The following is a 57,340-nucleotide window of genomic DNA, read 5'->3' as shown; positions in this document are numbered from 1 at the left end:
CGTGAAGATCACGATCATCCTGGGCATGGCCATGCTGCTCGCGGCCCGGGTGGACGCGGGCGACAAGCCGTACCCCGACCACCGCACCGTCCTGCAGGCCCTCGGCCTGGCCGCCGTACCGATCATGATCGTGCTGCTCATGCCCGACCTCGGCACGGTCCTCGCCATGGTGGCCATCATCCTGGGCGTGCTGCTCGCCTCCGGCGCCTCCAACCGCTGGATCTTCGGCCTGCTCCTCACCGGAGTCCTCGGCTGCGTCGCCATCTGGCAGCTGCACATCCTGGACGAGTACCAGATCAACCGCTTCGCCGCCTTCGCCAACCCCGACCTCGACCCGGCGGGCGTCGGCTACAACACCAACCAGGCCCGCATCGCCATCGGCTCCGGCGGACTGACCGGCGCGGGCCTCTTCCACGGCTCGCAGACCACCGGCCAGTTCGTGCCCGAGCAGCAGACCGACTTCGTCTTCACGGTCGCGGGAGAGGAACTGGGCTTCCTCGGCGCGGGCCTGATAATCCTCCTCCTCGGCGTCATCCTGTGGCGGGCCTGCCGTATCGCCCTGGACTCCCCCGAGCTGTACGGCACGACCGTGGCCGCCGGGATCGTCGCCTGGTTCGCCTTCCAGTCCTTCGAGAACATCGGCATGACCCTCGGCATCATGCCGGTCACCGGTCTCCCCCTGCCGTTCGTCTCCTACGGAGGCTCGTCGATGTTCGCGGTCTGGATCGCGGTGGGGCTGCTCCAGTCGATCAGGGTGCAGCGGCCCATGTCGGCGTAGGGCCTCCGGCGGCCGGGCCGTGAAGTGAGCTGAGCCGAGGGGCGGGAGGTCTTCTCCCGCCCCTCCGCCGTGTCCGGGGGGTGGATGCGGTCGCGGGGGCGTTCTAGATTCGGTGCATGGCGGACGTGACGCGTGAAGTGGAGCGGAAGTACGAGGGCGGCGACGGCGGCTTCCCCGAGGTGACCGGCACCGCCGGGGTGGCCCGGGTCGCCGACCGGGGCGTGGCCGAACTGGACGCCACCTACTACGACACCACCGACGAACGGCTCGCCGCCGCCTCTCTCACCCTGCGCCGCCGCACCGGGGGCGGGGACGCCGGGTGGCATGTGAAGTTCCCCGTCGCCCCCGGGGTCCGGGACGAGATCCGGGCGCCACTGTCGGACACGGTGCCCGAGGAGATCGCCGCGCTGGTCCGCTCCCGGGTCCGCAGCGCCGGGCTGGTCCCCGTGATCCGGCTCCGCAGCGCCCGCCACGTCCACCACCTGCTCGACGCCGACGGCACCCTGCTGGCCGAGGCGAGCACCGACACCGTGACCGCCGAGCGGCTCAACCGGGCGGGCGGCACCGCCCACTGGACCGAGACCGAGGTGGAACTGGCCGACGGCGGCGACCCCGCCCTCCTGGACCGGATCGAGAAGCGGCTGCGGGCGGCCGGGCTCACGCCGTCGAAGTCGCTGTCCAAACTCGCCCGCGCGCTGGAGGAGACCGGCGGCCGGGGGAGCGGTGCCGGCGCCCCCGCCGCTCCCGTGACCGCGGGCGACCACGTCCTCGCCTATCTGCGCGAGCAGCGTGAGGCGATCCTCTCCGGCGACCCCGCCGTCCGCCGCGACCTGCCCGACGCCGTGCACCGGACGCGCGTGGCCACCCGCCGGGCCCGCTCCGCGCTGCGCGGCTTCCGTACCGTGCTCGACCCCGCCGTCACCGCCCCGCTCGCGGCCGAGCTGAAGTGGCTCGCCGGGGAACTCGGCCTCGACCGCGACCAGGAGGTGCTGGCCGAGCGACTGACCGCCGACCTCGACGGTCTCCCCGACGACCTGGTCACCGGGCCCGTCCACGAGCGCCTGACCGGCTGGGCCACCGCCCGCCACCACCACACCCGGGCCCATCTCATCGGCGTACTCGACTCCGCGCGCCATCTCGCCCTGCTCGACACCCTGGACGCCCTGCTCGCCGACCCGCCCCTGCTGAAGGGAGCCGCGCGCAAACCGGGGAAGACCCTGGCCAAGGCCCTGCGGACGGACTTCGCCAAGCTCTCCCGGCTGGTGGACACCGCCCTGGAGCTGCCGCCCGGCGAGGAGCGCGACCGCACGCTGCACGAGGCCCGCAAGAAGGCCAAGCGCACCCGGTACGGCGCGGAGGCGGCCGTACCCGCGCTCGGCGCCCCGGCCCGCGCCCTCGTCAAGTCCATGAAGTCCCTCACCACCCTCCTCGGTGACCACCAGGACGGCGTCATGGCCCGCCGCACCCTGCGCGAGCTGGGGGCGGTGGCGCACGGGGCGGGGGAGAGCGCGTTTCCCTACGGGGTGCTGTACGGGCGGGAGGAGCGGCGGGCGGAGCGGGTGGAGGCGGAGCTGCCCGGCCGGTGGCGGAAGATCGTGTCCCGCTTCCCGCTCTGAACGGTACGGAGGACTGCGCCGACCGGGTTACGCTGGATGGTCACCCCTCCCCCCAGCCTCCGGCCGGGGGCACCCCCCGTCAGCTCACGAAGGTAATGCCGCGATGTCCGTCGAGTCGGTCTTCCCGCAGCTCGAAGCTTTGCTCCCGCATGTGCAGAAGCCGATCCAGTACGTCGGCGGGGAGCTCAACTCCACCGTGAAGCCCTGGGAGAGCAGCGATGTCCGCTGGGCTCTCATGTACCCGGACGCGTACGAGGTCGGTCTGCCCAACCAGGGCGTCATGATCCTCTACGAGGTACTGAACGAGCAGGAGGGCGTCCTCGCCGAGCGCACGTACAGCGTGTGGCCGGACCTCGAGGCGCTGATGCGCGAGCACAAGGTGCCCCAGTTCACGGTGGACAGCCACCGCCCGGTGAAGGCGTTCGACGTGTTCGGCCTGTCCTTCTCCACGGAGCTGGGCTACACCAACATGCTCACGGCCCTGGACCTGGCCGGCATCCCGCTGGAGTCCAAGGACCGTACGCTCGACGACCCGATCGTCCTCGCGGGCGGCCACGCGGCGTTCAACCCCGAGCCGATCGCGGACTTCATCGACGCGGCGATCATCGGCGACGGCGAGCAGGCCGTGCTGGACATGACGGAGATCATCCGCAAGTGGAAGGCGGAGGGCCGCCCCGGTGGCCGCGAGGAGGTGCTGCTGCGCCTGGCGAAGACCGGCGCGGTGTACATCCCGGCCTTCTACGACGTGGAATACCTGCCCGACGGCCGTATCGCCCGTGTCGTCCCCAACCGCTCCGGCGTCCCGTGGCGCGTGTCGAAGCACACGGTCATGGACCTGGACGAGTGGCCGTACCCGAAGCAGCCGCTGGTGCCGCTGGCCGAGACGGTCCACGAGCGGATGTCGGTGGAGATCTTCCGCGGCTGCACGCGAGGCTGCCGGTTCTGCCAGGCGGGCATGATCACGCGCCCGGTGCGCGAGCGTTCGATCACCGGCATCGGCGAGATGGTGGATCGCGGTCTCAAGGCGACCGGCTTCGAGGAGGTCGGCCTCCTCTCCCTGTCCTCCGCGGACCACTCCGAGATCGGCGACATCGCCAAGGGCCTCGCGGACCGCTACACCGAGGACAAGATCGGCCTGTCGCTGCCCTCGACCCGTGTCGACGCGTTCAACGTCGACCTGGCCAACGAGCTGACCCGCAACGGCCGCCGGTCCGGTCTCACCTTCGCCCCCGAGGGCGGCTCCGAGCGCATGCGCAAGGTCATCAACAAGATGGTCTCGGAGGAGGACCTGATCCGCACGGTCGCCACCGCCTACGGCAACGGCTGGCGCCAGGTGAAGCTGTACTTCATGTGCGGTCTGCCGACGGAGACCGACGAGGACGTCCTGCAGATCGCCGACATGGCGACGCACGTGATCCAGAAGGGCCGCGAGGTCTCCGGCTCGGGCGACATCCGCTGCACGGTGTCGATCGGCGGCTTCGTCCCGAAGCCCCACACCCCGTTCCAGTGGGCCCCGCAGCTCTCCGCCGAGGAGACGGACGCGCGTCTCCAGAAGCTCCGCGACAAGATCCGGGGCGACAAGAAGTACGGCCGTTCCATCGGCTTCCGCTACCACGACGGCAAGCCCGGCATCGTCGAGGGCCTGCTCTCCCGTGGCGACCGCCGCACCGGCGCCGTGATCCGCGCGGTCTACGAGGACGGCGGCCGCTTCGACGGCTGGCGCGAGCACTTCTCCTACGACCGCTGGATGGCCTGCGCCGACAAGGCGCTCGCTCCCTTCGGCATCGACGTCGACTGGTACACCACCCGCGAGCGCACCTACGAGGAGGTCCTTCCCTGGGACCACCTCGACTCCGGTCTCGACAAGGACTGGCTCTGGGAGGACTGGCAGGACGCCCTCGACGAGACCGAGGTCGAGGACTGCCGCTGGACCCCCTGCTTCGACTGCGGTGTCTGCCCCGCCATGGACACCCAGATCCAGGTGGGCCCGACCGGGAAGAAGCTGCTGCCGCTCGCGGTCAAGAAGTAGCCCGTACGCATGGCTGAACCCCCCTCGCCCCGAGGGGGGTTCAGTCGTTCCCGCCCTACGGTGTGCCGCGCCGCAGGGTGTTGATGACGACGAGGGCGAGCGTGATCGCCCCGCCGCAGGCGGTTCCGCCGGTGAGCAGGGCCGCCGCCACCGCGTGGCTGTCGCTCCACTTGAGCAGGGCCGCCGCCGCGCCGATGAACAGGCCGAACAGAACCGAGACGGCCACCCACAGCCCCGTCAGGCGGTGATCGCGCGCCATGTCGCCTCCATCTCTAGATGTATAGAGTTAGGAGCCCGACTCTACATATCTAGACTCTAGATGTGTAGAGTTGGCGGCATGGCGCAGAACCCGAGGATGACGAAGGCGACCCTGGAGGTGCTTGATGTCCTCTACCAGGGCCCCGAGAAGCTGTACGGACTGAAGATCGCGCAGGGCACCGGCCTGATGACCGGCACGGTGTACCCGATCCTGGCCCGCCTGGAGAACATCGGGTGGGTCACCAGTGTCTGGGAGCAGGACGAGGGGCCGGATGTGCGCGGCGCGCGGCGCCGGTTCTACCAGCTGACCCCCATGGGGCGGGAACACGCCCGCGACGCACTGCGGGAGCGTTCCGCGCGCGAGTCCCGGACCGCCCACCACCGCCCGGAGACGGGACTTGCCTAAGGAGTGAGGATGGGGCTGGAGTACCTGCAGGACCCGAACTTCTGGGTCGTGCAAGTGATCATCGGCACCGTGCTGATGCTCAGCAGGTTCCCCCTGGAGCTGTTCCACTGGCTGACCCGGCGGTCCGTCCGCCGCGTCGAGCAGCGCGTCAAGGCTTTCGCCCGGTCCGTCGGCGACGACGCGCTCCACGAACGGATCGAGGAGATGGTCAACGACCATCTCGAGGCACCCCGACTCCTCCGCTTCTTCTACGCGATGCTGATCATCCGGGAGGGCCGCAGGCTGCTGGCGGCCGACGGCCCGCAGCCCTCGCCGCCGCAGGGTGGTGACGGTGCGGACGCCGCTGCCGGTACCGCGCCCGATGCGACACCTCCTCGGCAGACCGCCGGACCGGACGGCGACGACGACCCGGCGGCCGCCCCCGCTCCGGCGCGTCCTCCGGCGGCGGGCCTCTCGCCGACCACGGCGCCGGAGGCCGATCCTCCAACGGCGGTTTCTCCGGCGGCTGTTCCGCCGACGGTCGTCGCCCCCGTGGCCGTTGCTCCGGTGGTCGATCCGCCGACGGCCGCTCCTCCAGCCCCCGTTCCTCCAATCCCCGTTCCTCCGGCCGCCGTTCCGCCGCGCCGTCGGCGTGTCGATGCGCTCGTGGACGCGGTGTGTGCCCGGCTGGCGGTCCTGGCCGGGCACATCGTGGGCGGTGAGTACGCGGCGGACTACGAGACCGAGATGGCCCAGGACCTCGCGGGCGCCAGGAAGCGTCTGGTCCGGCTCGCCTATGCGCTGAGCAACGTGATCGGGGCGTTCCGGCTGCGGCTGATCCTGCGCACCATCCCCTTCCTGCAGGGGCTCCTCTCGCCCCGTGAGGGCAGGCGCCGCCCGGGCCTGCTCCAGCTGATCGACTACATCGTCGCGTCCGACCTCGTCTGCGCGGGCTTCACGGTCGTGGTGGACACGGTCGTCCTCCTGTTCGCCCGTGGCTGGCTCGGTCTGACCTTCGTCACCTGGGCCGCCCTTCCGCTCGCCCTTCTCAGCGCGTATGCGCAGTCGCGGGCGCGGAGGGCCTGGCGCACCCTGCGCCCGGACGACGGGACGGAGGAGCCGACGTAGAAACCCGGGCACGGAACCCGGCTGGATCCGGCGGGATCCGGCGCGATCCGGCAGGGTTCCGAACCTCCATGCTCCAAAGGGATGTACGGATCGTTCCGTGCGGTTAGAGTCGTCCGGTTACGTCCGGTTGGGGGCAGCCGGAGGGTGGGGTCGGCGGTGCCGATGTCCTGGGGAGGGCTTGCAGGGGATGAGTCGTCGCTCTTCTGGTCTGGCGGGGGTCTGGGCGGAGGCGCAGCGTCAGCAGCAGCGTCTGCGTGAGGACGAGGCGCGGCGGGAGCGGGAACGGGAACGCCTGGCGCGGGCCAGGGAGCGGGAACTCGCGCAGAATCAGCGGGAGTTCCGGCAGGCCGAGGCGCGGCGGCGTACGGAGGAGCTGGAGGCCCGGGTGGCCGCGCTGCGGGGGCTGCTGGCGGCCGGGTGCGGTGCTCCGGTGTTCCGGGTGGCGCGGTTGATGCGTGCGGAGGAGGTCGAGCCGTTCGATCCGGGGCCGTTGGGGTGGCCGGTGCGGATGCCCGATCCGGAGCGGTACCGGCCGGCGCGGGGCGGCTGGACGGCGGCGCAGCGGGCGCAGGCGGAGGCGGACGCGCGGACCCGGTTCGAGCACGACTGGTTCGCGGCGCAGGCGGCCGAGTCCCGGCGTCAGCTGCAACTCGCCGTGCGGCAGCGGGAGTACGAGCAGCGGATGGCGGTCCGGCTGGCCGAGGTGCGGCGGCACAACGCGGGGGTCGCGGAGGCCGCCGAGAGTGTGCGGCGGGGTGAACCCGAGGCGGTGGTCGCGTACTTCGGTGCCGCGTTGCGGGCTTCCACGGCGTGGCCCGGTGGTTTTCCGTGCGTGCCGCGCGCGGCGTACGACCCGGTGGCCCGACAGCTGGTGCTGGACTGGGAGTTGCCGGGATTCGCCGTGGTGCCGGAGGCCAAGTCGGTGCGGTACATGCCCACGTTGGACCAGGAGAAGGAGACGCCGCGTCCGGTGGGGCAGCGGCGGACGCTGTACCGCGAGGTGCTGGCGCAGTGCCTGCTCCTGGTGGTCCAACAGGTCTTCGCCGCCGACGAGTTCGGGGCGCTGGACTCGGTCGCGGTCAACGGTGTCGTCGACGACCACGACCCGGCGACGGGCAGACAGGCCCTGATCTGCCTGGCGACGGTGATGGCGCCGAAGGACACCTTCACCGCTCTCCACCTCGCCCAGGCCGATCCGGTGAGCTGTCTGACGGAGGCCCTGCGGGGTCTCCTGTCGGCGCGGCCGGACCAGCTCGTGGCGGTACGGCCGGGCCGCAGGCCGGAGGACGTGCGCGTCGGCCCCGGTGAGCACGCGCCCACGGGGGAGGAGCCGGACCTCTACGAGCCGGACCTCTACGAGATGGACCCGATCGCCTTCGAGTCGCTGGTGGCCGAGCTGTTCCGGGCCATGGGCATGGAGGCGGTGACGACCGAGCGGTCGGGCGACGGCGGGGTGGACGTGCATGCCGTGGACCCGGCCCCGATCCGGGGCGGGCAGATCGTCGTGCAGGTCAAGCGGTACCGCAACACGGTGCCGCCGACGGCGGTGCGGGATCTGTACGGGACCGTGCAGGACACCGGCGCGAACAAGGGCGTCCTCGTGACCACCTCGGGCTTCGGACCCGGCTCGCGCACCTTCGCGCGGGGCAAGCCGCTGGAGCTGATCTCGGGTCCCGAACTGGTCGACCTGCTGCACCGCCACGGGCTGCGCGGCCGGCTGGGCGAGCGCGTGGCCCGTCCCGCCGCCGAACCGCCGCTCGGCGACTACAACGTGCTGGGCATGTCCTGGTCCGGCGAGGTGGCGCTGGACGTGTGCGCGCTGGTCTGCCGGGGCGGCCGGGTGCTCGGCGACGACCACTTCGTGTTCTTCAACAACCCCGCCACCCCGGACGGTTCGGTCCGCTCGGTGCCCGCCCCGCCGCCCGACAAGGCGGCCGTCCGCGTCTCCTTCGACGCCCTGCCCGCCGAGGCCGACCGGCTCGTCCTGGTCGCCGCGGTCGACCCGGAGGCCGACCCCCACGCCGACCTCTCGGGCTTCACGGCCCCCTTCATCCGCCTCCTGGACCCCGCCCTCGCCGAACTCGGCCGCCTGGAGGTCTCCGAGGGCCGCCCCGGCGAAACCGCCCTGGTCCTCGGCTCCTTCCGCCGCCGCCCGACCGGCGACTGGGACTTCGTCCTGGGCGGCCGCGGCTACCCGGGCGGCCTGGCCGAACTGCTCGCGGACCACGGGATCGCGGTGGAGTGAACAACCGGCACATGGAAGGGGCCGCCGGAGTCTCCGGCGGCCCCTTCCGTCCGGTCTGACTGTGCGTCAGACCGCAGGCGCGTACTTCGGGTTCGGGCCGTATTCGTTCGGGTCGGGGCGGCCCTCCTGGGCCAGGAAGACGATCAGGATGATCCAGCCGATGAAGGGGATCAGGCCGATGAGGACGAACCAGCCGGAGCGGCCGGTGTCGTGGAGGCGGCGGACGGCGACGCCGAGGCCGGGCAGGAAGAGGGCCAGGCTGTAGATCCAGCTGAGGGCCATGGTGCCGATGATCCGGCTGACGATCGACAGGACGATCGCGATGATCAGGTTGACCAGGAAGAACATCCAGTATTCCTGCCGCCGTGCGCGGCCGGTGAAGACGGCGTACTTTTTCAGGACGTCGACGTACCAGTGCATACTCGCCCCCCAGCGAAGTTCTGGTTTCGGCCTCCATGGAAGCAGCGGTCGTGGAGGAGCGCCATAGGTTGGTGTGTCCGGATCAATATGGTTATCCGGTTGTGCCCTCACTCATGATCAACATCCGGTTTTCAGACGCGCGCCGGAGTCCCCAGCCGCGCGTCCAGCCAGTTGAAGATCCGCTGCTCGAACAGCGCGCGCCCCAGCGGCTCGCAGTGCAGGTCCGCTCCCTCCTCCTCGGTGAAGCGGACCAGCCACTTGGGGCCGGGCAGCGCGTCGTACAGCCGCCGGGAGGCGCCCGGCCAGAAGTGCTCGCCCTCGGGGTCGGTGATCAGCAGGGGAGTGGTGATCCGGTCGAGGACGGACGTGAGGTCGTACCGGGCCACCTCGGTCAAGAGGTCGTACGGCGTGTCGATGCCGTACGGCCGGGCCCGCCAGCGCCACACCGCGGCCAGCGACGGGTTCTGCTCCAGCGCCTCCCCGATGATCGCGTCGAAGGCGTCCTGGTCCCCGGACTCCCACAGCCCGCGCAGATCGGGGCCGAGCTGCTGCCACCAGCTGTCGCCCACCCGGACCACCCCCGGGTCGGCGACGGCGGCGGCGACGCGCTGCTCGAAGGCGAGCGCGCGCGGCACCCAGTAGCCGCCCTGGCTGATCCCGGCCAGGGCCAGCCGGCGCGGGTCGACGTCGGGGCGGAGCAACAGATGGTCGACGACCGGGGTGATGACGTTCTCCCAGTCGGGCCGGAAGGTCACCCCGCGGTCGAAGAGCATCGACTGCTGGCCGGGGCCGTCGAAGAGCAGGACGCGATAGCCGCGCTCCATGGCGGGCGCGCCGAGCAGCGTCCAGGCGGCGGTCAGCGGGCCGTCGCTGCCGTTGTTGACGATCAGGGTCGGCAGCGGGGCGTCGTCCGCGCCGGGCGGGCTGATCAGATAGCCGGGCAGGGTCGTGTCCTCGTACGGGATCGCGACCCGCTCGGCGGGCGGGTCGCAGGCGTGCAGGAAGCGGTCGAGGCAGGCCCGGTGCTCCGCGAACACCTCGGCGGCCCGCTTCCCGCCGCCCTGGAGCGCGTCGGCGGCGACCAGGGCGGTGCCGAAGTAGCCCGCCGCGCGCAGCCAGGCGGCGCGGGCACTGAGCGGATGCCCCATGGCCGCGCAGCGGTCGGCGTCCTCGCTGACCCGGCGCCCCAGTTCCGTCCAGGCGTCGAACCACGCCGCGCCGTCCCCGTCGGCCACCCCCGCGGCGGTCGTCAGCACCTCGCCCGCGTCGGCGCCGTGCCGCCACACCGAGCCGAGGGCGAGCTGGACCTCGTAGTTGAACTGGTCGTTCTCGTTGAAGCGGTAGCTCATGGAGGCTGCTCCCGGGACAGACCGTGCCGACCCCCGCGCATCCGGAACGCACCTTCCACGGTAGGGGCGGCGCGGGCCGTGCGCACACGGGCGGCGCGAGTGCGGCCCGGCCCGCTCGGCGCGACCATGAAACGAGGGAAGCGTGAGCCGAATGAGGGAAACGCGAGTCACCGGAGGAACCCCATGGTCCAGCAGACGGCGACGAAGGCCCCCGCCAAGAAGCCCGTCGGCACGGGCAGTGTGTTCCTCTCCTTCGCCCCCTGGATCATCTTCGGCGTCGTCGCGAGCCCCAGTACCTGGGAGTACGCGGCGCTCGCCGCCCTCGTCGCCTCCCTCCTCCTCGCCGCGCAGGACCTGCTGCACGGCAGGATCCGCGTCCTCGACGTGACGGGCATCGTCTTCTTCGCCGTACTGGCGGTCCTCGCGCTCGCCCTGAGCCGGGACGAGCTGCTGTGGGTGGAGACGTACGCCCAGGTCATCTCCAACGGCCTGGTCGCCGTCGTGGCGCTCGGCTCCCTGCTCGCCGACCCCTTCACCGCGCAGTACGCGCGCGAGTCGACCCCGCGTCAGTACTGGGACTCGCCCGTCTTCAAACACATCAACATGGTCCTGACGGCGGTGTGGGGCCTCGCCTTCGCCCTGATGACGCTCTTCACCTGGCTCGCGATCCGCTTCCCCGACCAGGACGACTGGTTCAACTGGGTCGTCCCCATCGCGCTGCTGGTGGGGGCCGTCCGCTTCACCCAGTGGTACCCGGACCAGTACAAGGCGAGCCGTGCCGCCGCGGCGAACGGGTGACACCGAGGCATCCATGGCGGCCACTTCCGCGTCTGTAGGGGCATGGACCTGGACAAGCCGCCCACCGCGCCCGCGTATCCCGAGGGATGCCTCGCCGTGGCGATCCGCGTTCCCGTGCGGATCGTCGTCCTCGTGCTGGTGGTGCCGGTACGCCTGGTGTGGGACGCCCTCACCGTCGCCGGCCGCTTCCTGAGGGACGCCCTGCTGCGCCCGCTGGGCCGCGCGCTGCTGTGGCTGGGCCGGGCGCTCTTCGTGTGGCCGTGGGTGGCGCTGTGGCGCTGGGTCGTCGTTCCGGTCGCCAAGGGGATCGGGTTCCTGGGCCACATCCTCCTGGTGGTGCCGGCGCGGTGGCTGTACGCGCGCGTGCTCGCGCCGCTGGGCCGGGGGACCGGGTGGCTCGCGCGGGTCGTCGGTACGGCGGTGTACGCGGCGCTGGCGTGGCTCGGGCACTACCTGCTGGTCGTCCCGGTGGAGTGGCTCTTTACCCGGGTGCTCGCGCCCGTCGGCCGCGTGGTCGCGTGGTGCGCGGAGGCCGTCGCGACCGGCGTGGGCATCGCCCTGTACTGGACGGCGCGCGTGCTGCTCGTGCTGCCCGCCCTCTGGCTGTGGACGTGGGTGCTGGTACCGGCCGGGCACGGGCTGTCCTGGCTCGCGGACGTGGTCGTCACCGGGCTCGGCACCACCCTGTACTGGACCGCCCGTGTCCTGCTGGTGCTGCCTGCGGGGTGGCTGTGGCGCAGGGTCCTGCTGCCCGTCGGCCGGGTCCTCGCCGTCGTCGGGCGGGAGGTCGCGGACGCCCTCGGACACGCCTGGCGGATCGCCGGACGCATCTCACTGGCGGTCGGACGCGCGCTCGGCACACTCTTCCGGTGGATCTTCGTGGAACCCGTCCGCTGGGTGTACCGCACCGTCCTCACCCCCGTCGGACACGTCGTGCGCGACCACGTCCTGCGGCCCGCCGCGCAGGTCGCGCGCGCCGTGGGACTGGCCTCGCGGCAGGCCCTCACCACCGCCCGCGACACCGTCCGCCAGGCCCGCCGGGACCTGCGCCGGATGCTCCTCGGCGACACCCGGCAGCCGGTCGCGGCGGACCGGCGGGAACCTCACGAGCGCGGCACACGTACTCTTGGTAGCAGTACGACCGCACTCACGAAGGACTAGGACACTGGGCAAGCGACAGCCCGAAGGCCCACCGCCCGCACCCGCGGTGCAGCGCATCCGACTGCGTTACACCAAGCGCGGCCGCCTCCGGTTCACCAGCCACCGCGACTTCCAGCGCGCCTTCGAGCGCGCGCTGCGCCGCGCCGAGGTGCCCATGGCTTACTCGGCGGGGTTCACGCCGCACCCGAAGGTGTCGTACGCCAATGCCGCACCCACCGGCACGGGCAGTGAGGCGGAGTACCTCGAGATCGCCCTGACCGCGCCGCGCGACCCCGAGACCCTGCGCGGCCTGCTCGACGAGTCGATGCCCGCCGGGCTGGACATCACCGACGCGGTCGAGGCCCACACCTCCGGCCTCGCCGACCGGCTCGCGGCCTCCCTGTGGGAGCTGCGACTGGACGGCGTGGACCCGGCCGACGCCCGCCGCGCGGTCGACGCCTTCCACGCGGCCGACACGGTCGAGGTGCAGCGCACGACCAAGAACGGCGTGCGCACCTTCGACTGCCGTTCCGCCGTCTCCTCCCTGGAGGTCGTGGAGACGCAGCCGCAGGCTGATAGGCCGGAGGACCGGCCCTGTGCGATACTGCGCCTGGTTGTTCGGCACGTGACGCCTGCCGTACGACCCGACGACGTCCTGTCCGGTCTCCGCGCCGTGGCCGACCTGGCGCCGCCGGTCCCCGCAGCGGTGACCAGGCTGGCGCAGGGGCCTTTCGATGAAGAGACCGGCACGGTGACCGACCCGCTCGCGCCCGACCGCGAGGCAGCCCAGGCCAAGACGGCCGAACCGGCTGCCGCCGCGACGGCGGCGACGCCGGAAGGTTCCGTGTAGGACACACGCCGTAGCGCCGCCCTCGTATTCGGGAGCCACCTGGGTCGGGCGGTGCACCTACCAGAAGACTTTCGCCAGGCCGTACCGACAAGGCGTACGGAACCGGCGAGACAGGACACAGAGTGCTCCCGTGCGGCGCCCGCGCCCCGGACGGCGGCCATCGCGCATCGCGCGGGCCGCGGACGTCAACGGCGGACGGCCCGAAGAGGCCGGCGCCGGACCAGGCGCGGCGCCCGGGAGCCTGACGGGAGAAATGCCCGGATGCTCGAACCGACCGAGCCCAACGAGGGTTCCGAACTGAACACCCCGAGCGACACCCTGCCCCCGCGCAGGCGTCGCCGAGCCGCCTCCCGGCCGGCGGGTTCGCCCACCGCCGCCGAGGCCCCCACCGAGGTCGTCACGCCCGCCACCGGGACCGACGAGCCCGCGGCCGAGCCGCAGACAGCCGACGAGGCCGCGCCCGCGCGCCCCCGCCGCCGTGCGACCCGCCGTGCCTCCGCGCCCGCCGGTGCCCCGGCCGCCGCCGAGGCCGCCGAGACGGTCGCCCCGGTGGAGACGACGGCCGCGAAGGCCGAGACCGCTGAACCGGCCGAGGTCACCGAGACCCCCGCGCCGCGCCGTACCCGCCGCCGGGCCTCCGCGCCCGCCGGTGCCCCCGCCGCCTCCGCTCCGGCCGAGGAGAAGGCCGACGACGAGGACAGCGTGGACATCGAGAACGCGGACATCGAGAACGCCGGGGACGAGAAGGCCGCCGAGCCGGTAGCCGAGACGCCCGCTCCCCGTACGCGCCGCCGTGCCACGCGCCGCGCCTCCGCTCCCGCCGGTGCCCCGGCCGCCGCCGAAGAGGCTCCGGCCGGTGAGGCGACCGCTGAGAAGGCCGTCGAGAAGAGCGGCGTGGCGGAGAGCCCCGCCGAGGCGGAGCCCCGTACACGCCGTCGCGCCACGCGCCGCTCGTCCGCGCCCGCCACCGAGACCGCCGCAGAGGCCCCGGCCGCCGCAGAGGCGCCCGCCGCTGCCGCTGCCGCTGTCGAGGAGACGCCCGCCCCCGAGGCGGAGGCCGCTCCCCGTACCCGTCGCCGCGCCACCCGCCGGGCCTCCGCTCCCGCCGGCACCCCGGCGACCGCCGAGGCCGCTGAGCCCACCGAGTCCGCCAAGGCCGCCGAGCCGGTGGCCGAGGCCGCCGCCGAGGACACCCCCCGCCGTGGCCGTCGCCGCGCCGCCGACCGTGCCGCCGAGGCGCCCGCCGCCGCGGAGACCGAGGCGCCGCAGGCCGCCGCCGAGGGTGGCTCGCGCCGTCGTCGCCGCGTCGTACGGCAGGCCGCGGGCGGCTTCTCCGCGCCCGCGGCCGCCGAGGGCACCGAGTCCGACTCCCCGCGCAAGCCCGCCCGCCCCGCCGTGGCCGTCTTCCGGGCGCCGGTGTTCACCGAGCCGAGGTTCCAGACCCCGCAGCGGGCCGCCGCCGAGGCCGCCGCCGTGGCCGCCGAGGCCGAGGAGGCCGAGGAGGCGGCGAAGCCCGAGGAGACCGAGCAGGCCGCACAGGCCGAGCAGGCCGAGCAGTCCGGGCGCGCCGAGTCCTACGACGACCGTGGCGAGGCCGGTTCGCGCCGTCGCCGTCGCCGCCGTGGCGCTCCCGCCGAGGAGACCCGCCCGGCCGCCGAGACCGAGGCCGAGGAGCCGGAGGAGGCCGACGAGGCCGCCGAGGGCCAGGCCGAGGGTGACGACGCCGAGGGCTCCGACGACGCCGGTTCGCGCCGTCGTCGCCGCCGGGGCGGCCGTCGCCGTCGCCGTGGCGACGCCCTGGACGGCGAGGAGGGCACGGACGGCGAGGACGACGACCTGGCCGCCGAGCAGGCCGCGCAGGACGCCGAGGACACCGCCGAGCAGGAGGAAGAGGACGAGGAGGAGGCGCACGAGGCCACGGGCTCCAGCTCCAGCCGCCGTCGCCGCCGCCGTCGTCGCCGCGCCGGTGACTCCGGCGAGTCGGGCGACGCGTCCACCACCGACGACCCCGAGCGCACCGTCGTCAAGGTCCGCGAGCCCCGCAAGGCCGCCGAGCCGTCCGACGAGGTCCAGTCCATCAAGGGCTCGACGCGTCTGGAGGCCAAGAAGCAGCGCCGCCGCGAGGGCCGTGAGCAGGGCCGCCGCCGCGTGCCGATCATCACCGAGGCCGAGTTCCTGGCCCGCCGCGAGGCCGTCGAGCGCGTCATGGTCGTGCGCCAGCACGGCGAGCGCACCCAGATCGGCGTCCTGGAGGACGGCGTGCTCGTCGAGCACTACGTCAACAAGGAGCAGTCCACCTCCTACGTCGGCAACGTCTACCTGGGCAAGGTCCAGAACGTGCTGCCGTCCATGGAGGCCGCGTTCATCGACATCGGCAAGGGCCGCAACGCCGTCCTGTACGCCGGTGAGGTCAACTTCGAGGCGCTCGGCATGGCCAACGGGCCGCGCCGCATCGAGTCCGCCCTCAAGTCCGGCCAGTCGGTCCTGGTCCAGGTGACCAAGGACCCGATCGGCCACAAGGGCGCCCGCCTCACCAGCCAGGTCTCCCTGCCGGGCCGCTACCTCGTGTACGTCCCCGAGGGCTCGATGACCGGCATCAGCCGCAAGCTGCCCGACACCGAGCGGGCCCGGCTGAAGACCATCCTCAAGAAGATCGTCCCCGAGGACGCGGGCGTCATCGTGCGCACCGCCGCCGAGGGCGCGACCGAGGACGAGCTGCGCCGTGACGTCGAACGGCTCCAGGCGCAGTGGGAGGAGATCAAGAAGAAGGCGAAGACGGGCAACGCCCCGACGCTGCTGTACGGCGAGCCGGACATGACCGTCCGCGTCGTGCGCGACATCTTCAACGAGGACTTCTCCAAGGTCATCGTCAGCGGTGACGAGGCGTGGGAGACCATCCACGGCTACGTCTCGCACGTCGCCCCGGACCTCACCGACCGGCTCCAGAAGTGGACCAGCGAGGTCGACGTCTTCGCCACGTACCGGATCGACGAGCAGCTCGCCAAGGCGCTGGACCGCAAGGTCTGGCTGCCCAGCGGCGGTTCGCTGGTGATCGACCGGACCGAGGCGATGGTCGTCGTCGACGTCAACACCGGCAAGTTCACCGGCCAGGGCGGCAACCTGGAGGAGACGGTCACCAGGAACAACCTGGAGGCGGCCGAGGAGATCGTGCGCCAGCTGCGGCTGCGCGACCTCGGCGGCATCATCGTGATCGACTTCATCGACATGGTCCTGGAGTCCAACCGGGACCTGGTGCTGCGCCGCCTCCTGGAGTGCCTGGGCCGCGACCGCACCAAGCACCAGGTGGCCGAGGTGACCTCGCTGGGCCTGGTCCAGATGACCCGCAAGCGGGTCGGCCAGGGCCTGCTGGAGTCCTTCTCCGAGTCCTGCGTCCACTGCAACGGTCGCGGTGTCATCGTCCACATGGAGCAGCCCTCGTACGCCGGTGGCGGCGGTGGCGGCAAGCGCAAGAAGCGCGGCAAGGGCGGCGACGCCCACACCCACGAGCACGAGGGTGCCGCTGTCGCCGTGGCCGTCGAGACCGCCGAGGCGCCCGCGCCCGAGGTGACCGAGACGGCCGCCGAGCCGCTCGCGCTGCCCGTGCCGGAGTTCACCCCGGACGACGAGCTGTACAGCAGCATCGCCGAGGCGGAGGCCGCGGCCGGACGTGGCCGTTCGCGCCGCCGTACGAGCCGCAGGGCCGCCGGTGCGCCGAAGGCCGAGACCGGCCGGACCGAGAACGGCAGGGCCAAGGGCGGCCGTGCCGCGCGGGCCGAGGCTCCGGTGGACCGCGCCGAGCCCGTCGCCGAGGCCGAGCGCGCCGTGCGACCGGAGCGGGCCGCCGAGGCGCAGCCCGCGCCGGTCGCCGCCGAGGAGCCGGTGGTGACGCGGGAGGCCGTGGCCGAGAAGCCGTCGGCCGAAGCGCCCGTCGCCCCGGAGCCCGTGGCCGAGGAGGCCGCGCCCCAGGGCCGTACGCGCCGCCGGGTCACCCGCAAGGTGTCGGCGCCCGCCGGTTCCCCGGCCGGGTCCGAGGCGGCCGTCGTGACCGTCGCGGAGACCGCGCCGGCGGCCGAGCCGGAGCCCGAGGCCCAGGCCGAGGAGGCCCCCGCCGAGAGCGCCGCCCCGGCGCGTCCGCGCCGCCGCGCGGTGCGCAGGGCGACCGCCTCCACCGCGTCCGAGGACACGGCCGTCGTGGTCGTCCCGTCGGCCGCCACGGAGACGGAAGCGGCGGCGGAGACGGCGACGGAGGCTCCCGCCGAGCCGGGCGAGGCCGAGGAGGCCGCGCCGGCCAAGAAGACCGCCCGCAAGGCGGCCAAGAAGGCCCCGGCGAAGAAGGCTGCCGCGAAGAAGACCACGGCGGCCAAGAAGACGACGGCCAAGAAGACCGCCGCCAAGAAGACGACCGCGAAGACGACGGCCAAGAAGGCGACCAAGACCGCCAAGACGGCCGCCGCCAAGTCCACGGCGAAGAAGACCACCACGGTCTCCGCGCCCGACGAGAGCTGAGTCCCACCCCGAACACCGTGTGGCCCTGCCGTTCCGGCAGGGCCACACGGTTGTCACCGGGGCTTTTCCGGCCGCCTCCCCGGCCGTGGAGCCCCTGAACACCCACCGTGCCGCCGCTCCCTGGACAGGACGGCCGCACGTGAGCCGCGTGAACCGAAGGAGAAAACCGCGATGATAGGTCTCGTGCTGGCGGCCGGCGCCGGGCGGCGTCTGCGTCCCTACACCGACACGCTGCCCAAGGCTTTGGTGCCGGTCGGTCCGGAGGGCGACGAGGAGTCGCTGACGGTTCTGGACCTGACGCTGGGCAACTTCGCCGAGGTGGGTCTGACCGAGGTCGGTGTCATCGTCGGCTACCGCAAGGAGGCGGTGTACGCCCGTAAGGAGGCCCTGGAGGCCAAGTACGGGCTGACGATCACGCTGATCGACAACGACAGGGCCGAGGAGTGGAACAACGCCTACTCCCTGTGGTGCGGCCGCGACGCCCTCAAGGACGGCGTGATCCTGGCCAACGGCGACACGGTGCACCCGGTCTCGGTCGAGAAGACGCTGCTTGCCGCGCGCGGTGAGGGCAAGAGGATCATCCTCGCGCTGGACACGGTGAAGTCCCTGGCGGACGAGGAGATGAAGGTCGTCGTGGACCCCGACAAGGGCGTCCGGAAGATCACGAAGCTGATGGACCCGGCCGAGGCGACGGGTGAGTACATCGGCGTCACGCTCATCGAGGGCGAGGCGGCCGAGGAGCTGGCCGACGCGCTGCGCGTGACCTTCGAGCGCGACCCGCAGCTGTACTACGAGGACGGCTACCAGGAGCTCGTCAACCGCGGCTTCAAGATCGACGTCGCTCCGATCGGCGAAGTCTCCTGGGTCGAGATCGACAACCACGACGACCTGGCCCGGGGACGGGAGATCGCGTGCCGATACTGACCCGGCTCATCCCCTCGCCCGTCGTCGTCGACATCCGCCCGGGCGCCCTGTCCGACCTGGCGAACGTCCTCGCCGACCAGCGCATCTCGCACTCCGGCCGCCTCGCCGTCGCCGTCAGCGGCGGCTCGGGCGCCCGGCTGCGCGAGCGCGTCGCGCCGTCCCTGCCGGGTGCCACCTGGTTCGAGGTCGGCGGCGGCACGCTGGACGACGCGGTGCGCCTGGCCGACGAGATGAAGTCCGGCCGGTACGACGCCGTGGTCGGCCTCGGCGGCGGGAAGGTCATCGACTGCGCCAAGTACGCGGCGGCCCGCATCGGCCTGCCGCTCGTCGCGGTCGCCACCAACCTCTCCCACGACGGCATCTGCTCGCCCGTGTCCATCCTGGACAACGACGCGGGCCGGGGCTCCTACGGTGTGCCGACGCCCATCGCCCTGCTCATCGACCTCGACGTGATCCGTGAGACGCCGGTGCGCTTCGTGCGCTCGGGCATCGGGGACGCTGTGTCGAACATCTCGGCGGTCGCGGACTGGGAGCTGGCCAACCGGGTCAACGGCGAGAAGATCGACGGACTCGCCGCCGCCATGGCCCGCCAGGCCGGCGAGGCCGTGCTGCGCCACCCCGGCGACTGCGTGGACGACGGCTTCCTCACCGTGCTCGCGGAGGGCCTCGTGCTCTCCGGCATCGCCATGTCGATCGCCGGTCACACCCGGCCCTCCTCCGGCGCCTGCCACGAGATCAGCCACGCGCTCGACCTGCTCTACCCCAAGCGGGCGGCGAGCCACGGTGAGCAGGTGGGCCTCGGCGCGGCCTTCGCCATGCATCTGCGCGGCGACCACGAGGGCTCGTTCCTCATGGCGGCCTCGCTGCGCCGGCACGGACTGCCGGTGCTGGCCGAGGACATCGGGTTCAGCGCCGACGAGTTCGTCCGGGCCGTGGAGTTCGCGCCGGAGACCCGGCCGGGCCGCTACACGATCCTGGAGCACCTGGAGCTGTCCCCGCAGGGCATCCGGAAGGCGTACGCGGACTACGCGGCCACGCTGACCGGCTGACCCGGGCCCGGTTTGACCCCTACAGGGCCTGCCCGTACCCTTGACTGTCGGCGTGTCTGAACACGCCACATCCCCGTAAACCTTTTTCCCTCCCGGTCACACCCGGTGTGGCCGGGAGAGGTCGTCCATGGTGTTTTCACCGGTGCGGCTGGCCTGCGGGGGTGCCGTCCTTCGAGCGAAAGTGAGATCCGCGTGTACGCCATCGTGCGCAGCGGTGGTCGCCAGCACAAGGTTGCTGTCGGCGACATCGTTGAGGTTGACAAGATTTCCACCGCCAATGTCGGCGACACGGTCGAGCTCTCGACCCTGCTCGTTGTCGACGGTGACTCCGTGACCAGCGACCCGTGGGTGCTGGCCGGCATCAAGGTCCAGGCCGAGGTCGTGGACCACCACAAGGGCCAGAAGATCGACATTCTGCGCTACAAGAACAAGACCGGCTACCGCCGTCGTCAGGGCCACCGCCAGCAGTACACGGCGATCAAGGTCACTGAGATCCCCACGGCCGCGAAGTAAGGGACTGAGAACAGATGGCACACAAGAAGGGCGCATCGTCCACCCGGAACGGTCGCGACTCCAATGCCCAGCGGCTCGGCGTGAAGCGCTTCGGCGGTCAGGTCGTCAGCGCGGGTGAGATCCTGGTCCGCCAGCGTGGCACCCACTTCCACCCGGGCGCCGGTGTCGGCCGTGGTGGCGACGACACGCTGTTCGCGCTGCAGCCCGGCGCCGTGGAGTTCGGCAAGAGCCGCGGCCGCAAGGTCGTGAACATCGTTCCGGTCGCCTGAATCGTCTGATTCACGGCCGCGACCGAACATTTCGCGCGAGGCGGACCTCACTTCCCGATCGGGAAGGCAGGTCCGCCTTTCGCGTGTTGACATAGGTAATACCCGCACTTTTCTGGAGGCACCCACCATGACCACCTTCGTGGACCGCGTCGAACTGCACGTCGCCGCGGGTAACGGGGGCCACGGCTGTGCCTCCGTCCACCGCGAGAAGTTCAAGCCGCTCGGCGGCCCGGACGGCGGCAACGGCGGCCGGGGCGGCGACGTCATCCTCACCGTGGACCAGTCGATCACGACGCTGCTCGACTACCACCACTCCCCGCACCGCAAGGCCACCAACGGCAAGCCCGGCGAGGGCGGCAGCCGCTCCGGCAAGGAGGGCCAGGACCTGGTCCTGCCGGTCCCGGACGGCACCGTCGTGCTGGACAAGGCGGGCAACGTGCTCGCCGACCTGGTCGGCCAAGGCACCTCCTACGTCGCCGCGCAGGGCGGCCGGGGCGGCCTCGGCAACGCCGCGCTCGCCAGCGCCCGCCGCAAGGCCCCCGGCTTCGCGCTCCTCGGTGAGCCCGGTGACCTCCAGGACGTGGTCCTGGAGCTGAAGACCGTCGCCGACGTGGCCCTGGTCGGCTACCCGAGCGCGGGCAAGTCCTCGCTGATCTCCGTGCTCAGCGCGGCCAAGCCGAAGATCGCGGACTACCCCTTCACCACCCTCGTGCCCAACCTCGGTGTGGTGACGGCCGGTTCGACCGTCTACACCATCGCCGACGTGCCCGGTCTGATCCCGGGCGCCAGCCAGGGCAAGGGCCTCGGCCTGGAGTTCCTGCGCCACGTGGAGCGCTGCAGTGTCCTGGTACACGTCCTGGACACCGCGACGCTGGAGTCCGAGCGCGACCCGCTGTCCGACCTCGACATCATCGAGGAGGAGCTGCGGCAGTACGGCGGCCTCGACAACCGTCCCCGCATCGTCGTCCTGAACAAGGTGGACGTGCCGGACGGCAAGGACCTCGCCGAGATGGTCCGCCCCGACCTGGAGGCGCGCGGCTACCGCGTCTTCGAGGTGTCGGCGGTCGCCCACATCGGCCTGAAGGAACTGACGTACGCCCTCGGTGACATCGTCGCCAAGGCGCGTGCCGCCAAGCCCGAGGAAGAGGCCACGCGCATCGTCATCCGGCCGAAGGCCGTGGACGACGCGGGCTTCACCGTCACCCGCGAGGAGATCGACGGCGAGCCGCTGTTCCGCGTGCGCGGCGAGAAGCCCGAGCGCTGGGTCCGCCAGACCGACTTCAACAACGACGAGGCCGTCGGCTACCTCGCCGACCGGCTCAACCGCCTCGGTGTCGAGGACCGGCTGATGAAGGCGGGCGCCCGCTCCGGCGACGGCGTCGCGATCGGCCCCGAGGACAACGCGGTCGTCTTCGACTGGGAGCCCACGGTCACCGCCGGTGCCGAGATGCTCGGCCGCCGAGGCGAGGACCACCGCTTCGAGGCCCCGCGGCCCGCCGCCCAGCGCCGCCGCGACAAGCAGGCCGAGCGGGACGACGCGCAGGAGGAGTACGACGGCTTCGAGCCGTTCTAGTGCCGCAACAGGCAACGTTCGCCCCGTCGCGCAAACGTTGCCTGCCGCGGCACCAGGTCGCGCAACGCGCTCCGGCGAGTTCGGGCGATGTGAGAGCATCGCCCGAACTCGCCGGAGTGGTACGGCTGTTGGTGGACGCGCTGATCCACCGCCCGGGAACCCCCGGGGGATCACTTCGCCGCGGTCAGGTCCTCGTAGAGGAGTTCCCACGACTTGGTGATGACGTCGGGGCTGTATTCGGCGGCCTTCCGCAGGGCCGCTTCGGAGAAGCCGCGGCGCAGTTTCTCGTCCGCGATGAGGCGGATGATGCCCTCGGCCAGGGCGGTCACGTCGAGTTCGCGGACGAGCAGGCCGTCCACGCCGTCGGCGACGAGTTCCCGCGGGCCGACCGGGCAGTTGAAACTGACCACGGGGAGACCGCAGTTCATGGCCTCCAGCAGCACCATGCCGAAGCCCTCGGACTTGGAGCTCATCGCGAAGATGGAGCCCTTCGCGAGTTCCTGGTCGAGCGTGCGCGTCGGACCCATGAGGAAGACGTGGTTGTACAGGTGCCTGTTGCGGATGGCCTTGCGCAGGGCGTCCATCTCGGGTCCGTCGCCGTGGATGCGCAGGGTCCAGTCCGGGTGGACCTCCACGACCTTGCCGAACGCCTCGATCAGCTTGTCGATGCCCTTGTTGCCGTCGAGCCGTCCGGCGCTGACCACCATGGGCCGCGAGTGGTCGGTGCGGGGCACGTCCAGGGTGTGCAGCGCGTTCGGGATCCGGCCGACGCGGACGTCGGGGAACGCCTCGGCGTAGGCGGTGCGGTCCGCTTCGGTGAGGCAGACGACCGCGTCCATCTTCACGTAGGCGGCGTCGATGGCCTCGCGCCACTCGCCCTTGTGCGTGGACAGGCCCGCGTGCTCCTGGACGACCCGGACCAGCGACGGGTCCGTGAACTCGGCGATGATCAGATTGATCGTGGGCCGGGTGCCGATCACGATCTGGTTCTCCAGACCGCGCAGGAAGCGGATCATCGCACCGATGCGGCGACGGCTGTCGAAGTTCTTGGAGAGGCCCGCCGGGAAGAGCTCGTGCCAGGAGGTGTCCTCCGGGCCGTCGTACTCGTCCCAGTCCACGTACGAGCCGGACCGGTTGTCCACGAGGGCGGTCATCTTCACCCGTGAATCCAGCGGGAAGGGCGGCTCGTCGTGGTAGCGCAGCATGGTCGCGATCTCGACCTCGTGACCGCGCTCGACCATGGCATTGGCCTGGTTGAAGACGGTACGGACCGTACCCCCGACGCCGAACGCGTTGTAGATCAGATAGGTCAGCTTCATCTGGCGCTCCGGTTGGCGTCGCCGCGTCGGGCGCAGCGTATGGCAAGGTCGTCGCCATCGGTGTAGTACGGCATCACGGCGACCCCGTCCTTGTACTGCTCGGGGTACTTCACGATCTGCTTCTTGCCCGGCATGTCGTCGAGGTGGCCGCCGACACGGAGCAGCAGCTTGCGCTCACCTCGCCGCGCGACCACATGCATGTCCCAGTGTTCGCGGGGCAGTGCGTCCCAGACGGCCAGATCGCCGAGGGGCACGACCGCCTCGAAGTCCGCGCCGTCACTGGAGACGGGGAAGTACAGCCGGCGCGGGGTCGGACGCGAACTGGAGCTCAGCGTGCGCATGAACCGGTCGGTGAGCCGTTTGACGCCGGTCGGAACGGGGAGCTCCGGCCGCTCGCGAGAAGTGAGGCACAGCTGCCACGACTTGTCGACGGGGGCGCCGTCCGGCTTCCCGTCGATGATGACCGTCCCGATCACACGGATCCGGCCGTCGCGCGGCCAGACCCGTCTGACCTCGGCATGGGAGCGCTCCCTGGAACTGGCTTGCATGGCCACCTTCTCTTCTGTTCCTGTCAGTTGGCCTTCCCCCTGGGGAAGACGAGAGGTCAGGCAAAGCAGCGGCGCCAGTCCGCTTCGTTCCGTCAGGCTCACCGAGGGCGGGATGACGGGGGTTTCGTGCGCGCACATGCCAGGGATGTGGCCGTATCGGTACCGAGAGCCGGCGCGCTCCGTAGAGGCGCGCCGACTCTCCGACCGGGGAGCTGTGCGACCTGGTACCGCTAGGCCGCGGGCTCCTTCACGCCTTCCGCCTCGGCGGCCGCGGGGGACGGAGCCGGTATTCGCTCGTCCAGCGGCACGACCGGCAGGTTCTCCGCCGGCTCGCCCAGCATGATCTGCCGTATGACGCGCTCGGCGGCCCGGCCGTCGTCGTACTCGCAGAACTTGCGGCGGAAGGTGTCCCGCAGGGCGTCGGACTGCTCGTCCTTCCAGGCGCCGCCGACGAAGATCTCGTGCAGTTCGTCCTGGGTGCGCGCGACGTGGCCGGGGGCCTCGTCCATGAGGTCGAAGTACACACCGCGGGAAATCTTGTACGCGTCCCAGTCGTTGGCGTAGACCACGATCGGCCGGTCGAGGTTGGCGTAGTCGAACATCATGGACGAGTAGTCGCCCAGCAGTACGTCCGCGGCGAGCTGCAGCTCCTCCGAGGAGGTGTACGCGGTGACGTCGATGACGCGGGAGGACGCCTCCAGCGCCCGGACCTCCGCCGTCCGCTCGTAGAAGTGGTGGCCTCGCATGAGCACGACGAAGTCGTCACCGAGGGCGTCGGTGAGGCGGCCGAGGTCGAGCTGGGGGACGTAGCCCTTGGTGTAGTCCCGGTGGGTCGGCGCGTAGAGAACGGCGGTCTTTCCCTCGGGAATACCGATCTTCTTCCGGAGGCGTCGGACGTCGTCCGCGGTCGCCGTGTAGAAGACGTCGTTGCGGGGGTAGCCGCTCTCCATCAGCTTGAAGGAGCAAGGGAAGGCCCGCTCCCAGATCTCCGAGGAGAACCGGTTGGAGGAGATGCAGTAGTCCCAACGGTCCGAGCGCTGCAGGAGCTTCGTGAAGTTCGTGCCCTTGGCGGCGATCGGGTACTGCATCAGGTGGACGCCCATGCGCTTGAGGGGCGTGCCGTGCTGCGTCTGCACGTGGACCGTGCCGGGCCGCTTGACGAAGCGGTCCTCGAAGTTGACGTTGTTGAAGAAGTACTTGGCGCGCGCCATGATCTCCCAGTACCGCTCGGTACCCGGGATGACGTAGTCGACGCCCGGCGGAAGCTTCTTGACCTCTTCCTTCTTGGCGACCACCACACCCCTGACGTGGGGGGCTATCTCCTTGGCCCGGGCGTGCAGCGCGGCGGGGTTGCACACGTAACCCCGGTCCCAGTAGGACGAGTAGACGGCCAGGTTCTGGTCGATGGGCTGCTTGAGGGCGGCCTCGTAATGGCGCGTCAGGCGCCTGTCGGCGACCTTCTTCTTGGTGGCGCGGACCGTCTTGCGGACCTTGCGCCGGCCCTGGTTGGCCATTTTCAGCGTCTGGTAGACCGGGTAGGCGCCACGCGCGATCAGGGCGTGCCGGATACCCGACTGTCCCTCGGGCCGCACATAACCCGCCGGCAGATAGCGCTGGTAATGACGGTGCGCCATGGAGAAGAATTCCGAGCGCAATTCGTCGGGCACACGGTTGCTCTTCGCCAGAATGGCGATGAAATGGTCGATCATCTTCGTGAAGAGCTGAGGACGCCACTCCGCGAGGGACGGGTCGCTGTCCATGAACGCGAAGACGCGCTCGTACTGGTCGAAGATGTCGAAGTGCTTGCGGCTGACCGTGCGGAGGATGTTGCCCTGACGGCGCTGACGGTAATGGACGGCGACGTGGTCCAGGGCGGCGATGCGCTCCGCCGACATCAGGACCGGGAAAGTCCAGGGAGTGTCCTCGTAGTATCCCGGCGGGAATTCGAAGCCGCGCTTCTCGATGAAGTCGCGCCGGTAGACCTTGTTCCAGACCACCATGAGGAGGCTGAGGAACTCCGGCCGCTCCTTCGCCGTGAAGACCTCCGGCCCCTCCGTCTGGAAGACGGCGGCCAGGCTGTTGCGGGTCACGCCGCCCCACCAGAAGGTGCGCGCGTAGTCGAAGATCAGGACGTCCGGGTCGGAGGTCTCCTCCAGCCGGTCCGCGATGAGCTGCAGCGAGCCGGGCGTGAGCGTGTCGTCGCTGTCGAGGAAGAAGAGGTAGTCGCCGCGCGCTATCTCCATGCCCGCGTTCCGGGCCCGGCCCAGGCCGACGTTCTCGGGCAGGTGCAGCGCCCGGACCCGCTCGTCGGCCTTGGCGTATTCGTCGACGATCTCACCGCAGCGATCGGGCGAGCGGTCGTTGACAGCGATTACCTCGATGTCACGGAAGGACTGCTCAAGGATGGAATCAAGGCACTCCGGCAAGAAGGACTGCACTTGGTAAATCGGTACAATCACGCTGATACGCGGCTTCGACACGCCCTGCTCTTCCAATCCTTTGACCGCACCCGTCGCTGTCCGGGTCCGGGCCCGGGTTCGGGCCCGGGTCCTGAGTCTTTCGTCATCCGTGGGGCCTGTAGCACAGGTGGTTGACGGATGAGGGAGGATACACTGACCAACAGCCTATATGTCAGGTGCAGAACCCGGCGCATCGCCCTGAAGTCCTGACGGCCCTGTGACGCGAATCATCAGTTCGGAACCGGCGGCACGTGTTACGGGACGCGCAACCCCAGGTCGCGGGCTTCGGCCGTCGAGCCGGTGGGAATAGGGCACTTCCGTCCGACAGCCCGTTTCGCGGCATTGGTTCCCTTGGGGTGGCCACGGACATCGTGGGGGAAGTCTCATGCGCCCCCTCCATCGACCGCGCCTCGAATGCCCCGTTGTGCCGCATTCGATTTTCGCCGGACCATCGGCCAAGGTGGTCGAAACGGTACGGACAGAGGAGACGGACCATGGGCTGGCTGGTTACGGGAGGCGCCGGATACATCGGGGCGCACGTGGTGCGCGCCCTGACCGAGGGCGGCGAGGACGTGGTCGTCTACGACGACCTGTCGACCGGCACGGCCGACCGCGTGCCCGAGAACGTGCCGCTGGTCGTGGGCACCGTCCTGGACGCGAACCTCCTGGAACGCACCCTGCGCGAGCACGACATCTCCGGGGTCGTGCACATCGCGGCCAAGAAGCAGGTCGGGGAATCGGTCGAGCGGCCACTCCACTACTACCGCGAGAACGTCACCGGTCTGCAGACCCTGCTGGAGGCGATGACGGCCACCGGCGTCGGCCGGATCGTCTTCTCCTCGTCCGCCGCCGTCTACGGCATGCCGGACGTCGACCTCGTCACCGAGGACACGCCCTGTGCCCCCATGAGCCCCTACGGCGAGACCAAGCTCACCGGCGAGCGGCTCATCGCCGCGGCCGCACGCGCCCATGGGCTGCGCGCCGCCTCCCTGCGCTACTTCAACGTGGCCGGAGCCGCCGCCCCCGAACTGTCCGACGAGGGCGTCTTCAACCTCGTCCCCATGGTCTTCGAGCGACTGGAGGCCGACGAGGCCCCCCGCATCTTCGGCGCCGACTACGCCACCCCGGACGGCACCTGCGTGCGTGACTACATCCACGTCCAGGACATCGCCTCCGCCCATCGGGCGGCCGCCAAGTGGCTGGGCGAGACGCCGGAGGGAACCTCGATCGTCCTGAACATCGGCCGGGGCGAGGGGAGTTCGGTGCGCGAGGTGGTGGACCGCATCCTCAAGGTGACCGGCAACGAGGAGTGCGTGCCCGACATCACCGACCGGCGCGCCGGAGACCCGGCACGAGTGGTCGCCTCGGCAGCCCGCATCCACGACGAGCTGGGCTGGACCGCCCGGTTCGGCCTGGACGACATGATCGAGTCCGCCTGGCAGGGCTGGCGTCACCGCCACGGCTGAGATGCGTCGGAGGGACGAGGGCGCGCCGGTACGGGATCCCCGTACCGGCGCTTCCCGTTCAGCGGCGTACCGCTGTCACGCCTTCAGGTCCGTCCGGTCGCCCATCACCACGACCGGGTGCCGGGCCGGGTCCAGCGTGCGCAGCAGGTACTCCATGTCCGCCCTGGACTGGCTCACGCACGCCGAGGTGCCGCTGCCGTGGTCCATGTGCAGCCAGATGTTGCCGCCCTTGGACTGGCCCCGCGGCCGGGTCGGGTCGTTGGGCGGGGTGCCCTTGACCCGGTTGTAGTCGATGGCGATGACGTAGTCGAAGTCGTTCCAGTACGTCTTCTTCCAGTAGTGCGGCGCCTGGAAGGCGGCGGAGCGGGTGTACGGCAGCTTGGTGCCCGGTGCGGCGAGGACGCCGCCCGCGTCGCTCAGCGTGAAGACCCCCACGGGGCTGCGCTTGTCGTCCTCGTGATGGTCCGTCGTCCAGCCCTTGCGCCCGTTGTGCGCGGACCAGGTGCGCTCCTGCTTCCAGGCCTGGCCCGTCTTCTCGTAGAGCGCGACGGTCGAGTCGGCCGAGTCCTTGCCGTCCCCGTACACCGCGACGACCTGCCGGGTATTAGGCGGTACCTGCCGCCACAGCCGGTCCCCGATGTCCGGGACGCGCTTGAGCGGCGCCGTGTGCGGCTTGGCGTCCGTGTGAGCGTGCCCGGCGCCGTTGCCCTGATGTGACGAGCCGCCACCGCACCCCGTCACCCCGGCGGTGATCAGCACACCGCCCGCCATCGCCGTAATCGCCCGCATCGCACCGCTTGTTCGCATGGGCTCCATCGTGGCAGAACTCCGCTCCCGCCCGGCCGACCCCTCGGCGCTCGCCTGCCGCGTCCGCCGGACCGTCCGGCAGCCGGACGCGGCTGCACCCACGGCTCCCATTCGCGTAGATTGCGGCACACGCAGCTCATCGGGGAAGACCAGGGGAGTCAGGGCAGGTGGCAAGCGCAAGGCAGGCCGTGGGCGAGGCCCGCAGGATCATCGTCAAGGTGGGCTCCTCCTCGCTGACCACCGCCGCGGGCGGCCTGGACGCCGACCGGGTGGACGCGCTGGTGGACGTGCTCGCCAAGTTCCGCGCCCCGGGCGCGGACGGCGCGCCGCGCGAGGTCGTGCTCGTCTCCTCCGGTGCCATCGCCGCCGGTCTCGCCCCACTGGGGCTGCCCCGCCGCCCCCGCGACCTGGCCCGCCAGCAGGCCGCCGCCAGCGTCGGCCAGGGCCTGCTCGTCGCCCGCTACACCGCCTCCTTCGCGCGCTACGGCGTCCGCGTCGGCCAGGTGCTGCTCACCAGCGACGACATGAGCCGCCGCAGCCACCACCGCAACGCCTCGCGCACCCTGGACAAGCTCCTCGCCATGGGCGCGTTCCCGATCGTCAACGAGAACGACACCGTCGCCACCGACGAGATCCGCTTCGGCGACAACGACCGCCTCGCCGCCCTCGTCGCCCACCTCGTCCGCGCCGATCTGCTGGTCCTCCTCTCCGACGTGGACGGCGTCTACGACGGCGACCCCAGCAAGCCCGGCACCTCCCGGATCGCGGAGGTGCGCTCCCCGGCCGACCTCGCGGACGTCGAGATCGGCAGCGCGGGCAAGGCCGGTGTCGGCACCGGCGGCATGGCCACCAAGGTCGAGGCCGCCCGCATCGCCGCCGCCGCGGGCATCCCGGTCGTGCTGACCAGCGCCGTCCACGCCGCCGAGGCACTGGCCGGGGGCGACACCGGCACCTGGTTCCACCCCACCGGCAGGCGCTCCGCCGACCGGCTGCTCTGGCTCCAGCACGCCTCCACCCCGCAGGGCTCCCTCACCCTCGACGACGGCGCCGTCCGCGCGGTCGTCCAGGGCCGCAAGTCGCTGCTGCCCGCCGGGATCGCCGCCGTGGAGGGCGAGTTCGGCGCGGGCGACCCCGTCGAGCTGCGCGACGCGTCCGGACGGGCCGTCGCCCGGGGCATCGTCAACTTCGACGCCAAGGAGATCCCCCGGCTGCTCGGACGTTCGACCCGCGAGCTGGCACGCGAGCTGGGCCCCGCCTACGAACGCGAGGTCGTGCACCGGGACGACCTGGTACTGCTGCACGTGTGACCCCAGGGGAACCGTGTGTAAAGCGGGGCACAAGGACCGCCCCCGGTGGGGGACGTTCCGCAAAACCGCCACGCGGAGCCCTCGGGCCTGCTCAACTTTGTCTCGGGGACATGTTGAAGGGACACGTTCCGTCAAGGGGCCATGCGTGAAGGAGGCCGTCGTGAGACGAGTCCGTCCTGGGGCGGCGTCCCGTGGTGCTCTGACGAGCGTCGCGGCCGGGGACACCTACGAGGAGCCCAAGGACCTGCCCCGCCTGTGGCATGTCACCCTCAGCGTCTCCGGGGAGTGCGTCCCCGTGCAGGACCTCAGGCGCGCCCTGGAACAGCTGGCCCACGACCACCCCTTCCTCCTGACCAGCCGGTACGCCGGTGACCACGCCGAGATCCGGTACTGGGAGGAGGCCCGCGACCTGCACGACGCGGCCGCCGTCGCGCTGCGCCTGTGGGGCGAGCACCGGCAGACCGCCGGACTGCCGGCCTGGGAGATCGTCGGCCTGGAGGTCATCGACCGCGAGACCTACCACCAGCGGATCGCCGAGGGCTACGGGCCCGCACCGGCGACACCGGTGGGAGTGCACCCGTTCTGAGGGCTGACGTTCCCTGGGCGGGCACGTGCCGGGGCGGCCGTCTCGGGTTGCGGAACAGGGCAAGCCGGGCGCGCCCCGCGCATTACCCTTCCTGCCATGACCACGCTCTCGCCGTACGACTCGATGTCCCCGGTCACCCGCGCCGCCTACCGGGCCAAGGCCGCGGCCGCCGACCTCGCCCCGCTCCCGCGCGCGGTGAAGGACGACGCGCTGCTCGCCGTCGCGGACGCCCTGGAGGTCCGCACCAGCGAGATCGTGGCGGCCAACGCCAAGGACGTGGCCAAGGCCCGGGAGAGCGGCGCCGGCGAGTCCATTGTCGACCGGCTCACCCTCACCCCCGAGCGGGTCCGCGCCATCGCCGCCGACGTGCGCGACGTGGCGAAGCTGCCCGACCCGGTCGGCGAGGTCGTCCGCGGCTCCACACTGCCCAACGGCATCGACCTGCGCCAGGTCCGCGTCCCGCTCGGCGTCGTCGGCATCATCTACGAGGCCCGCCCCAACGTCACCGTGGACGCCGCCGCGCTCTGCCTGAAGTCCGGCAACGCCGTCCTGCTGCGCGGTTCCGCCTCCGCCTACGAGTCGAACACCGCCCTCGTCCGGGTGATCCGGGACGCCGTCGGCGGCGCCGGGCTGCCCGCCGACGCCGTCCAGCTGGTGCCCGGCGAGAGCCGCGAGAGCGTGCGCGAGCTGATGCGCGCCCGGGGGCTCGTGGACGTGCTCATCCCGCGCGGCGGCGCCTCCCTGATCCGTACGGTCGTGGGCGAGTCCACCGTCCCGGTCATCGAGACGGGCACCGGCAACTGCCACGTCTACGTCGACGCGCAGGCCGACATCGACACCGCGATCGACATCCTCGTCAACTCCAAGGCCCAGCGCCCCAGCGTCTGCAACGCCGCCGAGACCCTCCTCGTCCACCAGGACATCGCGGACGCCTTCCTGCCCCGCGCCCTGGACGCGCTGGCCGAGGCCGGGGTGACCGTGCACGCCGACCCGCGCGTGCTCGCCCTCGCCGGGGACTCCAAGGCCACCGTGGTCGAGGCCACCGCCGAGGACTGGGAGACCGAGTACCTCTCGTACGACATCGCCGCCGCCGTCGTCGACTCCCTCGACAAGGCCGTCGAGCACATCCGGCTGTGGTCCTCCGGTCACACCGAGGCGATCGTCACCACCTCGCAGCAGGCCGCCCGCCGGTTCACCCAGCTGGTCGACTCCACCACCGTCGCCGTGAACGCCTCCACCCGTTTCACCGACGGCGGCCAGTTCGGCTTCGGCGCCGAGATCGGCATCTCCACCCAGAAGCTGCACGCCCGTGGCCCCATGGGCCTGCCGGAGCTGACCAGCACCAAGTACATCGTCACCGGCGACGGACACGTGCGCGGCTGAGCCGTTCGGAGTACGGCCGGAAACCGGTCCCGAGGACCGGACGAATTTCCGTACCGTCTGCCCAAATTGACCCCCCAGGTCTACTCTGGACCCGTGCCGGAGGACGTGGGGGGCACGCCGTTCCCGGACGGCTGGGAGCCCGACGACGACCACGACCGCGGAGCGACGGACGATGAGTTCGCCTCCGTGGTCTTCGACGAGGCCTTCGTACAGGCGGCCACCGTCCATGAGCCCAGCGCTGTCGAACGCCTCCTCGCCGCCGCCCAGGCCCGCGCCGAGGCCTTCGAGGCGGAGGCCCGCCGCGCCCACGCCTCGGCCGAGCACTACGACGAGGTGTACGGCACCGAGCACTCCGGTTTCGGCCACGACGCGGACGACGACCCGCACGAGGGGTACGCACCCGGCGACGGCCCCGGCTTCCTCGGCCCCTACGGCAAGCAGCTCCGCTGGCACCGGCCCGTCGCCTGGGTGCTCGCCGTAGTGATGGGCGTCGGCATGGTGGCCCTGGCCTTCGCCGCCGTCTACCGGGGCGCCTCCTCCGGCACCCGCGACCGGGTGCCCGCCCCCGCCTCCAGCGGCCTCGGCAGCGGAGCGGCCGCCGTACCCGTGCCGTCCGTCTCCGCCGACTACTCCCCGCCCGCCGTCTCCGCCGTCCCGAAGGCACCCTGACCGGCCCTGCGCGTTTTTGATGAGCCCCTGTCAGAAGTTGTCGCCTATCAGCGCGTTTACGGGAGGCTCGCCCGACCTACCCTGAAAGTATGGGCGGGCCTGGAGAGCCACCGGAGGGGACACCCGAGGGCAGCTCCTCAGGTGCCGAGGACGAGTACCGATCCGTCGTGTTCGACGAGTCGTTCGTGCGCGCTGCCCGGCTCCAGGAGTACTCCGCGCACGAGCGCATGACCGACCACGCCCCCGCCGTACGCCGCCGTGGGCCCCGCCACCGGCTGCTCACCCGGCAGGCGCTGGCCCTCGTCGTGCTCCTCGCCCTCGCCTTCGGCACCGCCCTCTACATGGGCGTCCGTCACCCGTACGGCCCACCGCAGGCCCGCAGATCCGACGACTCGCTGCGGATGACCGTCGTCCCGCTCGCACCCCGGGGCGAGGTGCCCGGCGCCGCCGACGCCCGCACCCTCTTCGAGCACAGCCCGGCCGCCGGGTTCGAGACCGGCATCAAGGGAATCCCGCTGCCTGCCCTCCGGGCCACCGCGCACTTCTCGGAGAGCCAGGTCACGGCCGCCCTGACCATCGTGCGCAGCTATCTGACCAGCTCCTCGCTCGACCCCGACGTGCTCGCCGGGCGCGCGATCCGGCCCATGCGGGCCCTGCTCGACGCCGACCAGCTCGGCCAGTTCGACCGCAGCATGAACCGGCCCGCCCCGGACGGCCGGCACGCCCCCACCGGCTGGCTGATCCGCTTCGACCCGGCCCGCGCGGAACTCGCCGACGATCAGGTCCGCGTCCTGGGCACCCTGCGCGCCGCCGAGTCCGACCCGGCCACGCTGGAGGTCACCGCCGACGGCACCTTCGTCTACGCCCTGCGCCCCCGGGACGCCGCCCACGTCTCGCCCCAGGTGTCCCTGTTCACCGTCCGGCGCGCGCTGACCTTCCGCTTCGACAGCGACAACCTGCGCGTGGGCCAGACCCGGCTGGTCTCCTCCAGCACCCAGGCGGGGCCGCTGTCCTGCGCCGAGGACACCACGGTCCGTCTCCGCCCGCTCCTGGCGGGGCAGACCGCCGGGCCGGGCGGCCCCGCGGTGACCGACCCGTACACCGCCGCCACCCCTACGGCCCTGTGCGGGACGCTGTCGGACGCGGCCCAGCCGAAGGTGTGAGGCGGGGACGGGGCGGGACGGGCCGGGGACGGCGGGTTGCGGGACGTAGGGCGACGGTGTGTCGGGGTGCCGGGGTGCCGCCGGGGGTCGGTCAGGGCTGGTCCGTCGCCTCCGGATCGTCCGGGGTGCCGGGGGTGCCGGGGGTGTCCTTCCCGTCCTTCGGCGGCGGCGCGCTCGTGAAGCCGTTGAAGCCCCGGCGGACCCGGCCGCCGAGGTCGCCCGCGCCGCCCGCCAGGTCCGAGACCAGCTTCATCAGCGGGTCCTTGGAGGTCTTCACGTCGCTCGCGTAGCTCGACGCGGACTGCCGGAAGGACTCCCGGACCCGCGCGTCCTTGTCGTCCTCACGGCGCGGGTAGTGGCCGTCCATGATCCGCTGGTAGTCGCGGGACTCGGCCCACCGCTTCAGCTCGGCGGCCCGCACGGTGGTGAACGGGTGCGAGCGGGGCAGCACGTTGAGGATCTTCAGCACGGAGTCCCGCAGGTCGCCCGCGGCGTCGTACTCCTCCGCCTGCTCCAGGAACGCGTCCACGTTCATCTCGTGCAGATGGTTGCCGCCCGCGATCTTCATCAGGCCCCGCATCGAGGCGCGCAGGTCCTGGCCCACCAGGAGCCCCGCCCGGTCCGCCGACAGCTCCGACTTGCGGAACCACTCCCGCAGCGCCGTCACCAGCGCCATGATCGCCAGGTTGCCCAGCGGGATCCACGCGACCTTCAGCGCCAGCGTCGTCAGGAACAGCAGGATCGTGCGGTACACCGCGTGCCCGGAAAGCGCGTGGCCCACCTCGTGCCCGACGACCGCCCGCATCTCCTCCTCGTCCAGCAGCTCGACCAGCCCCGTGGTGACCACGATGATCGGCTCGTCCAGGCCGATGCACATCGCGTTCGGCTGCGGGTTCTGCGTGACGTACATCGGCGGGACCTTCTCCAGGTCCAGGATGTAGCAGGCGTCGCGCAGCATGTCGTGCAGATGCGTGAACTGCCGGTCGGAGACCCGCACCGAGTCGGACAGGAACAGCAGCCTGAGACTGCGCTCCGGCAGCAGCCCGCTCAGCGTCTTGAAGACGGTGTCGAACCCGCTCAGCCTGCGCAGCGCCACCAGCGCCGAACGGTCGGCCGGGTGCTCGTACGCCCGGGAGGAGATCCCGGGGAAGCGCCTGCGCTGCCTGCTCGGCACCCGCTCGCGCCCACCCTGTTCGCGGCCTTCATCGGACATGTCATCCCCCTGCTGCGTGTGAGTGCCGTGCCCCCCGGGCCGGGCCCAGCCTAGGCGGCGTACCGTGGTCGGGGCAGTACCACCGAAGGAGTCCACACCATGGAGCACCATCTCGCAGCCGCCCGGCTGACCGAGGCCGCCGCGAACGCCGTCCCCGAGCACGGGTCGGGGAACCTGCTCCGCATCATCCTGGTCGTCATGATCCTGGGCTGCGCACTCACCGGCTGGTTCCTGCTGAGCGGCTACAAGCGGAAGGACGACTGACCCGCCGGGAAGGTTCCCGCACGGCCGCGATCCGGGCCTCCCCGAGGCGGCCGGCCCCGCGTCCGCCGGGCAACACCGGAGTCGGGGTGATCTCCGCCAGGGCACCCGCTTACGATGAACCCACGTCTTTATCCCGCCCACACGCGTTAGGTCCTGCCGAAGATGAGCATCCACAGCGCCGCCGTCCAGTTGGTCACCCTCGCCGCCGAGACCGAGGAGCGGGGCGGCAACCACAACAGCCTCAACCCGGCCGTCACCGGCGGCTGCGCCCTGGGCATCCTGCTCCTCCTGCTGTGGATCACCACGCGCTTCAACCGCGACCGCTGAGCCGGGACCTGATCCCCGCACAGGTGTCGCACTACGGGCCGGTAGGGTCTGCACGCATGGGAGAGCAGGACATGCCTACCGGTCCGGCGGACGGGACGGCCGCCCACGCGGCCGGCACCGGCACACGGCACACCCCCGGAGCGCCCGGCACCACACCCGGCGGGCCATGGCACACGGCACACCTCGAGAGCCACGGCCCCGTCCGCACCGGCAAGCGCCGGCTCGGCGTCATGGGCGGGACGTTCGACCCGATCCACCACGGGCACCTGGTGGCGGCCAGCGAGGTCGCCGCGCAGTTCCACCTGGACGAGGTGGTCTTCGTGCCCACCGGCCAGCCCTGGCAGAAGTCGCACCGGGCCGTCTCCCCGGCCGAGGACCGCTATCTGATGACGGTCATCGCGACCGCCGAGAACCCGCAGTTCTCCGTCAGCCGGATCGACATCGACCGCGGCGGCCCCACCTACACCGTGGACACCCTCCGCGATCTGCGCGCCCTCAACCCGGACACGGACCTGTTCTTCATCACCGGCGCCGACGCCCTGGCCCAGCTGCTGACCTGGCGGGACTCGGCGGAACTGTTCTCCCTCGCGCACTTCATCGGCGTCACCCGCCCCGGCCACCAGCTGACCGACGCCGGTCTGCCGGAAGGCGGCGTCTCGCTCGTCGAGGTCCCCGCCCTGGCGATCTCCTCCACGGACTGCCGTGCGAGAGTCGCCAAGGGCGACCCCATCTGGTACATGGTGCCGGACGGAGTCGTGCGCTACATCGACAAGCGTGAGCTGTACCGCGGCGAGTGAGCCGAGAGGGGCACCGGTGAACGACCGATACGACGCTGGGTACGGCGGCGAGCAGTACGACGACCAGTACGACGGGAACAACTACGAGGTCGTCGGCTACGACGACTACGGACGCCCCGTCTACCAACAGGTCCCGGCCCGCTCCGGCGGCCAGGACCACGACCCGTACGCCCGGCAGGGCTACGGCCAGGGCGGCCGAGGCGGCCAGGGGGGCTACGACACCGGCCAACAGCCGCCCGTACCGCCCGCCTACGACCCCTACGGCACGCAGGGCACCGACCCCTACGGGCCGTACGACGGCTACGGCACCCAGGGCGGCCAGGGCGCGCAGGGAGGCCACGGCACCCAGGGCGGCCACGGCGCGGTCCCTCAGGGCGGCACCCCCTACGACCCCTACGGGCAGGCGGCCACCAGCGGGCAGCAGCCCCGCGTCACCGAGCAGACCGCTCACATCCCCCAGCAGACCGGACCCTCCTCCCGGGCGGCCGCCCCGGAGGAGCCCGAGGAGCGGACGGGCAGCACGCCCGCGCCCGCGCGGGAGGGCCAGGAGCCGGGCGGCGAGGAGCAGTTCGCCTTCGCCGAGGAGCCGGACGGCGAGTCCGAGGACGTCATCGACTGGCTGAAGTTCACCGAGAACCGCACCGAGCGCCGCGAGGAGGCCCGCCGCCGCGCCCGCAGCCGGGTCATCGCCCTCGTCGTCGTCCTCGCGCTGGTCGCCGTCGGCGGCGTCGGCTACCTCTGGTTCGCCGGGGAACTGCCCGGGGTGTCCTCCTCCGGCAAGAAGGGCACCGCCGCCGTCGCCGCCGGGGCGCAGAAGCGCGACGTGATCGTCGTCCATCTGCACAACACCGGCAAGAACGGCACCTCCACCGTGCTCCTCGTGGACAACACCACGACCAAGCGCGGCACCAGCGTGCTGCTGCCCAACTCCCTCGCCCTGTCCGACGATTCGGGCACCACCACGACGCTGGCCAAGTCCGTGGACGACGACGGCTCCTCGGGCACCCGCGACCAGATCGACACCGTGCTCGGCACCAGCATCCAGGGCACCTGGCGGCTGGACACCCCCTATCTCCAGAACCTCGTCGAACTCGTCGGCAACATCGAGATCGACACCGACGCCGACGTGCCCGACCCGGACGCCAAGAAGAAGGGGTCGGAGGTGCTCGTCCACCAGGGCAAGGACCAGACCCTCAGCGGCAAGATGGCCGTGGCCTACGCCACCTACCGCGCCCCCGGCGAGAGCCAGGACGCCCAGCTCCAGCGGTTCGGACAGGTCCTCTACGGCGTGCTGCGCAAGGTGTCCACCGACCCCACGGGCGCCACCACGACCGTGCAGACCCTCGCGCAGATCCTCGACCCCTCGCTCACCGACAAGGACCTCGGCACCTTCCTGGCCCGGCTCGCCGAACTCGCCAAGGGCGGCTCGTACAAGACCGTGCTGCTGCCGGTGCAGACCGACGGCACGCTGACCGCCCAGACCAGTGACAGCGTGGTCAAGGACGTGCTCGGCGGCGCCGCCAAGAGCCCCGACGCCGGCTCTGCCGTACGCGTCTCCGTGCAGAACGGCTCCGGTGTGAAGGACGACGCCGAGAAGGCCCGCGTGGTCCTGCTCAACGGCGGCTTCACCTTCGTCGACGGCGGCGCCGCGGGTGCCCAGAGCGCCTCCCGGGTGGTCTATTCCGACGCCGCGGACAAGGAGAACGCCACCGAGGTCGCCAAGACCCTCGGCCTGCCCGACTCCGCCGTCACCAAGGGCTCCGTCACCTCCGGAGCCGACGTCCTGGTCGTCCTCGGCCAGGACTACCGGCCCGGGACGACCACCTGACCGAGTCCGTCCGGCCGAGGCTCCGCGCCACCGAGGCACCCCGGGTGACCCGAACGTCACGTGGGGTGCCTCACGCCTTCCGTGAGACCCTTGGATTCCCGGTGATTGCCGCGGGCCGCCTCCTTCGGGACGGCCCCCGCACCCAGCCGATCCCCGCCCCCGAACGAAAGCTTCACAGTGACCGCCACCGACCGTTCCCTCGAACTCATCAGCACCGCCGCCCAGGCGGCGGCCGACAAGCTCGCCCACGACGTCATCGCCTACGACGTCAGCGACGTGCTGTCCATCACCGACGCGTTCCTGCTGGCCTCCGCGCCGAACGACCGCCAGGTCAAGGCGATCGTCGACGAGATCGAGGAGCGCCTGCTCAAGGAGCTCGGCGCCAAGCCCGTCCGCCGCGAGGGCGACCGCGACTCCCGCTGGATCCTGCTCGACTACGTCGACATCGTCGTGCACGTCCAGCACAGCGAGGAGCGCGTCTTCTACGCCCTGGAGCGCCTGTGGAAGGACTGCCCCGAGCTGGAGCTGCCCGAGGAGGCCAAGGCCACCCGCGGCAAGGCCGAGGAGCACGCCCAGCAGCACGCCGAGGCCGGTGACGAGCCCGGCGAGGAGTGGTGATGTCGGCCACCGCCGAGGTGACCGACGCCAAGGGCCGGGGCCGCCGCATCATCCTGTGGCGGCACGGCCAGACCGCCTGGAACGTGGACCGCCGCTTCCAGGGCACCACCGACGTGCCGCTGACCGAGACCGGCATCGGCCAGGCCCGCCGGGCCGCGCGGCTGCTGGCCTCGCTCGAACCCGACGCCGTCGTCGCCTCCGATCTCCAGCGTGCCTCCGACACGGCCGCCGAACTGGCCGCGCTCACCGGCCTGGAGGTCACCCTCGACGAGGGGCTGCGCGAGACCTACGCGGGCGCCTGGCAGGGGCTGACGCACGACGAGATCATCGCCCGCTACGGCGAGGACTACGCCGCCTGGAAGCGCGGCGAGCCGGTCCGGCGCGGTGGCGGCGAGCTGGAGACCGAGGTCGCCGACCGCGCGGCCCCGGTCGTGCTGCGGCACGCCGAGAAGCTGCCGGAGGACGGCACGCTCGTGGTGGTCAGCCACGGCGGCACCATCCGCACCACGATCGGCCGGCTCCTCGGTATCGACGCCCACCACTGGGAGAGCCTGGGCGGCCTCTCCAACTGCTGCTGGTCCGTGCTCGGCGAGGGCGCCCGGGGCTGGCGCCTGCTCGAGCACAACGCGGGCACCCTCCCGGTGCCGGTCCTCGGCGACGACGACTGAGGCGACGGCCGCGTGGCCCGGGAGGCCGGATTTCACTTTCCGGCAGGTCACAGGCTAAAGTTCTTCTTGTTCGCCCGCCGAGCGGGAAGAACGCGAGGGGCTATAGCTCAGTTGGTAGAGCGCCTGCATGGCATGCAGGAGGTCAGGAGTTCAATTCTCCTTAGCTCCACAGATCGACACTCTGTTGAGTTGTCAAAGATCGGTAAGGAAGATCCCGTCCCTCACAGGGCGGGATTTTTCGTGTTCCAGCGGCGAATGATCTCGGCCGCCAGCTCGTCCGCCATCGGCTGCCTCTCCTTCCTCAGCACCGCCGATTTCGCGCGCGCCTCCTCGTCCACCGGCGTGTAGACCACGATCCGGCACTCGGGCATCCCGTCGATGGACAGGGACTGCGTCGTCATGCGTATCTCGCCCAGACCCGGATGACCGGGATGACGGAACGTCTTCACTCGCGGCCCCGGCGGCGCCACCTCACCGCTCGCCCACAGCCGGGCGAAGTGCGCGCTCTCGGCCGCGAGCCCGCGTATGTACTCCTCCCAGACGGGCTCACCCACATGTCTGCCGTAGGCCGAGCGCAGCGTCGCCACCATCAGCGGCAGCTCCACGTCCAGCCGGACCACCGGGCACAGCTCCTCCGGCAGCGTGCACAGCGCCCACAGCACGTTCGGCACGGCGGCGCGCACCGTCTGCGGCACCAGGAACAGGTCGCGGTAGGCGGGGTTGGTGGCCAGGATGTCGTAGCGCGAGTTGTAGACCGCCGCGGGCAGCGGGTCGACCGCGTCGATGATGCCCTGCACCTCTGGGCCTGTCCGGCGGGTCAGGCCGGCGGGCGTCGAGGTGAACGGCACCTCCGCGAGGCGGTACAGATGCTCCCGCTCCGGCGCGTCCAGCCGCAGGGTGCGGGCCACCGCGTCCAGCACCTGCGCCGACGCGTTGATCGGGCGGCCCTGCTCCAGCCACGTGTACCAGGTCACGCCCACCCCGGAGAGCTGGGCGACCTCCTCCCGGCGCAGCCCCGGAGTACGCCGCCGCAGCCCCGGTGGCATCCCCACGTCGGCCGGTGTCACCCGGGCCCGCCTGCTGCGCAGGAAGGCGGCCAGCTCGGTCCTGCGGCGCCGTGTCCTCATACCGGCCGTACCGGCGGTACCGGTCGCAGCGGTCCCGTGCGGCGTCGTACCGAACGCGTTTGTCGTACCCGCCGTCCTCGTCCTGCTCATCGTCGTGTCCCCCGTCCTCCGTGTCCCCGTCGTCATCGTCGGTGCCCCGCCGTGTTCCTGCCAGGTGCCGTCACTACCAGCATCGGCGGGCTCTCGGCACCCGTACCGGCGCGCCCCCAGGCTCGGCGTCATGACGACACCGCGCACCGGGCCGGCCGGTACGGCCGCCTCGAATCTCGCGAACAGTGAAGCACCCAGCACCGACAGTGAAGCACCGCCCACTGACAATCGGTCCCGAATGCTGCTGTTCGCCCTGCTCACGGCCACTTTCATGGCCGTCCTCGACGTGTTCATCGTGAACGTCGCCGCCCCGAGTATCGGCACCGCCTTCCGGGCCTCGGGCGCCGATCTGCAGCTGGTGATCGCGGGCTACACCATCACCTACGCCGTGCTGCTGATCACCGGCGCCCGCCTCGGCGACCTGCTGGGCCACGGCCGGGTCCACCTCGCCGGTCTCGCCCTGTTCACCGCCGCCTCGCTCGCCTGCGGCCTGGCGCCGGGCGTGAGCTGGCTCATCGGGTTCCGGCTGGTGCAGGGCGCCGGATCGGCTCTGATGATCCCGCAGGTGCTGAGCCTGATCCAGCGGGCCTTCACCGGTGAGGCCAGGGCCCGCGCCCTCGGCGCCTACGCGGCGGTCCTGGCAGTGGGCGCGGCGGCCGGGCAGATCGCCGGCGGGGTGCTGGTCGCCGCCGACCTGTTCGGCACCGGCTGGCGCCCGGTGTTCCTCGTCAACGTGCCGGTCGGCGCGGTCCTGCTGGTCCTGGGCGCCAAGGTGCTCCCGGCGTCCGGTCCGGCCGACCGCGCGGCCGCCCGCCCCCTCGACGTGCCCGGACTGGTGCTGCTCGGCGCGGCCGTGTCGCTGCTGACCGTCCCGCTGGTCCTCGGTCAGGAGGAGGACTGGCCGCTGTGGTCCTGGCTGTCCCTGGCCCTCTCGGCCGTGCTCTTCGCGCTGTTCTGCGGCTACGAGTCCCGGCTGGCCCGGCGCGGTGGGGCCCCGCTGATCGCGCCGAGGGTGCTGCGCCACCCCGGCATGACACTGGCCGTCCTGCGGGTCCTGCTGGTGATGGCCGTCAACGCGGGCTTCCTCTTCACCCTGACCCTGCACCTCCAGGGCGGCCTGGGCCACAGCGCGCTCCGGGCCGGGCTGACCTTCGCGCCGACCGCCGCCGTCTTCGGGGCGGTCGGCCTGGGCTGGCGGAGGCTGCCCCGCTCCTGGTGGCCCGCGCTCTCCCCGGCCGGGTTCGCGCTCACGGCCGCCGGAGTGGCCTGGGTGGGCCTGGCGCTGCGCGGCGGGCACGGCGGGGGAGCGGCGCTGTACGGGGGCTGCGTGTGCGCGGGAGCCGGGCTCGCGCTCGCCTTCGGCCCGGTCTTCACGGGCGCCCTGGCCACCGTACGGCCCGAGGACGCGGCGGACGCCGCCGGGCTGCTGGCCACGGTCAACCAGCTCGGACAGCTGATCGGAGTGGCGGCCTTCGGCACGCTCTTCCTCAACCGGCTTGAGTCACTCGGGGTGCCGCAGGCGTATACATCGGCGGAGGCGTTCGGGGTGACTGCCTGGGCGCTTGCCGCGACAGCCGTGCCGGCGGCTGTGTCCGGACTGGTACGCAGGCGTCGCTGACCGTATCGGCCCGGCCGTGGCAGAATCAGACGGCCGGAAGGGGACGCGGCCCGCACGGGAGGGAGTGGCGATGCCTGCGAGCATCCTTGGGGAGGTCGGCCACCTCCTCGGGACGGCCTGGATACGGGACACGGCCACCCGGCTCAGCTGCCCTTCCTGCGGTTCCGCGCATGTCGCCCAAGTCCTTGGCGACAACGGCGGGATCTCCTACGTGTGCACGGCCTGCGGCCACAGCTGGAGCTGAGCGATGGGTGCACACAGGCGGAAGTGCGACTGGTGCGGCAGCGGTACGCCGATTGTCCGCGACATGGAACCGATCAACCCCGACTACCAGTACTGGTGCGAGGAATGCGCCCGGGCGCTGATCATAAAAGGCGACCCCATCGAGACCTACCGTGAGCTGGAGGGTGAGCCGATCTACGGCCGGCTCCTCGAAGAGCACTGCACGCTCAAGCGGTTCTACTCCTTCGTCACGGCCTGAGCCGGACACTCCGAAGCGGACATAGGGCGCCTTACTGCGTCATACCGGAAACCGATTTGGTGCTCACCGTCGGGGAGCGTGTAAGGTTGGCGACGCCTCCGGGGGAACCCGGAAGGGCACCGCGAGGGGCTATAGCTCAGTTGGTAGAGCGCCTGCATGGCATGCAGGAGGTCAGGAGTTCAATTCTCCTTAGCTCCACAGAAAATCGAAGAAGGCTTGCGCCGCCTCCGGAGGAATCCGGAAGAGCGCCGCGAGGGGCTATAGCTCAGTTGGTAGAGCGCCTGCATGGCATGCAGGAGGTCAGGAGTTCAATTCTCCTTAGCTCCACAGAAGTCGAGGGCGGATCATCCGGAAGGATGGTCCGCCCTCGGCGTTACCCGGGCGCCCGCATGATGTTTACGGGCCGCGACACGACGAAGGCGGGCCACCCGAACCGGGCGGCCCGCCTTCCGTATGCCGATCTCAGCGGCCCAGCGCGCGCCGTCCGCGCCCCTGGGAGACCACCGGCAGGTTCCTCGAGGGCGCCTGCCCCCGGGTGTCCTCCTCGACCCTCAGTGCGAGCGCGGGGCAGCGACGTACCGCGCGCAGCGCCTTCGCCTCCGCGGACCGCGGCACCGAGGCCTGCGCGACGGTCGGGAAACCGTCCGCGCCCAGCTCGAAGACCTCCGGGAGGATGTCCGCGCACAGCCCGTGGCCCCGGCACAGCGTCCAGTCGACGTAGATCTTCTGGCGGCTGCTGCCGGAGTCCTCGGGCTCTGCGCCGCCCGGGATGCCCGTGGGCATCTTCCCGCCCTCGAAGAGCGGCAGGACGCCCTCCACGGGCCGTCCGCAGCCATTGCCGAGGACGTGGGCGGCCAGGTCGTCCGTGAACGCCTTGATGGTCGACTCCAGGAACATCGCGGAGCCGTCGGGGTGCGAGCACGCCCCGCGCCGCTTCACGCTCTTGGCGACCTGCTTCAGCGCCTCCAGGGCGGCCGGGCCGCCGCCGTTGATGATGTCCTCCATGCCGCGCGCGGCGGCGGGCAGTCCGAGGTAGCAGGGACCGCACTGGCCGGCGCTCTCCTCGGCCAGCCACTGCGCCACGCGGAGCGACTCGCCCAGCGGACAGGTCTCCTGACTGATCGGCAGGATCGCGCCCGCGCCGAGCGCACCGCCCACCGCGTCCAGCGAGTTGCGGGAGACGATCGCCTCGTTCACGGTCGCCGCGTCGATCCACTTGCCGTGGTAGCCGCCGGTCAGCACGCCCTGCGGGACCGGCGGGGCACCGGCCAGCTGGAGGACGTAGCGCAGCGGCACGCCCGTCGGCACCTCGATGACCATGGGGCGCGCGACCGCACCGGAGACCGTCAGCATGACGGTGCCCGGCTCGTCGTACAGACCGGTGTTGCCGTAGCGCTCGGGGCCGATGCGGGCGGCGATGGCCAGCTGGGCGAACGTCTCGGCGTTCGACAGCAGCGTGGGCGCGCCGCCGACGCCGCTCTGCGAGGCGCTGACCTTGCGGCCGGGCGGGATCGCCGGGCCGCCGTCCACCGAGCGGATCAGGGAGGCGGCGGCGCCGGTGACCATGCGCACCGGGTTGCGCTGCACCCAGGCGCGCAGGGCGGAGCGGCGGCTGTTGCTCAGACCGCGTTCGGCGAGCGCGGCCTCCATGGAGCGCTGGGTGGACTCGCGGGTCACGCCGATCACCAGCGTGCGCGCGCCCATCGCCTCGGCGCACAGCAGGGCGCCGTCCAGGATGAGGTGCGGGGCACGGTTGATGAGCACCGTGTCCTTGCGGCAGGCCGGTTCGTCCTCGCTGCCGTTGACGACGACGACCGGCCGTACGCCCTTCTTGATCGCCGATTCGGCGACCGAGCGGAGTTTCTTGTGGAAGGGGAAGCCCGCGCCGCCGCGGCCCTTGAGATTGATGCTCTCGGCGAGCTGCGCGAGCTGCTCGCCGCCGAGCGGGTCGAGCGGCCCGTGCACCTTGAGGTGCATGGGCAGATCGAGCCGCTCCACAAGGTCGAAGCCCGACGTGAGCTGGGGAAGTCCGACCACGCGGACTTCGGGGACGTCGGGCAGGGCCTCGTTCACCTATAGCCTCCGGAAGGCATGTTCCAAGGTTCGCCCGAACCCGGCGCGTCGAAGGAGGCGCCGGGGGTTGGTTCGGTGGCGGGACCACTGTTGAACGTTTCGGACGAGTTGTACGTGCCGTACCGGGCGTTCGTCTCACCCATGTTGCGCACATCACCCGCACCGCCGCCGGGAGCGCCCGGATTGCCATAGACCGGGATGCTGTATCCGGTGTCCTGGAGCGGGTCGTAGGCCGACGGCGGGGCCTCGCCGACGGGCGGCGGGGACGGGACCGGCCAGCTCGGGGCGGACGGATCGTTCACGCGCGGCATGGCCTCGGTGGGGCGCATGTCCGTCGGGGTGTTCGGATACGGCTGCTGCGGAGGACCGGCCGTGCGGTACGCGGCGGCGAATCCGGCGCCTGCCGCGCCCGCGGCCGGGGACTGGTACAGACCACCGGAACCGGCGCCGGGGGCTCCGCCGCCGCGCCGGGGCTCGCGGTCCCTGACACCGGACTCGGCGACCCGGTTGCGGCTGGCCTCCAGCTGGTCCATGCCGGGCCGGCTGGAGTTGCCGAGGAGCGCCATGACGCGGTCGGAGAGCTTGCGCTTGACCGGGCGCGGCGCGGCGCGCAGGGCGAGGGCGGCCATCACGCCGAGCAGCGAGAGGCTGTAGAGGATCGTGAAGATCGGCTTGGCCGCGCGGCCCGCGTAGAGGCCGTGGACCAGGGCCGCGCACCAGGCCGGGTAGGCGAGCATGTGCATGGCGCGCCAGCGGGCGGCGACCGGGGCCGGGGCGGCGAAGTTGCTGCGCAGGGCGCCGGTCACGCCGACGAAGATCATGAGCAGCCCGGCCAGGGAGCCGAGGCCGATCAGCCCGCCGCTGCCGGTGATGCCGAGCGAGAACGGGATGATCGCGGCGATCACCACTGTGTGGTCCAGCGTGATCTTGGTGACGATGTGCAGCAGCAGGAACGCGATCGAGGCGACCGCCGTCGTCCGGTGGATGGCCTGGCCGACGATCCGCTGGCGGATGTTCAACAGGATGCGGTCCTGGGCGACCAGGCCCCAGATCACCGAGCAGCTGAGCGAGACGAGGGACAGCACGCCCGCGCCGAAGTTCAGGAACTCTTGGAACTGGCTGCCTCCGACCAGCACGACCACGGGTATGAGCAGCAGGACGACAGCGGACGCCACCCCATAGGCCGACCGGCCTGGCTTGGGGAGCGAGCTGTTACTACGACGAGGGTTCATGGGGGCAACTCCGAGCAGTTTCGGGAAGGCGGTCCCGCTGCCGAACTCTAAGTGGAGCCATACCGATCAGTACGAGGTTTGAGTTATTGCGTTGTTATCTAAGGACGGAACCGCGAGGGCGACGTCCCTTAGTGACTGTTACGCGAAGTAATCTTTGACCCGGGTTCAGATCTGGCGGCCGTACGGACATGTCTTCATGGCATACGCAAGAGCGTCGCGGCTTGCTCAAGGGCTGCGGTACCCTAGCGCCATGCGTGCTGTACGCCTTCTGCTTAGCGAGCCGCGCTGACAGTGCCGACCACCGGTCGAACCGGACGGTCGGAGCCGGCGCGGCATCCCCTCCTGTGTGAGGGGATTTTTCGTTTCCGCAGGCAGAGACGATCGATGGAGCTTTGAGGATCATGAGCGAGACGAACCCCTCCGCCACCGCTGCCGCGTCGGCGGAGGCCGCGCCGCACCGCTACACGGCCGTCATGGCCGCCGAGATCGAGGCACGCTGGCAGGACTTCTGGGACGCGGACGGCACCTACGCCGCGCCGAACCCCAAGGGCACCCTGGGCGGTGACCCGGAGCTGGTCGCCCGGCCCAAGAAGTTCATCATGGACATGTTCCCGTACCCCTCCGGCGCGGGCCTGCACGTCGGCCACCCGCTGGGCTACATCGCCACCGACGTCTACGCCCGCTTCCAGCGCATGACCGGGCACAACGTCCTGCACACCCTGGGCTTCGACGCCTTCGGCCTGCCCGCCGAGCAGCACGCCGTCCAGACCGGCGAGCACCCCCGGATCACCACCGACGCCGCCATCAACAACATGAAGTCCCAGCTGCGCCGCCTGGGTCTGGGCCACGACAAGCGCCGGTCGTTCGCCACGATCGACCCGGAGTACTACAAGTGGACCCAGTGGATCTTCCTGCAGATCTTCAACTCCTGGTACGACGACCAGGCCGGCACGGCCCGCCCGATCTCCGAGCTGATCGCCCTCTTCGAGTCCGGTGAGCGTCCCGTACCGGGTCACACGCGCGCGTGGAGCGAGCTGAGCGCCACCGAGCGCGCCGACGTGCTGGGCGAGTTCCGGCTGGCCTACGCCTCCGACGCGCCGGTCAACTGGTGCCCCGGCCTGGGCACCGTGCTGGCCAACGAGGAGGTCACCTCCGACGGTCGCTCCGAGCGCGGCAACTACCCGGTCTTCAAGTCCAAGCTGCGCCAGTGGAACATGCGCATCACCGCCTACGCCGACCGCCTGCTGGCGGACCTGGACGGGCTGGACTGGCCCGAGGCCATCAAGCTCCAGCAGCGCAACTGGATCGGCCGCAGCGAGGGTGCCCGCGTCGACTTCCCCGTCGACGGCGAGCGCATCACCGTCTTCACCACCCGCCCCGACACGCTGTTCGGCGCGACCTACATGGTGCTCGCGCCCGAGCACCCGCTGGTCGAGAAGTTCACCCCCGAGGCGTGGCCCGAGGGCACCCACGAGGCGTGGACCGGCGGTCACGCCACCCCGGCCGAGGCCGTCGCCGCCTACCGCGCGCAGGCCGCCACCAAGTCCGACGTGGAGCGCCAGGCCGAGGCCAAGGACAAGACCGGTGTGTTCACCGGTGTGTTCGCGACCAACCCGGTCGACGGTGAGCAGGTCCCGGTCTTCATCGCCGACTACGTGCTGATGGGCTACGGCACCGGCGCCATCATGGCCGTCCCCGCCCACGACACGCGTGACTTCGCGTTCGCCCGCGCCTTCGAACTGCCCATCCGCTGCGTGGTCGAGCCCACCGACGGCCGCGGCACCGACACCTCCGCCTGGGACGACGCGTTCTCCTCCTACGAGGCGACGCTCGTCAACTCCGCGGGCGAGGGCATCACCCTGGACGGACTGGCCGTCCCCGAGGCCAAGGCCCGGATCACCGAGTGGCTGGCCGCCGAGGGCATCGGCGAGGGCACCGTCAACTTCCGCCTGCGCGACTGGCTGTTCAGCCGCCAGCGCTACTGGGGCGAGCCCTTCCCGATCGTCTACGACGAGGACGGCGTCGCCCACGCCCTGCCCGAGTCGATGCTCCCGCTGGAGCTGCCCGAGGTCGAGGACTACAGCCCGCGCACCTTCGAGCCGGACGACGCCGACACCCGGCCCGAGACCCCGCTCTCGCGCAACGACGAGTGGGTCCACGTCACCCTGGACCTGGGCGACGGCCCGAAGAAGTACCGCCGTGAGACCAACACCATGCCCAACTGGGCCGGTTCCTGCTGGTACGAGTTCCGCTACCTGGACCCGCGCAACGACGAGCGGATGGTCGACCCCGAGGTCGAGCAGTACTGGATGGGCCCGCGCGAGGGCATGCCGCACGGCGGTGTCGACCTGTACGTCGGCGGCGCCGAGCACGCGGTGCTGCACCTGCTGTACGCCCGCTTCTGGTCCAAGGTCCTCTTCGACCTGGGACACGTCTCGTCCGCCGAGCCGTTCCACAAGCTGTTCAACCAGGGCATGATCCAGGCCTACGTCTACCGCGACAGCCGCGGCATCGCCGTCCCGGCCGCCGAGGTCGAGGAGCGCGACGGCGCCTTCTACTACGAGGGCGAGAAGGTCTCCCGGCTGCTCGGCAAGATGGGCAAGTCCCTGAAGAACGCCGTCACCCCGGACGAGATCGCCGCCGAGTACGGTGCCGACACCCTGCGCCTGTACGAGATGGCGATGGGCCCGCTGGACGTCTCCCGGCCGTGGGACACGCGCGCGGTGGTCGGCCAGTTCCGGCTGCTGCAGCGGCTGTGGCGCAACATCGTCGACGAGAACACCGGCGAGATCACCGTCACCGACGCCGAGCCCGACGAGGACACGCTGCGTGCCCTGCACAAGGCGATCGACGGCGTGCGCCTGGACCTGGAGGGCCTGCGCTTCAACACGGCGATCGCCAAGATCACCGAGCTGAACAACCACCTGACCAAGTCCGGTGCAGCCCTGCCGCGCACCGTCGCCGAGTCGCTGGTCCTGATGGTCGCGCCGCTGGCCCCGCACATCGCCGAGGAGCTGTGGCGCAAGCTGGGCCGCACCGACTCGGTCGTCCACCAGGACTTCCCCGTCGCCGACCCGCGGTACGTGGTGGACGAGACCGTCACCTGCGTCGTGCAGATCAAGGGCAAGGTCAAGGCCCGCCTGGAGGTGTCCCCGGCCATCTCCGACGAGGAGCTGGAGAAGGCCGCGCTGGCCGACGAGAAGGTCGTCGCGGCCGTGGGCGACGCGGCCATCCGCAAGGTGATCGTGCGGGCGCCCAAGCTGGTCAACATTGTGACCGGCTGACGCGCTCGAAGACACCGGCCACCGGGCTCGCGAGGGCCGGTGTATCCGGTGTCGGGGTGATCCCCTACGGGCAGGTTCGGGGTTCGGACGGAACCCCGGGCCTGCCCGTTGCGTTTACCGTAAAGAGCGAGGCGGTACGTGCCGCCCAGGGGTCGAGGAGGAGCGTCATGGAAACCGTGCTCACCGTGGTCGCCCTGCTCTTCCTGCTCTGCCTCGGCCTCGGCGTCTACGCCACGGTCAAGGTGGTCGGCGCCGCCAAGCGCACCGTGGACCGCACGGTCGCCCAGGCCCGCCGCACGGTCGAGGACCACACCCTGCGCGCCAAGTCCTACGGCCGCCCGGGCCCGGCCGGCGAGATCGCCCAGCTGCGGCTCACCCTGCGTACCTCGATGCGCGCCACCCAGGACGCGCTGCACTCGGGCGTCGTACAGGACGAATCGCTGAAGGAGTCCCTCGGCCTCTTCGAGCGGCTGAGCACGCACGGTCAGGAACTGGACGGGATACTGCGGCGCCTGGAGTCCGAGCCCGACCGGTCCACGCTCGCCGCCCGGCTGCCCGAGCTGCGCACCCGCACCGAACGCATCACCGCCTCCGCCGACTCCCTGCGCTGGGCCGTCCGCGACCGCGCGGGCCGCTTCGCCGACGACGACCTGGACTCACTCAGCGCCCAGATCGACATCGAGGCCGGCGCCCTGCGCCACTGGACCCGGACCGACACCGGCGACCCGGCCACCCCCTGGCCCGAGGCCCCGGCGAACGCGGGCGGCGAGTGGCCCCCGGCAGCCGGTTCCGACCGCCCGGACCCGCTCGCACCACCCGCTATCACCCCGCCCGGGCCGCGCCCCGCCCACCCCTGGCAGCGCAAGCCGCGCCCCGAGACCACCGCCTGATCCCGCCCCCTCGGCCCGTCCCGGTTCCACCGACCGGGGGCGGGCTGCCGCACCTCTCCTACGCCAGGTAACCTCCAGCTCATGTCCCGCCATGTCGCGATCGTCACCGATTCAACGGCCTACCTGCCGCCGGGGGCGATGGAACGCCACGGCATCACAGCGGTGCCGCTGACGGTGGTCCTCGGCGACCAGGCGCTCGAAGAGGGCACCGAGATCTCCACCCGCTCTCTCGCCCAGGCGCTCCAGAAGCGCCGCCCGGTCACCACCTCCCGGCCCAGCCCCGAGGAGTTCGCCGCGGTCTACCGCGAGGTCGCCGCCTCCGGCGCGAGTGGCATCGTCTCCCTCCACCTTTCCGCCGAACTGTCCGGCACCTACGACGCGGCGGTCCTGGCGGCCCGTCAGGCTCCCGTTCCGGTACGGGTCGTGGACACGCAGATGGTCGCCATGGCGCTCGGCTTCTGCGCGTTGGCGGCGGCCGGCACGGCGGAGGCGGGCGGCACGATGGACGAGGCCGTGGCCGCCGCCGAGAAGCGCGCCTCGACCACCTCCGCCTACTTCTACGTGGACACCCTCGACTATCTGCGCCGGGGTGGCCGCATCGGTACCGCACAGGCCCTGCTCGGCTCCGCGCTCGCCGTCAAACCTCTGCTCCAGCTCGCGGGCGGCCGCATCGAACTCCTGGAGAAGGTCCGCACGGCGTCCAAGGCGATCGCCCGCCTGGAGGAGATCGCCGTGGAACGGGCGGGCAGCGGCGAGGTCGACATCGCCGTCCACCACCTCGCCGCGCCCGAGCGGGCCGCCGCGCTGGGCGAGCGGCTGCGGGAGCGGTTGCCCGGCTTGGGCGAGATGCATGTGAGCGAGGTCGGGGCGGTGATCGGGGCACATACGGGGCCCGGGTTGCTGGGGGTCGTGGTTTCGCCCCGGTGAGGGGCTTCTGCCGGGTGGGCTGTGGATCGGCGCCTTCGAATCCTGGGGGGCTTCACTCGTAAGAGTGGCGGAGTTATCCACAACTCGACCCGGTTCCACGGAAATTGACCAAGATCATCGCTATTCGGCAGGATGCCCGATCCTCGTCGCATGGCACTTCGATCAGACACACGCGCAGCCGTCCCCACCAGCGGTCCCGGCCGGGGGCCCGACTCCGACGGCCGTACCCGACACCGCCGCCCGCCCCAGAACGGCCGCGCCCGGCACCGGTCACCCGTACCGGCGGACGAGCTACGCCGCCGCGCGGGGCTTCTCTTCGGTGAACCGCCCGCGGAATGGCGGGAGTCGGGCAAAGCCCCACCCGGAGGCGAAGAGCCCCGGTATCAAGCCCGTTATGTACGCGCGCCGTTGGAGGAGCCCGAGCCGCCGCCTCCCGGACCCGGCCGGCGCGAGCGGGCCGGACTCGCCCTGCGGGAGCGGATGCCGTTGTGGCTGCAGACCCGGTGCGGGGTCGAACGGCGGGGCGTGCTCGCGCTCACCGTGGTGCTCCTGGTAGCCGCCGCACTTGCGGCACAGCACTTCTGGAGTGGGCGTACACAGACGGTGAGCGCGCCCGAGGTGGTGCACGCGAAGAAGCCGTATGCCGTGCCGGAGGGTGCGGGCGGTGTGAAATCCCCTGTCTCGGTGGGTGGTTCGGTGCCGCCGGGCGGGCAGATCGTGGTGGACGTCGGTGGCAAGGTGCGGGAGCCGGGGATTCGGCAACTGCCCGCGGGTTCACGGGTGGCCGACGCGTTGAAGGCGGCGGGCGGGATGCGGCCGGGGGTGAGCGCCGAGGGGCTCAACAGGGCGCGCTTCCTGGTGGACGGGGAACAGATCCTCGTGGGCTCGACCATGGCTCCGGCCGCTCCACCGGGACCCTTGGGCGGTGGCACGGGAGTCGGCGGTACGGGTCCTGCCTCCCCGGTCGCCCTCAACGCCGCGACGGCCGAACAGCTCGACACCCTCCCCGGCGTCGGCCCGGTCCTCGCCCAGCACATCCTCGACTACCGCACCCGGCACGGCGGTTTCCGCTCGGTGGAGGAGCTGAAGCAGGTCAACGGCATCGGCAACAGCCGGTTCTCGGATCTGAAGCCGCTGGTGCGGCCGTGAGCGCGGTGCGTGAGGAGCGTGAGGTCGCCGAGGCCGCTACCGACGACATGACGCCCGAGGTGACTTCCGGCGAGGGGGCACCTGCGGGGGCGGCCGAGCGGCAGTCCTCGGAGTCGGGTCCGGCGGACCTGCGGCTCGTACCGCCCGCCCTCGCTGCATGGGCGACCTCGGCGCTGCTCATCGTGGTCCCGTTGAAGTGGAGCCTCGGGGCGGCGGGCGTCTGCCTGGTCGCCGGGCTGCTGTCGGTCCGGCGGCCGCCGGGTGGCCGGCTCGCGTGGCCCCGGGCCCCGGTCGCGGCCGTGCTGTTGTGCACCGCGGCGGCGGCCGTCTCGGCGGGGCTGCACGGGGAGGACGTACGACGCGGGCCGGTGCCCGAGGCGGCCCGGCGGTTCGCGACCGTCACCGCCGAGGTCGAGCTGACGGGCGACCCCTGGCTGAGCAGACCGCGCGTGCGGGGTGATCACGCGGCATCGGTGGCGGTGCTGGCGAGGGCCGAGGTGAGGGAGGTGACGGACGAGGACGGGGGCGGCGGTTCGGAGTCGCGCACCCGGAGCCCTGTGCTGCTGATCGTCGACACGAAGGTCCCGCCGCCGGCCGGTGCCGTGGGGGAGCCGGGTCGGCCGCCGTGGCTCGCCCTGTTGCCCTCGACCCGGCTGCGGGTGGGCGGCCGGCTGGCACCGCCCCAGTCGGACGGTGACCGGAGCGCCGCCGTACTACGGGTGCGCGACTGGCCGGTGCCCCGGGTGGTCCGAGGCCCAAGTGGACCCCAGCGGCTGGCGGGCGGGCTCAGGGCCGGGCTGCGCGCGGCGACCGAGGGGCTGCCGTCGGACGCGCGGGCGCTGCTGCCCGGGCTGGTCGTCGGGGACACCTCGCGGATCACCCCGGAGCTGGACGAGGCGTTCAAGGAGACCGACCTCGCGCACACGCTCGCCGTCTCCGGCAGCAACCTCACCATCCTGCTCGCCCTGCTCATCGGACCGCCCGGCCTGGCCCAGCGCGCCGAACGGCGCGGACTCGCCCCGCGCCTGGGCCTCTCGCTGCGGACCACCGCGCTCCTCGCGGCGGTTCTCACCCTCGGGTTCGTCATCGTCTGCCGCCCCGATCCGAGCGTGCTGCGGGCGGCGGCCTGTGGCGCGGTCGCCCTGCTGGCGCTGGCCACCGGCCGCCGCAGATCCCTGGTGCCCGCCCTGGCCGCGACGGTCCTGCTGCTGGTCCTCTACGACCCGTGGCTGTCCCGGAGTTACGGCTTCCTGCTCTCGGTGCTGGCGACCGGCGCGCTGCTGCTCCTCGCGCCCCGCTGGAGCGAGGCACTGCGGCGGCGCCGGGTTCCCGCCCGCCTGGCCGAGGCCCTGGCCGCCGCTGCCGCCGCCCAGGTCGTGTGCGCGCCGGTGGTCGCGGTGCTGTCGGCGCGGGTGAGCCTGGTGGCGGTGCCGTGCAACCTGCTCGTGGAGGTGGCCGTCGCCCCGGCCACGGTGCTGGGGTTCGCGGCGCTCGCGGCCGCTCCGGTGGCGATGCCCGCCGCCAAGGCGCTTGCCTGGTCCGCGGGTTGGCCCGCCCAGTGGATCGCCGGGGTGGCCAGGACCGGGGCGGCGCTGCCCGGTGCCGGAGTGGACTGGCCGGGGAGTTGGCCGGGGGCGTTCCTGCTGGCTGGGGTCACGGTGGTGCTCGTGCTCGCCGGGCGGCGACTGGTTTGCCACCCGTGGTGGTGCGGGGCGCTCGGCGTGGTCCTGCTCCTCGCGGTGGTGCGGCCCGCTCCGCTGACCCGGGTGGTCACGGGCTGGCCGCCGCCGGACTGGCGGTTCGCCATGTGCGACGTCGGGCAGGGCGACGCCACCGTTCTCGCGGCCGGCCCGGGCGCCGGGGTGGTCGTGGACGCCGGACCCGAACCGGAGCCGGTCGACCACTGCCTGCGGGAACTGGGCATCACCCGCGTGCCCCTGGTGATCCTCACCCACTTCCACGCCGACCATGTCGCGGGACTGTCCGGCGTGCTGCGTGGCCGCTCGGTGGCCGCCATCGAGACCACCGGCTTCGCCGAACCGGCGGACCAGGCCGAGGCCGTGCGCAAAGAGGCCGCCGCACGGCACATCCCCGTCACCCGCGCGGTGGCAGGCGAGGAACGCCGCATCGGGCCGCTCGCCTGGCGGGTGTTGTGGCCGCAGGCGTCGGCACCGGACCCGGACGGGCCGAACGACGCGAGCGTCGCCGTGCTCGTACGGACCGGCGGGCTGCGGCTCCTGCTGCTCGGCGACCTCGAACCGCCCGCGCAACGGGAGTTGCTGCTGTCACCGCATGCGGCCGACCTGGGGCGCGTGGACGTGCTGAAGGTCGCCCACCACGGCTCCGCCTATCAGGACCCCGACCTGATACGGCTGGCGTCCCCACGGCTCGCCCTCGTGTCCTGTGGTGCCGACAACCCTTATGGGCACCCGGCACCGTCCACGGTGGCCGCGTTGCGCGCGGGCGGAGCGGTGGTGCTGCGCACGGACCGGGACGGCGCGCTGGCGCTCACCGGGGGAGGCGGGGCGGACGGGCCGCTCCAGGTGGCCAAGGGCTGAGCGACCCCGTAACTGCCAATTCGGTCTAGTCCGGCGCATGGGCCGGATTGCCTTGATGTGTGCCCGTGTTGCTCGAAAGCCACATCAGGTGATCGAATGAATCTTCGGCAACATATGATGTCGAGGCGTACAGAGGTGTCGTACATGTTCGGCCGGTGGCTGGAAAAACGAACGAACCGGTTCCACCGGACGAGTCCCCTGGCGGCGGTCAGGACACCGGCCGACGCCGGCGTGCTGAGCTGCCGGGTGCTCGATCCGGTCTACGAGCCGGTGGGCAACGCGGAGTTCACGGTCGTCGACAGCGTCGGCCGCAAGGTGGTCAGCGGTGGCACCGATCCCTACGGCCAGTTCATGGCCACGGTCCCGGCGGGGGAGTACCGGCTCGCGGTCGCGGCCGAGGGGTACGCGCCCTATCGCGCGACCGCGATGGTCGGCCAGAACTCCCTGGCCTCGCTGGGCGATGTGACCCTTCAGGTCGCGCAGCCCCCGGAGCCCCCGGCGTGGGGCGACTGGGAGATCGACCCCGCGCACTCCTCCATCGCCTTCACCGCGCGGCACATCGGACTGGCCCGGATCCACGGCCGGTTCAACTCCTTCGCGGGCGCGGTGCGCATCGCCGACCGCATGGAGAACTCCGCGATGCACGTGGTGATCGACGCCGCGGCCATCGACACGGGCGTCCGGATGCGCGACGACCACCTGCGCTCCCCGGACTTCCTGGACGTGCAGCGGTACCCGACGCTGGAGTTCTACAGCGAGCGCTTCACCCACCGCGGCGGCAACCGCTGGGCCGTCACCGGCGCGCTCTCCCTCCACGGCGTGACCCGCACGGTCACCCTCGACGCCGAGTACCTCGGCCTCGGCAGCGGCATGGAAGGCGAACCCCGGGCCGCCTGCCGCGCCACCACCGAACTCCACCGCGACGACTACACCATCAGCTGGCAGACGATGCTGGCCCGCGGCATCGCGGTGGTCGGCCGCAGCATCCGCGTGGAACTGGACATACAGATCGTTCCGAAGGGCTGAGGAGTCAGGGGCCACGCGTCCGGCCTCCCACGCGGTGCCGGAGAATGTCCCGGTGAGCGATGTGAGACACGTGCTGGTGCTGCCCGACCGGGATGCCGCCGAGGAGGCGGCCGAGGCGTTGGGGGAGCGGTTCGGGATCGATGAGGAGCCCCGGCTCGTACGGGACGCCCTGGCGGGGGAGGACGACGCCGAGGACGCCCAGTGGCTGGTGGTCCTGCGCGACGAGGCGGGACGCCTCGACCCCGCCGAGCTGGACGCCTTCGCGGGCGAGTGGGACGGCTGGCGCGAGGAGCCGTGATGGCGGGTGCGCGGGGCACGCCGTAGCCGTAGCCCGTGGACGGCCTCGGCCGTGCCCCGCGCACACCTTGGCCGCGCTCCAGGGCCTGCCTCCGCGGTGATCCCGGGCAGCCCTGGCCGCGCTCCCGGACCCGCCTCGGCCGGGACACCGGACCCGCTTCCGTGGAACCCCGAGAGCGTCTCGGGGTCGGTTCGGGGTCCGGTCAGGGTGTGCGGGCCGGTTCGTTGTCGGTGCCGCGTGGGATGCTTTGAGCGATGGCAAGAAAGACTGCGAATGACGACCCTCTCGCCCCGGTGACTCTCGCCGTGGGCCAGGAGGACCTCCTGCTCGACCGTGCCGTGCGGGAGGTGGTGGCCGCCGCCAGGGCCGCCGACGCCGACACGGACGTACGCGACCTCACCCCGGACCAGCTGCAGCCCGGCACCCTCGCCGAGCTGACCAGCCCCTCGCTCTTCTCCGAGCGCAAAGTCGTGGTCGTACGCAACGCGCAGGACTTGTCCGCCGACACGGTCAAGGACGTGAAGGCATACCTCGGCTCGCCCGCGGAGGAGATCACCCTCGTACTGCTGCACGCGGGCGGCGCCAAGGGCAAGGGGCTGCTCGACGCCGCGCGCAAGGCGGGCGCGCGGGAGGTGGCCTGTCCGAAGATGACCAAGCCGGCCGACCGGCTGGCGTTCGTGAGAGGGGAGTTCAGGGGGTTCGGGCGGTCGGCCACGCCGGAGGCGTGCCAGGCGCTCGTGGACGCGATCGGCAGCGACCTGCGCGAGCTGGCCTCCGCGGCGGCCCAGCTCGTGGCAGACGTCGAAGGCACGATCGACGAGGCGGTCGTCGGGCGGTACTACACCGGCCGCGCGGAGGCGTCGAGCTTCACCGTCGCCGACAAGGCGGTCGAGGGACGGACCGCCGAGGCACTGGAGGCGCTGCGGTGGTCGCTCTCCACCGGAGTGGCCCCGGTGATGATCACCAGCGCGCTCGCCCAGGGCGTGCGGGCGATCGGCAAGCTGTCCTCGGCCCGTGGCGGCCGCCCCGCCGACCTCGCCCGCGAGCTGGGAATGCCCCCGTGGAAGATCGACCGCGTCCGGCAGCAGATGCGCGGCTGGACCCCGGACGGCGTCGCCGAGGCCCTGCGCGCGGTGGCCGAGGCCGACGCGGGCGTGAAGGGCGGCGGTGACGACCCGGAGTACGCCCTGGAGAAGGCGGTCGTCATCATCGCCAGGGCGGCCCGCTCCCGGGGCAGGGCCTAGGGGGTGTCTCGTCGATCAAGCCGGGCTCGCGGCGTCTGGCACCGCACCTCGCCGCGTTGTCGTCGGTCGCCGATGCTCCGCATCGACTCCC

49 protein-coding genes and 3 tRNA genes (1 of these 52 cut by a window edge) are annotated in these 57,340 nt (G+C 71.8%); 41 read left to right on the top strand and 11 right to left on the bottom strand.

What is annotated here, in order from left to right:
- From rodA to AB0E91_RS12360, 3 genes are all read left to right on the top strand, one after another.
- On the top strand, nt 1-778 hold the 3' portion of the coding sequence (rodA, locus tag AB0E91_RS12370) for a rod shape-determining protein RodA (RefSeq protein ID WP_361779218.1). Its footprint begins 422 nt before the window's first position; only the last 778 of its 1,200 coding nucleotides appear in the window; its start codon lies beyond the left edge, outside the window; it ends in the stop codon at nt 776-778.
- A gap of 116 nt (nt 779-894) precedes the next feature.
- Complete coding sequence (locus tag AB0E91_RS12365) at nt 895-2,394, top strand: CYTH and CHAD domain-containing protein (protein ID WP_361779215.1); 1,500 nt, start codon at nt 895-897, stop codon at nt 2,392-2,394.
- A gap of 103 nt (nt 2,395-2,497) precedes the next feature.
- The gene (locus tag AB0E91_RS12360) at nt 2,498-4,423 is read left to right on the top strand and encodes a TIGR03960 family B12-binding radical SAM protein (protein WP_361779212.1); all 1,926 of its coding nucleotides are present in this window, start codon (nt 2,498-2,500) and stop codon (nt 4,421-4,423) included.
- Between the two features lie 55 nt (nt 4,424-4,478).
- Here AB0E91_RS12360 and AB0E91_RS12355 read toward each other — a convergent pair whose 3' ends face one another.
- Nucleotides 4,479-4,682: a hypothetical protein gene (locus tag AB0E91_RS12355; protein WP_361779209.1), complete on the bottom strand. Its 204-nt coding sequence runs from the start codon at nt 4,680-4,682 to the stop codon at nt 4,479-4,481.
- 78 nt (nt 4,683-4,760) lie between these two features.
- Between AB0E91_RS12355 and AB0E91_RS12350 the strand changes: the two genes are divergently transcribed.
- From AB0E91_RS12350 to AB0E91_RS12340, 3 genes are all read left to right on the top strand, one after another.
- Complete coding sequence (locus tag AB0E91_RS12350; protein WP_361779206.1) at nt 4,761-5,087, top strand: helix-turn-helix transcriptional regulator; 327 nt, start codon at nt 4,761-4,763, stop codon at nt 5,085-5,087.
- 9 nt (nt 5,088-5,096) lie between these two features.
- Nucleotides 5,097-6,194 carry a hypothetical protein gene (locus AB0E91_RS12345; protein WP_361779204.1) on the top strand — a complete coding sequence of 366 codons (1,098 nt, stop codon included), beginning with the start codon at nt 5,097-5,099 and terminating at the stop codon, nt 6,192-6,194.
- Between the two features lie 187 nt (nt 6,195-6,381).
- On the top strand, nt 6,382-8,439 hold the full coding sequence (locus AB0E91_RS12340) for a restriction endonuclease (RefSeq protein ID WP_361779201.1): 2,058 nt from the start codon (nt 6,382-6,384) through the stop codon (nt 8,437-8,439).
- Between the two features lie 66 nt (nt 8,440-8,505).
- Here AB0E91_RS12340 and AB0E91_RS12335 read toward each other — a convergent pair whose 3' ends face one another.
- Both AB0E91_RS12335 and AB0E91_RS12330 read right to left on the bottom strand, forming a co-directional pair.
- The gene (locus AB0E91_RS12335; RefSeq protein ID WP_361779198.1) at nt 8,506-8,859 is read right to left on the bottom strand and encodes a DUF805 domain-containing protein; all 354 of its coding nucleotides are present in this window, start codon (nt 8,857-8,859) and stop codon (nt 8,506-8,508) included.
- Between the two features lie 131 nt (nt 8,860-8,990).
- Nucleotides 8,991-10,208: a dipeptidyl aminopeptidase gene (locus AB0E91_RS12330; RefSeq protein ID WP_361779195.1), complete on the bottom strand. Its 1,218-nt coding sequence runs from the start codon at nt 10,206-10,208 to the stop codon at nt 8,991-8,993.
- A 183-nt stretch (nt 10,209-10,391) separates the two neighbouring features.
- On the opposite strand from AB0E91_RS12330, the gene AB0E91_RS12325 reads away from it, so the two are divergent.
- From AB0E91_RS12325 to obgE, 9 genes are all read left to right on the top strand, one after another.
- Nucleotides 10,392-11,006 carry a hypothetical protein gene (locus tag AB0E91_RS12325; protein ID WP_361779192.1) on the top strand — a complete coding sequence of 205 codons (615 nt, stop codon included), beginning with the start codon at nt 10,392-10,394 and terminating at the stop codon, nt 11,004-11,006.
- A 42-nt stretch (nt 11,007-11,048) separates the two neighbouring features.
- Nucleotides 11,049-12,167, top strand: a complete 1,119-nt coding sequence (locus AB0E91_RS12320; protein WP_361779189.1) for a hypothetical protein — start codon at nt 11,049-11,051, stop codon at nt 12,165-12,167.
- Between the two features lie 46 nt (nt 12,168-12,213).
- Nucleotides 12,214-12,996 carry a TIGR03936 family radical SAM-associated protein gene (locus AB0E91_RS12315; RefSeq protein ID WP_361779186.1) on the top strand — a complete coding sequence of 261 codons (783 nt, stop codon included), beginning with the start codon at nt 12,214-12,216 and terminating at the stop codon, nt 12,994-12,996.
- A gap of 261 nt (nt 12,997-13,257) precedes the next feature.
- Nucleotides 13,258-17,502 carry an Rne/Rng family ribonuclease gene (locus AB0E91_RS12310; RefSeq protein WP_361779183.1) on the top strand — a complete coding sequence of 1,415 codons (4,245 nt, stop codon included), beginning with the start codon at nt 13,258-13,260 and terminating at the stop codon, nt 17,500-17,502.
- Between the two features lie 171 nt (nt 17,503-17,673).
- The gene (locus tag AB0E91_RS12305) at nt 17,674-18,426 is read left to right on the top strand and encodes a phosphocholine cytidylyltransferase family protein (protein ID WP_361779180.1); all 753 of its coding nucleotides are present in this window, start codon (nt 17,674-17,676) and stop codon (nt 18,424-18,426) included.
- A complete protein-coding gene (locus AB0E91_RS12300; RefSeq protein WP_361779177.1) occupies nt 18,414-19,475 on the top strand; it encodes an iron-containing alcohol dehydrogenase family protein in 1,062 nt (353 codons plus the stop codon). Before AB0E91_RS12305 ends, AB0E91_RS12300 begins: the two co-directional genes overlap by 13 nt.
- 192 nt (nt 19,476-19,667) lie before the next feature.
- A complete protein-coding gene (gene rplU, locus AB0E91_RS12295) occupies nt 19,668-19,988 on the top strand; it encodes a 50S ribosomal protein L21 (RefSeq protein WP_018545136.1) in 321 nt (106 codons plus the stop codon).
- Nucleotides 19,989-20,002: 14 nt separating this feature from the next.
- A complete protein-coding gene (gene rpmA, locus AB0E91_RS12290) occupies nt 20,003-20,257 on the top strand; it encodes a 50S ribosomal protein L27 (protein WP_018545137.1) in 255 nt (84 codons plus the stop codon).
- 127 nt (nt 20,258-20,384) lie between these two features.
- Entirely contained in the window at nt 20,385-21,830 is a 1,446-nt protein-coding gene (obgE, locus tag AB0E91_RS12285) for a GTPase ObgE (protein WP_361779173.1), read from the top strand.
- 170 nt (nt 21,831-22,000) lie between these two features.
- Here the strand turns inward: obgE and AB0E91_RS12280 are convergent, their stop codons facing one another.
- From AB0E91_RS12280 to AB0E91_RS12270, 3 genes are all read right to left on the bottom strand, one after another.
- On the bottom strand, nt 22,001-23,149 hold the full coding sequence (locus AB0E91_RS12280; protein WP_361779170.1) for a glycosyltransferase family 4 protein: 1,149 nt from the start codon (nt 23,147-23,149) through the stop codon (nt 22,001-22,003).
- Nucleotides 23,146-23,697, bottom strand: a complete 552-nt coding sequence (locus AB0E91_RS12275) for a hypothetical protein (RefSeq protein ID WP_361779167.1) — start codon at nt 23,695-23,697, stop codon at nt 23,146-23,148. The genes AB0E91_RS12280 and AB0E91_RS12275 overlap by 4 nt, the downstream gene beginning before the upstream one ends.
- A 230-nt stretch (nt 23,698-23,927) precedes the next feature.
- Complete coding sequence (locus tag AB0E91_RS12270) at nt 23,928-26,156, bottom strand: CDP-glycerol glycerophosphotransferase family protein (RefSeq protein ID WP_361779164.1); 2,229 nt, start codon at nt 26,154-26,156, stop codon at nt 23,928-23,930.
- A 494-nt stretch (nt 26,157-26,650) separates the two neighbouring features.
- On the opposite strand from AB0E91_RS12270, the gene galE reads away from it, so the two are divergent.
- Nucleotides 26,651-27,622, top strand: a complete 972-nt coding sequence (gene galE / locus AB0E91_RS12265) for a UDP-glucose 4-epimerase GalE (RefSeq protein WP_361779161.1) — start codon at nt 26,651-26,653, stop codon at nt 27,620-27,622.
- Between the two features lie 75 nt (nt 27,623-27,697).
- Here galE and AB0E91_RS12260 read toward each other — a convergent pair whose 3' ends face one another.
- Nucleotides 27,698-28,429, bottom strand: a complete 732-nt coding sequence (locus AB0E91_RS12260; protein ID WP_361779158.1) for a L,D-transpeptidase family protein — start codon at nt 28,427-28,429, stop codon at nt 27,698-27,700.
- Between the two features lie 167 nt (nt 28,430-28,596).
- Here AB0E91_RS12260 and proB point away from each other — a divergent pair, with 167 nt between their 5' ends.
- The 5 genes from proB to AB0E91_RS12235 all read left to right on the top strand — a co-directional run bounded on the left by proB (nt 28,597) and on the right by AB0E91_RS12235 (nt 33,537).
- A complete protein-coding gene (gene proB / locus AB0E91_RS12255) occupies nt 28,597-29,736 on the top strand; it encodes a glutamate 5-kinase (protein ID WP_361779155.1) in 1,140 nt (379 codons plus the stop codon).
- A 160-nt stretch (nt 29,737-29,896) separates the two neighbouring features.
- On the top strand, nt 29,897-30,322 hold the full coding sequence (locus AB0E91_RS12250; protein ID WP_199588460.1) for a hypothetical protein: 426 nt from the start codon (nt 29,897-29,899) through the stop codon (nt 30,320-30,322).
- Nucleotides 30,323-30,418: 96 nt separating this feature from the next.
- Nucleotides 30,419-31,705, top strand: a complete 1,287-nt coding sequence (locus AB0E91_RS12245) for a glutamate-5-semialdehyde dehydrogenase (RefSeq protein WP_361779152.1) — start codon at nt 30,419-30,421, stop codon at nt 31,703-31,705.
- Between the two features lie 66 nt (nt 31,706-31,771).
- Nucleotides 31,772-32,374, top strand: coding sequence for a hypothetical protein (locus AB0E91_RS12240; protein WP_361779149.1), 603 nt, complete (start codon nt 31,772-31,774; stop codon nt 32,372-32,374).
- 89 nt (nt 32,375-32,463) lie between these two features.
- A complete protein-coding gene (locus AB0E91_RS12235) occupies nt 32,464-33,537 on the top strand; it encodes a hypothetical protein (RefSeq protein ID WP_361779146.1) in 1,074 nt (357 codons plus the stop codon).
- Nucleotides 33,538-33,628: 91 nt separating this feature from the next.
- Here the strand turns inward: AB0E91_RS12235 and AB0E91_RS12230 are convergent, their stop codons facing one another.
- Nucleotides 33,629-34,750 carry a M48 family metallopeptidase gene (locus AB0E91_RS12230; RefSeq protein WP_361779143.1) on the bottom strand — a complete coding sequence of 374 codons (1,122 nt, stop codon included), beginning with the start codon at nt 34,748-34,750 and terminating at the stop codon, nt 33,629-33,631.
- 99 nt (nt 34,751-34,849) lie between these two features.
- On the opposite strand from AB0E91_RS12230, the gene AB0E91_RS12225 reads away from it, so the two are divergent.
- From AB0E91_RS12225 to AB0E91_RS12195, 7 genes are all read left to right on the top strand, one after another.
- Complete coding sequence (locus tag AB0E91_RS12225; protein WP_202486357.1) at nt 34,850-35,014, top strand: hypothetical protein; 165 nt, start codon at nt 34,850-34,852, stop codon at nt 35,012-35,014.
- 162 nt (nt 35,015-35,176) lie between these two features.
- On the top strand, nt 35,177-35,341 hold the full coding sequence (locus AB0E91_RS12220; RefSeq protein WP_361107157.1) for a hypothetical protein: 165 nt from the start codon (nt 35,177-35,179) through the stop codon (nt 35,339-35,341).
- 56 nt (nt 35,342-35,397) lie between these two features.
- Nucleotides 35,398-36,138 carry a nicotinate-nucleotide adenylyltransferase gene (gene nadD / locus AB0E91_RS12215; protein ID WP_361779139.1) on the top strand — a complete coding sequence of 247 codons (741 nt, stop codon included), beginning with the start codon at nt 35,398-35,400 and terminating at the stop codon, nt 36,136-36,138.
- 16 nt (nt 36,139-36,154) lie between these two features.
- A complete protein-coding gene (locus AB0E91_RS12210; RefSeq protein ID WP_361779136.1) occupies nt 36,155-37,966 on the top strand; it encodes an LCP family protein in 1,812 nt (603 codons plus the stop codon).
- Between the two features lie 177 nt (nt 37,967-38,143).
- A complete protein-coding gene (gene rsfS, locus AB0E91_RS12205; RefSeq protein WP_161182315.1) occupies nt 38,144-38,584 on the top strand; it encodes a ribosome silencing factor in 441 nt (146 codons plus the stop codon).
- Nucleotides 38,584-39,252, top strand: coding sequence for a histidine phosphatase family protein (locus tag AB0E91_RS12200; RefSeq protein WP_361779132.1), 669 nt, complete (start codon nt 38,584-38,586; stop codon nt 39,250-39,252). The genes rsfS and AB0E91_RS12200 overlap by 1 nt, the downstream gene beginning before the upstream one ends.
- A gap of 96 nt (nt 39,253-39,348) precedes the next feature.
- A tRNA-Ala gene (locus tag AB0E91_RS12195) sits at nt 39,349-39,421 on the top strand.
- A 52-nt stretch (nt 39,422-39,473) separates the two neighbouring features.
- Here AB0E91_RS12195 and AB0E91_RS12190 read toward each other — a convergent pair.
- A complete protein-coding gene (locus tag AB0E91_RS12190) occupies nt 39,474-40,379 on the bottom strand; it encodes a helix-turn-helix transcriptional regulator (protein ID WP_361780113.1) in 906 nt (301 codons plus the stop codon).
- Between the two features lie 328 nt (nt 40,380-40,707).
- Here AB0E91_RS12190 and AB0E91_RS12185 point away from each other — a divergent pair, with 328 nt between their 5' ends.
- The 5 genes from AB0E91_RS12185 to AB0E91_RS12165 all read left to right on the top strand — a co-directional run bounded on the left by AB0E91_RS12185 (nt 40,708) and on the right by AB0E91_RS12165 (nt 42,895).
- Nucleotides 40,708-42,087, top strand: coding sequence for an MFS transporter (locus AB0E91_RS12185; protein WP_361779129.1), 1,380 nt, complete (start codon nt 40,708-40,710; stop codon nt 42,085-42,087).
- A gap of 70 nt (nt 42,088-42,157) precedes the next feature.
- A complete protein-coding gene (locus tag AB0E91_RS12180) occupies nt 42,158-42,331 on the top strand; it encodes a hypothetical protein (protein ID WP_018545155.1) in 174 nt (57 codons plus the stop codon).
- Nucleotides 42,332-42,334: 3 nt separating this feature from the next.
- On the top strand, nt 42,335-42,568 hold the full coding sequence (locus AB0E91_RS12175; protein WP_006136074.1) for a hypothetical protein: 234 nt from the start codon (nt 42,335-42,337) through the stop codon (nt 42,566-42,568).
- A gap of 125 nt (nt 42,569-42,693) precedes the next feature.
- A tRNA-Ala gene (locus tag AB0E91_RS12170) sits at nt 42,694-42,766 on the top strand.
- Between the two features lie 56 nt (nt 42,767-42,822).
- A tRNA-Ala gene (locus AB0E91_RS12165) sits at nt 42,823-42,895 on the top strand.
- A gap of 135 nt (nt 42,896-43,030) precedes the next feature.
- Here AB0E91_RS12165 and AB0E91_RS12160 read toward each other — a convergent pair.
- Complete coding sequence (locus AB0E91_RS12160; RefSeq protein WP_361779124.1) at nt 43,031-44,641, bottom strand: NADH-ubiquinone oxidoreductase-F iron-sulfur binding region domain-containing protein; 1,611 nt, start codon at nt 44,639-44,641, stop codon at nt 43,031-43,033.
- The gene (locus AB0E91_RS12155; RefSeq protein WP_361779121.1) at nt 44,638-45,873 is read right to left on the bottom strand and encodes a cytochrome b/b6 domain-containing protein; all 1,236 of its coding nucleotides are present in this window, start codon (nt 45,871-45,873) and stop codon (nt 44,638-44,640) included. Before AB0E91_RS12155 ends, AB0E91_RS12160 begins: the two co-directional genes overlap by 4 nt.
- Nucleotides 45,874-46,274: 401 nt before the next feature.
- Here AB0E91_RS12155 and leuS point away from each other — a divergent pair, with 401 nt between their 5' ends.
- The 8 genes from leuS to holA all read left to right on the top strand — a co-directional run bounded on the left by leuS (nt 46,275) and on the right by holA (nt 57,249).
- A complete protein-coding gene (gene leuS / locus AB0E91_RS12150; RefSeq protein ID WP_361779118.1) occupies nt 46,275-49,157 on the top strand; it encodes a leucine--tRNA ligase in 2,883 nt (960 codons plus the stop codon).
- A gap of 167 nt (nt 49,158-49,324) precedes the next feature.
- On the top strand, nt 49,325-50,047 hold the full coding sequence (locus AB0E91_RS12145) for a hypothetical protein (RefSeq protein WP_361779115.1): 723 nt from the start codon (nt 49,325-49,327) through the stop codon (nt 50,045-50,047).
- 81 nt (nt 50,048-50,128) lie between these two features.
- Nucleotides 50,129-50,974: a DegV family protein gene (locus AB0E91_RS12140; protein WP_361779112.1), complete on the top strand. Its 846-nt coding sequence runs from the start codon at nt 50,129-50,131 to the stop codon at nt 50,972-50,974.
- Nucleotides 50,975-51,382: 408 nt separating this feature from the next.
- On the top strand, nt 51,383-52,123 hold the full coding sequence (locus AB0E91_RS12135; RefSeq protein ID WP_361779109.1) for a ComEA family DNA-binding protein: 741 nt from the start codon (nt 51,383-51,385) through the stop codon (nt 52,121-52,123).
- Between the two features lie 47 nt (nt 52,124-52,170).
- Nucleotides 52,171-54,681 (top strand): ComEC/Rec2 family competence protein, encoded by a 2,511-nt coding sequence (locus tag AB0E91_RS12130; RefSeq protein WP_361780110.1) that lies wholly within the window; start codon nt 52,171-52,173, stop codon nt 54,679-54,681.
- Nucleotides 54,682-54,825: 144 nt separating this feature from the next.
- Nucleotides 54,826-55,707, top strand: coding sequence for a YceI family protein (locus AB0E91_RS12125; RefSeq protein ID WP_361779106.1), 882 nt, complete (start codon nt 54,826-54,828; stop codon nt 55,705-55,707).
- Between the two features lie 52 nt (nt 55,708-55,759).
- Nucleotides 55,760-56,005, top strand: coding sequence for a hypothetical protein (locus AB0E91_RS12120; RefSeq protein ID WP_161178987.1), 246 nt, complete (start codon nt 55,760-55,762; stop codon nt 56,003-56,005).
- Nucleotides 56,006-56,259: 254 nt separating this feature from the next.
- On the top strand, nt 56,260-57,249 hold the full coding sequence (gene holA, locus AB0E91_RS12115) for a DNA polymerase III subunit delta (protein ID WP_361779102.1): 990 nt from the start codon (nt 56,260-56,262) through the stop codon (nt 57,247-57,249).
- Nucleotides 57,250-57,340 lie beyond the last annotated feature (91 nt).

It is taken from the genome of Streptomyces sp. NPDC026659, from assembly GCF_040638245.1.
Lineage (GTDB): Bacteria > Actinomycetota > Actinomycetes > Streptomycetales > Streptomycetaceae > Streptomyces.
Note: the sequence above shows the minus strand (reverse complement) of the source record. Positions and strands in the feature narration are given on the sequence as shown.

Excerpts from the sequence above, each read along its gene's own strand:
- nadD (WP_361779139.1), top strand. The coding sequence starts at position 35,398 with ATGGGAGAGCAGGACATGCCTACCGGTCCGGCGGACGGGACGGCCGCC.
- AB0E91_RS12225 (WP_202486357.1), top strand. The coding sequence starts at position 34,850 with ATGGAGCACCATCTCGCAGCCGCCCGGCTGACCGAGGCCGCCGCGAAC.
- AB0E91_RS12200 (WP_361779132.1), top strand. The coding sequence starts at position 38,584 with ATGTCGGCCACCGCCGAGGTGACCGACGCCAAGGGCCGGGGCCGCCGC.
- AB0E91_RS12180 (WP_018545155.1), top strand. The coding sequence starts at position 42,158 with ATGCCTGCGAGCATCCTTGGGGAGGTCGGCCACCTCCTCGGGACGGCC.
- AB0E91_RS12175 (WP_006136074.1), top strand. The coding sequence starts at position 42,335 with ATGGGTGCACACAGGCGGAAGTGCGACTGGTGCGGCAGCGGTACGCCG.
- AB0E91_RS12335 (WP_361779198.1), bottom strand. The coding sequence starts at position 8,859 with ATGCACTGGTACGTCGACGTCCTGAAAAAGTACGCCGTCTTCACCGGC.
- AB0E91_RS12330 (WP_361779195.1), bottom strand. The coding sequence starts at position 10,208 with ATGAGCTACCGCTTCAACGAGAACGACCAGTTCAACTACGAGGTCCAG.
- AB0E91_RS12125 (WP_361779106.1), top strand. The coding sequence starts at position 54,826 with ATGTTCGGCCGGTGGCTGGAAAAACGAACGAACCGGTTCCACCGGACG.
- AB0E91_RS12260 (WP_361779158.1), bottom strand. The coding sequence starts at position 28,429 with ATGCGAACAAGCGGTGCGATGCGGGCGATTACGGCGATGGCGGGCGGT.
- galE (WP_361779161.1), top strand. The coding sequence starts at position 26,651 with ATGGGCTGGCTGGTTACGGGAGGCGCCGGATACATCGGGGCGCACGTG.
- AB0E91_RS12360 (WP_361779212.1), top strand. The coding sequence starts at position 2,498 with ATGTCCGTCGAGTCGGTCTTCCCGCAGCTCGAAGCTTTGCTCCCGCAT.
- AB0E91_RS12220 (WP_361107157.1), top strand. The coding sequence starts at position 35,177 with ATGAGCATCCACAGCGCCGCCGTCCAGTTGGTCACCCTCGCCGCCGAG.
- rpmA (WP_018545137.1), top strand. The coding sequence starts at position 20,003 with ATGGCACACAAGAAGGGCGCATCGTCCACCCGGAACGGTCGCGACTCC.
- AB0E91_RS12155 (WP_361779121.1), bottom strand. The coding sequence starts at position 45,873 with ATGAACCCTCGTCGTAGTAACAGCTCGCTCCCCAAGCCAGGCCGGTCG.
- AB0E91_RS12130 (WP_361780110.1), top strand. The coding sequence starts at position 52,171 with ATGACGCCCGAGGTGACTTCCGGCGAGGGGGCACCTGCGGGGGCGGCC.
- AB0E91_RS12350 (WP_361779206.1), top strand. The coding sequence starts at position 4,761 with ATGGCGCAGAACCCGAGGATGACGAAGGCGACCCTGGAGGTGCTTGAT.
- AB0E91_RS12310 (WP_361779183.1), top strand. The coding sequence starts at position 13,258 with ATGCTCGAACCGACCGAGCCCAACGAGGGTTCCGAACTGAACACCCCG.
- AB0E91_RS12355 (WP_361779209.1), bottom strand. The coding sequence starts at position 4,682 with ATGGCGCGCGATCACCGCCTGACGGGGCTGTGGGTGGCCGTCTCGGTT.
- AB0E91_RS12345 (WP_361779204.1), top strand. The coding sequence starts at position 5,097 with ATGGGGCTGGAGTACCTGCAGGACCCGAACTTCTGGGTCGTGCAAGTG.
- holA (WP_361779102.1), top strand. The coding sequence starts at position 56,260 with ATGGCAAGAAAGACTGCGAATGACGACCCTCTCGCCCCGGTGACTCTC.
- AB0E91_RS12280 (WP_361779170.1), bottom strand. The coding sequence starts at position 23,149 with ATGAAGCTGACCTATCTGATCTACAACGCGTTCGGCGTCGGGGGTACG.
- AB0E91_RS12230 (WP_361779143.1), bottom strand. The coding sequence starts at position 34,750 with ATGTCCGATGAAGGCCGCGAACAGGGTGGGCGCGAGCGGGTGCCGAGC.
- AB0E91_RS12340 (WP_361779201.1), top strand. The coding sequence starts at position 6,382 with ATGAGTCGTCGCTCTTCTGGTCTGGCGGGGGTCTGGGCGGAGGCGCAG.
- AB0E91_RS12190 (WP_361780113.1), bottom strand. The coding sequence starts at position 40,379 with ATGAGGACACGGCGCCGCAGGACCGAGCTGGCCGCCTTCCTGCGCAGC.
- AB0E91_RS12365 (WP_361779215.1), top strand. The coding sequence starts at position 895 with ATGGCGGACGTGACGCGTGAAGTGGAGCGGAAGTACGAGGGCGGCGAC.
- AB0E91_RS12235 (WP_361779146.1), top strand. The coding sequence starts at position 32,464 with ATGGGCGGGCCTGGAGAGCCACCGGAGGGGACACCCGAGGGCAGCTCC.
- AB0E91_RS12245 (WP_361779152.1), top strand. The coding sequence starts at position 30,419 with ATGACCACGCTCTCGCCGTACGACTCGATGTCCCCGGTCACCCGCGCC.
- AB0E91_RS12140 (WP_361779112.1), top strand. The coding sequence starts at position 50,129 with ATGTCCCGCCATGTCGCGATCGTCACCGATTCAACGGCCTACCTGCCG.
- obgE (WP_361779173.1), top strand. The coding sequence starts at position 20,385 with ATGACCACCTTCGTGGACCGCGTCGAACTGCACGTCGCCGCGGGTAAC.
- leuS (WP_361779118.1), top strand. The coding sequence starts at position 46,275 with ATGAGCGAGACGAACCCCTCCGCCACCGCTGCCGCGTCGGCGGAGGCC.
- AB0E91_RS12275 (WP_361779167.1), bottom strand. The coding sequence starts at position 23,697 with ATGCAAGCCAGTTCCAGGGAGCGCTCCCATGCCGAGGTCAGACGGGTC.
- AB0E91_RS12325 (WP_361779192.1), top strand. The coding sequence starts at position 10,392 with ATGGTCCAGCAGACGGCGACGAAGGCCCCCGCCAAGAAGCCCGTCGGC.
- AB0E91_RS12320 (WP_361779189.1), top strand. The coding sequence starts at position 11,049 with ATGGACCTGGACAAGCCGCCCACCGCGCCCGCGTATCCCGAGGGATGC.
- AB0E91_RS12305 (WP_361779180.1), top strand. The coding sequence starts at position 17,674 with ATGATAGGTCTCGTGCTGGCGGCCGGCGCCGGGCGGCGTCTGCGTCCC.
- AB0E91_RS12145 (WP_361779115.1), top strand. The coding sequence starts at position 49,325 with ATGGAAACCGTGCTCACCGTGGTCGCCCTGCTCTTCCTGCTCTGCCTC.
- AB0E91_RS12185 (WP_361779129.1), top strand. The coding sequence starts at position 40,708 with ATGCTGCTGTTCGCCCTGCTCACGGCCACTTTCATGGCCGTCCTCGAC.